The 57,671-nt window shown below is 66.0% G+C and carries 51 protein-coding genes and 4 pseudogenes (2 of these 55 only partly in view); 24 read left to right on the top strand and 31 right to left on the bottom strand.

Annotated elements, in window-relative coordinates; genetic code table 11:
- Positions 1–67, bottom strand: a pseudogene (locus tag K9U37_RS20215) (N-acetyltransferase); its annotated part reaches 80 nt to the left of the window's first position; the annotation flags it as partial.
- Positions 68–228: 161 nt separating this feature from the next.
- Here K9U37_RS20215 and K9U37_RS13775 point away from each other — a divergent pair.
- From K9U37_RS13775 to K9U37_RS13755, 5 genes are read left to right on the top strand one after another with little or no spacing between them, the layout of a single operon-like run.
- On the top strand, positions 229–1,302 hold the full coding sequence (locus tag K9U37_RS13775) for a Gfo/Idh/MocA family protein (RefSeq protein WP_243072159.1): 1,074 nt from the start codon (positions 229–231) through the stop codon (positions 1,300–1,302).
- Positions 1,299–2,291, top strand: coding sequence for an NAD-dependent epimerase/dehydratase family protein (locus K9U37_RS13770; RefSeq protein ID WP_243072158.1), 993 nt, complete (start codon positions 1,299–1,301; stop codon positions 2,289–2,291). Before K9U37_RS13775 ends, K9U37_RS13770 begins: the two co-directional genes overlap by 4 nt.
- Positions 2,291–3,421, top strand: a complete 1,131-nt coding sequence (locus tag K9U37_RS13765) for a DegT/DnrJ/EryC1/StrS family aminotransferase (RefSeq protein WP_243072157.1) — start codon at positions 2,291–2,293, stop codon at positions 3,419–3,421. Before K9U37_RS13770 ends, K9U37_RS13765 begins: the two co-directional genes overlap by 1 nt.
- A gap of 27 nt (positions 3,422–3,448) precedes the next feature.
- Positions 3,449–4,561, top strand: a complete 1,113-nt coding sequence (locus K9U37_RS13760) for a DegT/DnrJ/EryC1/StrS family aminotransferase (RefSeq protein WP_243072156.1) — start codon at positions 3,449–3,451, stop codon at positions 4,559–4,561.
- Between the two features lie 2 nt (positions 4,562–4,563).
- Positions 4,564–5,364: a polysaccharide deacetylase family protein gene (locus K9U37_RS13755; RefSeq protein ID WP_243072155.1), complete on the top strand. Its 801-nt coding sequence runs from the start codon at positions 4,564–4,566 to the stop codon at positions 5,362–5,364.
- Between the two features lie 31 nt (positions 5,365–5,395).
- On the opposite strand, the gene K9U37_RS13750 is transcribed toward K9U37_RS13755, so the two are convergent.
- The gene (locus tag K9U37_RS13750; RefSeq protein ID WP_243072154.1) at positions 5,396–6,187 is read right to left on the bottom strand and encodes a hypothetical protein; all 792 of its coding nucleotides are present in this window, start codon (positions 6,185–6,187) and stop codon (positions 5,396–5,398) included.
- A gap of 1,462 nt (positions 6,188–7,649) precedes the next feature.
- On the opposite strand from K9U37_RS13750, the gene K9U37_RS13745 reads away from it, so the two are divergent.
- Positions 7,650–9,143, top strand: coding sequence for a sugar transferase (locus K9U37_RS13745; RefSeq protein WP_243073372.1), 1,494 nt, complete (start codon positions 7,650–7,652; stop codon positions 9,141–9,143).
- 22 nt (positions 9,144–9,165) lie between these two features.
- Here the strand turns inward: K9U37_RS13745 and K9U37_RS13740 are convergent, their stop codons facing one another.
- A complete protein-coding gene (locus K9U37_RS13740; RefSeq protein WP_243072153.1) occupies positions 9,166–9,966 on the bottom strand; it encodes a transposase family protein in 801 nt (266 codons plus the stop codon).
- A 259-nt stretch (positions 9,967–10,225) separates the two neighbouring features.
- On the opposite strand from K9U37_RS13740, the gene K9U37_RS13735 reads away from it, so the two are divergent.
- Entirely contained in the window at positions 10,226–10,471 is a 246-nt protein-coding gene (locus tag K9U37_RS13735) for an acyl carrier protein (RefSeq protein ID WP_243072152.1), read from the top strand.
- A gap of 12 nt (positions 10,472–10,483) precedes the next feature.
- Here K9U37_RS13735 and K9U37_RS13730 read toward each other — a convergent pair whose 3' ends face one another.
- The 4 genes and pseudogenes from K9U37_RS13730 to K9U37_RS20070 form a co-directional block, all read right to left on the bottom strand.
- A complete protein-coding gene (locus K9U37_RS13730; protein ID WP_243072151.1) occupies positions 10,484–10,645 on the bottom strand; it encodes a hypothetical protein in 162 nt (53 codons plus the stop codon).
- The gene (gene nadE / locus K9U37_RS13725) at positions 10,609–11,007 is read right to left on the bottom strand and encodes an NAD(+) synthase (RefSeq protein WP_243072150.1); all 399 of its coding nucleotides are present in this window, start codon (positions 11,005–11,007) and stop codon (positions 10,609–10,611) included. The genes K9U37_RS13730 and nadE overlap by 37 nt, the downstream gene beginning before the upstream one ends.
- A 76-nt stretch (positions 11,008–11,083) precedes the next feature.
- Positions 11,084–11,386, bottom strand: a pseudogene (locus K9U37_RS13720) (IS256 family transposase); the annotation flags it as partial.
- Between the two features lie 157 nt (positions 11,387–11,543).
- Positions 11,544–11,786 carry a transposase gene (locus K9U37_RS20070; RefSeq protein WP_272888041.1) on the bottom strand — a complete coding sequence of 81 codons (243 nt, stop codon included), beginning with the start codon at positions 11,784–11,786 and terminating at the stop codon, positions 11,544–11,546.
- Positions 11,787–11,829: 43 nt separating this feature from the next.
- Here K9U37_RS20070 and K9U37_RS20065 point away from each other — a divergent pair, with 43 nt between their 5' ends.
- A complete protein-coding gene (locus tag K9U37_RS20065) occupies positions 11,830–11,979 on the top strand; it encodes a hypothetical protein (protein WP_272888040.1) in 150 nt (49 codons plus the stop codon).
- Here K9U37_RS20065 and K9U37_RS20060 read toward each other — a convergent pair.
- A complete protein-coding gene (locus K9U37_RS20060; protein ID WP_272888039.1) occupies positions 11,976–12,872 on the bottom strand; it encodes a transposase in 897 nt (298 codons plus the stop codon). The genes K9U37_RS20065 and K9U37_RS20060 overlap by 4 nt on opposite strands.
- Positions 12,873–13,053: 181 nt before the next feature.
- Positions 13,054–14,076, bottom strand: a pseudogene (locus tag K9U37_RS13710) (IS256 family transposase); the annotation flags it as partial.
- A 713-nt stretch (positions 14,077–14,789) separates the two neighbouring features.
- On the opposite strand from K9U37_RS13710, the gene ltrA reads away from it, so the two are divergent.
- Positions 14,790–16,061 carry a group II intron reverse transcriptase/maturase gene (gene ltrA, locus K9U37_RS13705; RefSeq protein ID WP_243072149.1) on the top strand — a complete coding sequence of 424 codons (1,272 nt, stop codon included), beginning with the start codon at positions 14,790–14,792 and terminating at the stop codon, positions 16,059–16,061.
- Between the two features lie 127 nt (positions 16,062–16,188).
- Here ltrA and K9U37_RS13700 read toward each other — a convergent pair whose 3' ends face one another.
- The 3 genes and pseudogenes from K9U37_RS13700 to K9U37_RS13690 form a co-directional block, all read right to left on the bottom strand.
- Positions 16,189–16,620, bottom strand: coding sequence for a VOC family protein (locus K9U37_RS13700; RefSeq protein ID WP_372489519.1), 432 nt, complete (start codon positions 16,618–16,620; stop codon positions 16,189–16,191).
- Positions 16,621–16,899: 279 nt separating this feature from the next.
- Positions 16,900–17,457, bottom strand: a pseudogene (locus K9U37_RS13695) (IS1380 family transposase); the annotation flags it as partial.
- Positions 17,458–17,488: 31 nt separating this feature from the next.
- Positions 17,489–18,355, bottom strand: a complete 867-nt coding sequence (locus tag K9U37_RS13690) for an SDR family NAD(P)-dependent oxidoreductase (RefSeq protein ID WP_243072148.1) — start codon at positions 18,353–18,355, stop codon at positions 17,489–17,491.
- Positions 18,356–18,455: 100 nt separating this feature from the next.
- On the opposite strand from K9U37_RS13690, the gene K9U37_RS13685 reads away from it, so the two are divergent.
- The 3 genes from K9U37_RS13685 (at position 18,456) to K9U37_RS13675 (ending at position 22,987) form a co-directional block, all read left to right on the top strand.
- Positions 18,456–19,097 carry a TetR family transcriptional regulator gene (locus K9U37_RS13685; protein ID WP_308197378.1) on the top strand — a complete coding sequence of 214 codons (642 nt, stop codon included), beginning with the start codon at positions 18,456–18,458 and terminating at the stop codon, positions 19,095–19,097.
- A gap of 570 nt (positions 19,098–19,667) precedes the next feature.
- Entirely contained in the window at positions 19,668–21,887 is a 2,220-nt protein-coding gene (locus K9U37_RS13680; protein WP_243072146.1) for a hypothetical protein, read from the top strand.
- On the top strand, positions 21,887–22,987 hold the full coding sequence (locus K9U37_RS13675) for a LamG-like jellyroll fold domain-containing protein (protein ID WP_243072145.1): 1,101 nt from the start codon (positions 21,887–21,889) through the stop codon (positions 22,985–22,987). The genes K9U37_RS13680 and K9U37_RS13675 overlap by 1 nt, the downstream gene beginning before the upstream one ends.
- Here the strand turns inward: K9U37_RS13675 and K9U37_RS13670 are convergent.
- From K9U37_RS13670 to K9U37_RS13615, 12 genes are all read right to left on the bottom strand, one after another.
- A complete protein-coding gene (locus K9U37_RS13670) occupies positions 22,972–25,137 on the bottom strand; it encodes an Ig-like domain-containing protein (RefSeq protein WP_243072144.1) in 2,166 nt (721 codons plus the stop codon). The two genes, K9U37_RS13675 and K9U37_RS13670, sit on opposite strands and share 16 nt — an antisense overlap.
- 118 nt (positions 25,138–25,255) lie before the next feature.
- On the bottom strand, positions 25,256–25,927 hold the full coding sequence (locus K9U37_RS13665) for a nuclear transport factor 2 family protein (RefSeq protein ID WP_243072143.1): 672 nt from the start codon (positions 25,925–25,927) through the stop codon (positions 25,256–25,258).
- 445 nt (positions 25,928–26,372) lie between these two features.
- Positions 26,373–27,812 (bottom strand): aldehyde dehydrogenase, encoded by a 1,440-nt coding sequence (locus K9U37_RS13660; RefSeq protein ID WP_243072142.1) that lies wholly within the window; start codon positions 27,810–27,812, stop codon positions 26,373–26,375.
- Positions 27,809–28,021: a 2-hydroxymuconate tautomerase gene (gene thmT, locus K9U37_RS13655; RefSeq protein ID WP_135423436.1), complete on the bottom strand. Its 213-nt coding sequence runs from the start codon at positions 28,019–28,021 to the stop codon at positions 27,809–27,811. The genes K9U37_RS13660 and thmT overlap by 4 nt, the downstream gene beginning before the upstream one ends.
- Positions 28,021–28,830, bottom strand: a complete 810-nt coding sequence (locus tag K9U37_RS13650) for a 2-keto-4-pentenoate hydratase (RefSeq protein WP_243072141.1) — start codon at positions 28,828–28,830, stop codon at positions 28,021–28,023. The genes thmT and K9U37_RS13650 overlap by 1 nt, the downstream gene beginning before the upstream one ends.
- A gap of 135 nt (positions 28,831–28,965) precedes the next feature.
- Positions 28,966–29,766, bottom strand: a complete 801-nt coding sequence (locus K9U37_RS13645) for a 2-keto-4-pentenoate hydratase (RefSeq protein ID WP_243072140.1) — start codon at positions 29,764–29,766, stop codon at positions 28,966–28,968.
- Between the two features lie 82 nt (positions 29,767–29,848).
- Positions 29,849–30,916, bottom strand: coding sequence for a 2Fe-2S iron-sulfur cluster-binding protein (locus tag K9U37_RS13640; protein WP_243072139.1), 1,068 nt, complete (start codon positions 30,914–30,916; stop codon positions 29,849–29,851).
- A 47-nt stretch (positions 30,917–30,963) separates the two neighbouring features.
- Positions 30,964–31,812 (bottom strand): alpha/beta fold hydrolase, encoded by an 849-nt coding sequence (locus K9U37_RS13635; RefSeq protein WP_243072138.1) that lies wholly within the window; start codon positions 31,810–31,812, stop codon positions 30,964–30,966.
- Position 31,813: 1 nt separating this feature from the next.
- The gene (gene dmpG / locus K9U37_RS13630) at positions 31,814–32,854 is read right to left on the bottom strand and encodes a 4-hydroxy-2-oxovalerate aldolase (RefSeq protein WP_243072137.1); all 1,041 of its coding nucleotides are present in this window, start codon (positions 32,852–32,854) and stop codon (positions 31,814–31,816) included.
- Positions 32,851–33,819, bottom strand: coding sequence for an acetaldehyde dehydrogenase (acetylating) (locus tag K9U37_RS13625; RefSeq protein ID WP_243072136.1), 969 nt, complete (start codon positions 33,817–33,819; stop codon positions 32,851–32,853). The genes dmpG and K9U37_RS13625 overlap by 4 nt, the downstream gene beginning before the upstream one ends.
- Before the next feature lie 61 nt (positions 33,820–33,880).
- Positions 33,881–34,930, bottom strand: a complete 1,050-nt coding sequence (locus K9U37_RS13620) for an amidohydrolase family protein (RefSeq protein ID WP_243072135.1) — start codon at positions 34,928–34,930, stop codon at positions 33,881–33,883.
- A 56-nt stretch (positions 34,931–34,986) separates the two neighbouring features.
- Positions 34,987–35,994 (bottom strand): class III extradiol ring-cleavage dioxygenase family protein, encoded by a 1,008-nt coding sequence (locus K9U37_RS13615; RefSeq protein ID WP_308197377.1) that lies wholly within the window; start codon positions 35,992–35,994, stop codon positions 34,987–34,989.
- A 202-nt stretch (positions 35,995–36,196) separates the two neighbouring features.
- On the opposite strand from K9U37_RS13615, the gene K9U37_RS19875 reads away from it, so the two are divergent.
- The 9 genes from K9U37_RS19875 (at position 36,197) to K9U37_RS13570 (ending at position 46,898) form a co-directional block, all read left to right on the top strand.
- Complete coding sequence (locus K9U37_RS19875) at positions 36,197–36,814, top strand: MarR family winged helix-turn-helix transcriptional regulator (protein WP_243072133.1); 618 nt, start codon at positions 36,197–36,199, stop codon at positions 36,812–36,814.
- A 74-nt stretch (positions 36,815–36,888) separates the two neighbouring features.
- Positions 36,889–38,490: an FAD-dependent oxidoreductase gene (locus tag K9U37_RS13605; RefSeq protein ID WP_243072132.1), complete on the top strand. Its 1,602-nt coding sequence runs from the start codon at positions 36,889–36,891 to the stop codon at positions 38,488–38,490.
- A gap of 401 nt (positions 38,491–38,891) precedes the next feature.
- Positions 38,892–40,358: an aldehyde dehydrogenase gene (locus K9U37_RS13600; RefSeq protein WP_243072131.1), complete on the top strand. Its 1,467-nt coding sequence runs from the start codon at positions 38,892–38,894 to the stop codon at positions 40,356–40,358.
- A 22-nt stretch (positions 40,359–40,380) separates the two neighbouring features.
- Positions 40,381–41,478 (top strand): NAD(P)-dependent alcohol dehydrogenase, encoded by a 1,098-nt coding sequence (locus K9U37_RS13595; RefSeq protein WP_243072130.1) that lies wholly within the window; start codon positions 40,381–40,383, stop codon positions 41,476–41,478.
- Between the two features lie 44 nt (positions 41,479–41,522).
- Positions 41,523–42,704 carry a fatty acid desaturase gene (locus K9U37_RS13590; RefSeq protein WP_243072129.1) on the top strand — a complete coding sequence of 394 codons (1,182 nt, stop codon included), beginning with the start codon at positions 41,523–41,525 and terminating at the stop codon, positions 42,702–42,704.
- 49 nt (positions 42,705–42,753) lie between these two features.
- A complete protein-coding gene (locus tag K9U37_RS13585) occupies positions 42,754–44,019 on the top strand; it encodes an aromatic ring-hydroxylating oxygenase subunit alpha (RefSeq protein WP_243072128.1) in 1,266 nt (421 codons plus the stop codon).
- Entirely contained in the window at positions 44,016–44,549 is a 534-nt protein-coding gene (locus tag K9U37_RS13580) for an aromatic-ring-hydroxylating dioxygenase subunit beta (RefSeq protein WP_243072127.1), read from the top strand. Before K9U37_RS13585 ends, K9U37_RS13580 begins: the two co-directional genes overlap by 4 nt.
- Entirely contained in the window at positions 44,546–45,328 is a 783-nt protein-coding gene (locus K9U37_RS13575; RefSeq protein WP_243072126.1) for an SDR family NAD(P)-dependent oxidoreductase, read from the top strand. The genes K9U37_RS13580 and K9U37_RS13575 overlap by 4 nt, the downstream gene beginning before the upstream one ends.
- 238 nt (positions 45,329–45,566) lie before the next feature.
- Entirely contained in the window at positions 45,567–46,898 is a 1,332-nt protein-coding gene (locus tag K9U37_RS13570; protein WP_372489570.1) for a lipase family protein, read from the top strand.
- Here the strand turns inward: K9U37_RS13570 and K9U37_RS13565 are convergent.
- The 3 genes from K9U37_RS13565 to K9U37_RS13555 form a co-directional block, all read right to left on the bottom strand.
- A complete protein-coding gene (locus K9U37_RS13565) occupies positions 46,849–47,400 on the bottom strand; it encodes a hypothetical protein (RefSeq protein WP_243072124.1) in 552 nt (183 codons plus the stop codon). The two genes, K9U37_RS13570 and K9U37_RS13565, sit on opposite strands and share 50 nt — an antisense overlap.
- Positions 47,401–47,760: 360 nt before the next feature.
- Positions 47,761–49,065: an IS701 family transposase gene (locus tag K9U37_RS13560; protein ID WP_243070555.1), complete on the bottom strand. Its 1,305-nt coding sequence runs from the start codon at positions 49,063–49,065 to the stop codon at positions 47,761–47,763.
- A 164-nt stretch (positions 49,066–49,229) separates the two neighbouring features.
- Positions 49,230–50,534 carry an IS701 family transposase gene (locus tag K9U37_RS13555; RefSeq protein ID WP_243070555.1) on the bottom strand — a complete coding sequence of 435 codons (1,305 nt, stop codon included), beginning with the start codon at positions 50,532–50,534 and terminating at the stop codon, positions 49,230–49,232.
- A gap of 1,080 nt (positions 50,535–51,614) precedes the next feature.
- On the opposite strand from K9U37_RS13555, the gene K9U37_RS13550 reads away from it, so the two are divergent.
- The 3 genes from K9U37_RS13550 (at position 51,615) to K9U37_RS13540 (ending at position 54,943) form a co-directional block, all read left to right on the top strand.
- Positions 51,615–52,913 carry an IS256 family transposase gene (locus K9U37_RS13550; RefSeq protein ID WP_243070586.1) on the top strand — a complete coding sequence of 433 codons (1,299 nt, stop codon included), beginning with the start codon at positions 51,615–51,617 and terminating at the stop codon, positions 52,911–52,913.
- A gap of 255 nt (positions 52,914–53,168) precedes the next feature.
- The gene (locus K9U37_RS13545; protein WP_243072123.1) at positions 53,169–53,426 is read left to right on the top strand and encodes a hypothetical protein; all 258 of its coding nucleotides are present in this window, start codon (positions 53,169–53,171) and stop codon (positions 53,424–53,426) included.
- A gap of 119 nt (positions 53,427–53,545) precedes the next feature.
- On the top strand, positions 53,546–54,943 hold the full coding sequence (locus K9U37_RS13540) for an IS1380 family transposase (RefSeq protein ID WP_243069986.1): 1,398 nt from the start codon (positions 53,546–53,548) through the stop codon (positions 54,941–54,943).
- Positions 54,944–55,110: 167 nt separating this feature from the next.
- Here the strand turns inward: K9U37_RS13540 and K9U37_RS13535 are convergent, their stop codons facing one another.
- The 4 genes from K9U37_RS13535 to K9U37_RS13520 all read right to left on the bottom strand — a co-directional run.
- Positions 55,111–56,169: a hypothetical protein gene (locus K9U37_RS13535; protein WP_372489518.1), complete on the bottom strand. Its 1,059-nt coding sequence runs from the start codon at positions 56,167–56,169 to the stop codon at positions 55,111–55,113.
- Positions 56,170–56,325: 156 nt separating this feature from the next.
- Positions 56,326–56,787, bottom strand: a complete 462-nt coding sequence (locus K9U37_RS13530) for a hypothetical protein (protein ID WP_243072121.1) — start codon at positions 56,785–56,787, stop codon at positions 56,326–56,328.
- A gap of 141 nt (positions 56,788–56,928) precedes the next feature.
- Positions 56,929–57,114 carry a hypothetical protein gene (locus K9U37_RS20550; protein WP_372489517.1) on the bottom strand — a complete coding sequence of 62 codons (186 nt, stop codon included), beginning with the start codon at positions 57,112–57,114 and terminating at the stop codon, positions 56,929–56,931.
- A gap of 283 nt (positions 57,115–57,397) precedes the next feature.
- Positions 57,398–57,671 carry the 3' portion of an IS1380 family transposase gene (locus K9U37_RS13520; RefSeq protein WP_243073371.1) on the bottom strand. The gene runs 1,163 nt beyond the window's last position, so the window shows 274 of its 1,437 coding nt (coding positions 1,164–1,437); its start codon lies off the right edge, out of view — the gene reads right to left on this strand; its stop codon occupies positions 57,398–57,400.

Here is a 57,671-nt window from a genome sequence, read left to right as displayed (position 1 = left end):
CAATCTCTGAACTTTCGCAAAGTCCGTGTGGATGCACGAAGACCTCGCCACGCCCTATTTCAGTCATATAGTCACCACCGTCAGTTCATCGGATTACCGAGGTCGCAGCCAGATTATCACTCTCAGGGTTGGCGTGAACGGCCGAGGGGCTTTACAGTGTCCGTGTGAGTTGGTGCAGATTTAGCGAAGATTCATATGTCCTGCCGACTCGATTGGGGGAATGACAGGATGAAGCAGCGATATCGAATTGCCGTCATCGGCGCGGGCTACTGGGGACCGAAGCTGGTGCGCAACTTCGGTAGCTCTCCAGACTGGGACCTCGTCGCGGTGTGTGACCTCGACGAGCGTCGGGCCAGGGCGATAGTCGGGCCGCGTTCGACGGTGGAGATCGAGACGTCCGTCGAGCGACTGCTCGCTCGCGATGACATCGACGCGGTGGCGATCGCCACTCCGGCGGACAGCCATGCCGCGCTCACCTTGGCAGCCTTCGACGCAGGAAAGCACGTCGTCGTCGAAAAGCCGTTGGCCCCGTCCTCCGCCGAAGCGGCAAGGATGATCGAGGCCGGTGCTGCGGCCGGACTGACGCTGATGGTCGACCACACCTACTGCTACACCCCGGCTGTCGAGTACATCCACGACATCATCGCCAAGGGCATTCTCGGTCACGTCCTCTACGTCGACTCGACCCGGATCAACCTCGGCCTCGTCCAGCCAGACGTGGACGTCTTCTGGGATCTGGCTCCACACGATCTCGGCATTCTGGATTACGCCCTTTCTGGTGCTCTGACTCCCGATCACGTATCCGCCACCGGCGCCGATCCATTGGGCGCAGGGAAGGCCTGTATCGGGTACGCGACGATTCCGCTCGGCAACCGGGCCGTGGCGCACGTAAACGTAAACTGGATGTCGCCGACCAAGATTCGGCGAATGGTCATCGGCGGCAGTCACCGCACCTTGGTGTGGGATGACCTCAATCCGCATCAGCGGGTGGCGATCCACGATCGTGGAATCGACCTCGCCGCCAGTCGCGACGTAGGTGACGTGGACAAGCGGCGTACCGCCGCAGTGTCCTACCGACTGGGTGACATCACCGTTCCTGCCCTACCGGAGACAGAGGCGCTGTCCTCGATGGTGACCGAGTTCGCCGCGGCGATCCGGGAGCAACGGCCACCGCGAACCGACGGCATGGCGGGATTGAGGGTGCTTTCGGTACTCGAAGCGATCTCGGAGAGTTTGACTGGTCACGGCCAGCCGGTGCGCCCCGTACAAGCGGACTTGCTGCTGAACGGTGTGCTCTCGTGAGCAATCTAGCTGGCGCGTCCGTTCTGGTGACCGGCGCAGCAGGCACCATCGGCTCGACCGTCGTCGATCAACTGCTCGACGCGGGGGTCGGGCACGTCCGGATCCTGGACAACCTGGTACGCGGTCGACGCGAGAATCTCGCTGCTGCCCTCGAGGATTCGCGTACGGAGTTGGTCATCGGAGACATCCGCGACGTCGACGTGGTGCACGACGTCACCAAGGGCTGCGACCTCGTCTTCCACCAAGCGGCGATCAGGATCACGCAGTGCGCCGAAGAACCACGGCTGGCGCTGGAGGTTCTCGTCGACGGCACGTTCTCGGTACTCGAGGCGGCAGCGCAGCACGGGGTCGACAAGGTGGTCGCGGCGTCGTCGGCCTCGGTTTACGGAATGGCTGAGCAGTTTCCCACCGGCGAGCGGCACCATCATCACAACAACGACACCCTCTACGGGGCCGCGAAGAGCTTCAACGAGGGCATGTTACGTAGCTTTCACGCGATGAATGGCCTTCGCTACGTGGCCCTGCGGTACTTCAACGTCTACGGCCCGCGCATGGACGTGCACGGCCTCTACACCGAGGTTCTGGTCCGCTGGATGGAGCGCATCGCAGACGGTCAGCCACCGCTGATCTTCGGCGACGGGCGTCAGACGATGGACTTCGCTTACACGGAGGACATCGCGCGCGCCAATGTGCTTGCGTCCGCGAGCGACATCACCGAGGGTGTCTACAACATCGCGAGTCAAGTCGAGACCAGCCTCAACGATCTCGCCAAAGCGCTGTTGCGAGTCATGGATTCAGACCTGTCGATCGAGTACTTGCCACCGCGGGCGGTCAACGGGGTCGTGCGCCGCCTCGCCGATACGTCCGCCGCGCGGCGCGATCTCGGCTTCTCGACGCAGGTGTCGCTGGAAGAGGGTCTGCGCAGGCTCGTCGAATGGTGGGCACCGCAACGTGATTCGATCGCATTCTCGAGGTCGGCGCCCGTCTGATGGATCGCATCAACGTCATGAAGCCGTGGCTCGGCGCCGAGGAGGTCGCGGCCGTCACGACGGCGATCGAGTCGGGCTGGATCGCCCAAGGTCCGCGCGTCGCCGAATTCGAGACCGAGTTCGCTCGGAAGATGTCGGCCAAGCAGGCTGTCGCGCTGTCCAGTTGCACCACGGCACTGCATCTCGCGCTGGTCCTCGCCGACATCGGTCCCGGTGACGACGTCGTCGTTCCCTCCCTGTCCTTCATCGCCACCGCGAATGCCGTCGTGTACGCGGGTGCTCGTCCGGTCTTCGCCGACGTCGACCCCGTCACGGGAAACGTCACGGCGAGCTCGATCGAAGCGGCGTGGACGTCCGCTACGCGGGCGGTCATCGCCGTCGACCAGGGCGGTGTCCCAGTCGATCTCGGGCCGATTCGCGAGATCTGCGATCCACGGGGGATCGTCGTCATCGAGGACGCGGCCTGTGGTGCCGGGTCGCGCTACCTCGGTCAACCGGTCGGCGCGGCCGCCGACGTCGCGGTGTGGTCATTTCATCCGCGCAAGATCCTGACCACCGGTGAGGGTGGAATGCTCACCACCAACAACGTCGAGTGGGCCGACCGGGCACGCCGGCTACGGGAACACGGCATGAGCGTGGGCGCCGCCGAGCGTCACCGCAGCACGTTGCCGCCCGCCGAACAGTATCTGGAGATCGGTTACAACTACCGGATGACCGATCTGCAGGCGGCCATCGGCCTCGTCCAGTTGGGCAAGCTCGACACGGTGATCGCGCGGCGACGCGAACTGGCAGCTACCTACCAATCGCAGTTGGCGGGCGTACCCGGTCTCCGTTGTGTGGCCGACCCGCCAGGAAGCCAGGGGAACTACCAGTCCTTCTGGATCGAAGTCGGGCCGGACTATCCCACCGAGCGCGGGCAGTTGCTGGAAAAGCTTGCTGCCTCCAACATCTCGGCCCGCCGCGGAATCATGGCGGCGCACCGCCATCCCGCGTACGCAGGCCGGGCCTACGGCGACGCCCAACTGTCGGTGACCGAACACCTCACCGACCACACGCTGATCCTGCCGATGTACCACGAGATGACCGACGACGAGCAGCAGCGGGTCATCCACGAGCTGCGCCAGTTCTGACGAAAGCGACCCGGGGGTAGAGGACGAATGAAGGTACCGCTTGTCGACCTCGTCGCACAGCAGCGCGAGATCGCAGACGACGTCACGCCACGAATCCTCGAGATCCTCGAGGACGCAGCCTTCATAGGCGGCGCGGCCGTCGCCGAGTTCGAGCGTAGATACGCGGAGTACATCGGCGTCGAGCACGTTGTCGGTGTCGCCAACGGAACCGACGCAGTCGAGTTGGCGCTGCGGGGGGCAGGCGTCGGGGTGGCCGACGAGGTGATCCTGCCTGCCAACACCTTCATCGCCACGGCCGAGGCGGTGAGCCGCATCGGAGCGAAGCCGGTTCTCGTGGACGTCGATTCCAAACGCCTGCTCATCGATCCACTGCTTGCCGAGCAGGCGATCACGGCTCGCACGAAGGCAATCGTGCCCGTGCATCTGTTCGGTCAGACCGCCCCGATGGAACCACTGGCGAAGTTGTCCGAAGAGTACGGCGTCGCCATCGTCGAGGACGCTGCTCAGGCGCAGGGCGCACGCCGGTCTGGTCATCCGGCAGGAGGATTCGGTGTCGCCGCCGGGACGAGCTTCTATCCCGGCAAGAACCTCGGGGCCGCTGGCGACGCCGGTGCGGTGCTCACGAACGACGCCGACGTCGCGGCTCGCGTCCGCATGACCGCGGCTCACGGCAGCGATCGCAAGTACGTTCACGACGTCGTCGGGTTCAATTCACGCTTGGACGCCGTGCAGGCCGTGGTGCTGTTGGCGAAGCTGGATCGGCTCACGGCGTGGAATGACCTGCGCCGCGAGGCTGCCGCACGCTACTTCGAGCTGCTGGCCGACGAACCCGGCGTGTGCGCGCCGTCGCCGGATCCGGTGAACGAGGACGTCTGGCATCTGTTCGTGGTGCAGGTCGACGAGCGGGACCGCGTCCTGGCGGAACTGAATGAGGCCGGAATCGGAGCGGGTGTGCACTATCCGACCCCCGTGCACTTGGCGGGCGCCTACGCGGATCTCGGACGTCCGCGTTCCAGTTTTCCCGTGGCCGAATTGGCGGCGGACCGCATCCTCTCGCTGCCGTTGTACCCGCACATCTCGCAGGAGCAGCAGGAGTACGTCGTCGACGTGCTTCGCCGCGCGTGCTCGACTCGGGCCTAGACATGGCGGCCCTGAGGCGCATCGTCGGCAAGGCCCGCGTGCGGCGACACCACCTGGCCGCCGCGCGGATGTGCTGTGAACGGAATGTGCTCGCGATCTCTCGCCGTACGCCAGGTGACGATCGCCCGCGAATCCTCGCCTACCACGCCGTGGGCACTCCCTATGTCGGCAACAACGACGTCGCTCCCGATCGCTTTCGGCGCCAACTCGAGTCAGCGCTGCGCGCCGGCTACACGTTCGTCCCCGCGAGTGACATCGCCGACGGGCAGGCGCCTCGTCGCTCGCTGGCCGTCACCTTCGACGACGGCATCCGCAGCGCGGCGACGACCGCGGCACCCGTCCTGGCGGAACTCGGGATCCCGTGGACGCTCTTCGTCGTGAGCGGTTGGGCCGACGGCGACGCACACGACTGGGCGGGCGACATGTTGATGGACTGGAAGGACGTCGACCGCCTGGCCTCCCAAGGTGTCCGGATCGGCAGCCACTCGGTCACGCATCCCAACTTCTCCCGCCTAGGCACTGATGAAACCGAGTTCGAGCTCGAGGAGTCCCGCCGCGTCATCGAGTCACGGCTCGGGGTGAAGGTCGAGGACTTCGCGATACCGATGGGCCAGTCATGCGATTGGACGCAGCATGCCGCCACCGCGTCGAAGAACGCCGGCTACGTCCGCGTCTACTCGCAAGCCGAGGACACGCGCTTCCCGGGAACGATCGCGCGCACGTTCGTCACCCGGTGGGACAACGGTCCCGTCTTCCGTGCCGCGCTCACCGGTGCGTACGCCGGATGGGAAGAGTGGTACTGACGAGCTGAGGTCGCGGCACCCGTTGCGGACGTCAACTCGCCGAGGACGCTCCGGGCAGGGGCACGTGCGGAACCCCCGGGTTGCCGAGCCGGCCCGCCAGCCAGGCCAACGTGGCGGCCAAACCGTTGGCCGCAGACCACCTTGGATCGCCGTCGTCACTCGCGAGTCGACTCGACAATCTGGGCGAAGTTGAACTGCCACCGCTCGATGATCCGAAAACCGAATCCGTAGGGGATGCGATACACCGGCACCGATCCGAGCCGGGACCCGGTGCCAGTGCGATGCCGCGGTCGCGGTCGGGCAGGGTGTCGTCGCGCTGGGACACCGTCCACAGCACCGTGCATCGACGCACCTGATCCAGCACGGTCCAGATCGGGACGTATCCGTCCCACAGCTGATCGCTCGACGTGGCGGGGGCGCCGCGGCCGGGATCGATCAGGGTGCGATAGGCCGACGGGCGGGCGGCGAGCAGTGGGCGGATGGGTCCCGGTTTCCATGACGTCGTGTTGTCGAGCAGCAGGCAGTCGCCCGGTTTGGCGTGATGGCTGACGACGTCGGCAACCTGGCTGTAGTCCATCCCCTCTCGCTTGTACGGACCCCGTTGCGACAAAGCGTAATTCGGCAAGGCTGCGACGGCGAATGCGACCAGCACACCCGTGATGAGCCACGGTTTGCGGGCCGCCTGCACGACGCAGACGCCGAGCAGCACCGCCATCGCAGGCGCCGTGAAGCAGAGGTAACGCGGGTAGTAGATCGGGGTGCGGACGGCGGAGCAGATCAGGAGCGCGCCGGTGGGTATCAGGATCCACGCGAGCGCGACCACCAAGAGGCGTCGAGTGCCGTCGGATGCGCCCGTCCCGCGGCGAGATCCAGGAGATCTGGCCAACCTGCGTCTCGGCGAAGGCGAGGAACGGGGACGTCGCCGCCACTGCGATGGCTGATGGTCGCGATCCACCGGAGCATCACGGTCTTGCTTCGCGACAACGCGAAGACCGAGACGCCGTGTACTACCACCATCAGTGCCACGTAGACGTTGAGCACGATCGAAACCGTCAGCGCCACAGCGTAGATCGGCCACAGCCACGACCTGCCACGCCTCGCCGCGGCGACCAGGAGAACCGTGAGCCACACCGCGGCCACCGCGGACAAACCCGCCCAACCGAAACTGTCGGTTACGCCGGTGGCGCTCCGGGCGCGACGGGCTCCACACTGCACCTCCTGGGATCGTTCGGGGTCATTATGGTGTTGGTCGCGGTCGGAGGCGTGCTGTCGGGGTCATTGTTGCGCAGGGCCGGCCTGACCAACCATTGCCATTGGACCGGAACAGCGAGCCGCTCGTCATCTCCCACGGCGAACCGTCGGCCACGGGGTGGTTCTCTGCGGCGATGAGCCCGTCCGGTCCAGCGAACGAATCAGCGAGGCTGCACAGCTGCCTCACTCACTTCGTTCTCACTCACGGTGGGGGCCTGTTTGGGCTGGGTACGGCGCCGTAGCCGGTGGCGACGCCGTCGCCGAGCGGGCCGCTTCTCGCCCAGCCCGAAGTTGGAAGCTCGCTATAGGGCAGCAGCGGGGCGCCGCAGTACGGTTCTCCGCGATTTTGGCAACCTTAGAGATTGTTCAATCCGACACCAGTCAAGTCTCTAGATAATTATTGCCATGGCGTGTTTGGCACAGTCAGCTACCGATGCTGAAATTGAATCTGCTCGCACGTTCGTCGACCTGTGGCCCATGCTGATTGGTTCAGCGTCGCGATTGGCCAGCCCGCTGCACCTAGCTCATCCACCAATTACCTCGGCCCTAAAAAACCTGGTTGACTTGGGTTTGTGATGCCGTCACTCCCATGGCTCACCACAACGCAACAGTGATCTAAATGTGATCTATATCATATTTGGCTGAGCTGAAGTGGTCCGCTGGTGATCCTGTGCAATTATTAGCTGGTACCATCACTAGCGAACGTAACAGCCATCGCTAGAATGATCATAGCGTGTAGGAAGGCTGACAAAGTTTGCGACGATCGACCCTGCTGGTGAACTTCGTCGGTCTCGGGAGGGAAGTGGTGTCAAATCTCCTCGTGACACGCTATGAGCGGCTCACATACCTGTCCACGAACCGGCGACCACTCAGGTGCGTCGCCGTCCAGAACTGTCCTGAGCCGGAGTAACGCCATGGATCAGCGTGAGGCGACGCCCATCCCTGCAATCCCTCAACTCGGTAGCGCGGGACGAGAACGACTGCGGCGGGCCGGCGCCCAAGAGACAGTGGGGCCGACTCGCAAATCGGCCGACATGAACGAACTTGTTTTGGAGCCAACCCCGACTCGGTGCGCGGTGGACACACCGAGCGGTGTGTTCGAACGGTCGACGTGGCAGAGGCGATACGTCGCTAAGCTACGGATCAGCGACTTCATTGTGGTATGCGGCGCGGTGCTCCTCGCGCAACGTGCGCGATTCGGCGAAACATTGGCTCCGCCGGGATACGAGCGTTACTACGTGCCGACCTTTTCGGCTTTGTTCGTCATAGCATGGCTGTCGGCCCTGGCCGGATTCCGTACCGCATCCCCGAGGATCGCCGGAACCGGTGTCGAGGAGTATCGGCGGGTGGTCTCCGCGTCTTTCTATACTTTCGGCGCGATTGCCATCGTCACACTTCTGCTCAAGCTTGACATCGCTCGCGGCTATTTGGCAGTAGCGCTTCCCGTCGGGACCGTCGGACTCGTGCTGAGCAGGTGGACATGGCATGCAGCTCTTGCGCGCAAACGGGCGGAGGGCGGATGCCAAACGTCCGTCTTGGCGTTCGGGGAAAGTGCTGCCGTGGCCGATCTCATCAACGAACTGACCCGGAACCGCGCGGACGGCTATCGGGTCGTCGGGGTCGGCATACCGGGTTACGGGCCTCCGAAAGGCGAACACCTGACTGTCAACGGCAGTGAAATCCCCATCGTCGGTGACGAAGCCAACATGCTGAACGCTATCCGCACCTGCGGTGCCGACACAGTGGCGATTGCCGGCACGGAGTGCTTCGGTGTCCGCGGAATCCGCAGGCTCATCTGGGACCTCGAGCCGATGGGCGTTGATCTCGTGGTGACGACCGGAGTCATGGATGTCGCGCTCTCGCGGCTGCTGATGCGTCCGATCGCCGGGCTTCCGCTGCTGCATATCGAAAAACCGCAGTATCGCGGTTCAAAGCGGTTCCAGAAGCGCGCTTTTGACTTCTGCTTTGCGCTGGCCATCCTCGTGGTGACCTCGCCTATGCTGCTCATCACTGCGATCGCCATCAAGATCGGCAGCAAGGGCCCGATCTTATATTCGTCTGAGCGGATCGGAATCGACGGCAATCCCTTCGCGATGCTGAAGTTCCGCACCATGGTCCAGGATGCCGACAAGCAGTTGGCGAGGCTGCTGGCCGCCAACGAAAGCGACGGGCTGCTCTTCAAAATCCGAAACGACCCTCGGATAACCCCCGTAGGTCGCTTCTTGCGGCGATTCAGTATTGATGAGCTGCCGCAGTTCTTCAACGTGCTCCGAGGCGAAATGAGCGTCGTGGGTCCACGTCCGCCGCTGAGGCGTGAGGTTGAAGCCTACGATGTTGAAGTTCTCCGAAGGCTGCTCGTCAAGCCCGGAATCACCGGTCTGTGGCAGGTCAACGGTCGGTCGGATCTGCCGTGGGATGAAGCAGTGCGTTTGGACCTGTCGTATGTCGAAAACTGGTCGATGGTCGGAGACCTCCTGATCATCACGAAGACGCTGAAGGCAGTCCTGCAGCGCAAGGGCGCCTACTGACGCGCCGTGCATTGAGGTTTTCTCAGTAGTTTCCCCTCTGGAGAGTCGGTAGGACGATTGCGGCAGCAACAATCTGTCCGATTCTGGTTGGGCACAGTCTGATTCGCCGAAGACACCGCCAGCGTTGCTTGAGTTCGGCATTGGCGCGTTCCCCGATTGCCCGAATCGCGGTGAGCAGCGTGTTGTAGCTGCGATTGGCGACATCGAGGTGACGGCCTTTGATCGGGCTGTGCACCCCGATCCCGGCCCTTCGGTAGCCCTTGTCGGTCAGGGTCGGCAGACCGTCGGCGGCGGCCTTGTACAGCGCGCCCAGACAGTGGGCGCGGGCAGCGGTGATGTCGTGCATGCTGCCTGGTTCGACCTCGCTCGACCACACCGGGAACCCGCCCGGGTCGGCGAGGATCTGCACGTTGCCGCCCTGGGTCTTGTGCTTGCCCGAGTACCACAGGTGATGGCCCTCGTCGGTGCGCTCGTTGACCCGGTCGATCTCGATCAGCGTCCCGTCCAGCGTCAGATGCGACCAGCCCTGCCCCTTTGCCCGGTCGAGCACGTCGTGCAGGTCGGGTGCCTGTTCGGCGATCACGTCGATCGCCTCGTGCAGGTACCGGTAGCAGGTGGAGATCGCCAGCGCGGGCTCGAAGGCCAGCAGCCGGATCGGGGCGTCGTCGCCGAACCACCGGAGCACCAGTTTGGCCTGCGTGCGCACCGTGCCCGCGCGTCGCCCGGCGCGGGTGCCGATCTCGCGCCGGTGCGCGTGCAGCAGCGCGGTCACCTGAAGCAGGGTTTCCTCGGGGACGTCGCAACTGGCAGGGTAGGTGAACACGTGGGGTCCTCTTGCAGCGGAACGGCTTTCTTGGTCGAAACCGATCCTTGAGCAGGGACCCCACGTCTTGCTCTCACGACACGCCGGAAACTCCAGTCACACCAACCTCACACGCCCCAAGTGAGAAAACCTCATTACGCTCAAGCATCGCAGACAAGCGGGCTCGCGAGGTCCCTGCTGAAGCTTTACTTCAGCAGGGTAGTGGCTGACGGGCCGCCGAAAACACTGGAGAAGAATAGACGCGCTGGTCCGGACAGAATTGACCGATTTCGTCGCTGCCAACTACCTCTTCGGGGATGTCGCGAGAACCCCGAAGGGCGATGATGCGCTGGTCGAAGGGGGAGTCATCGACTCCACCGGGATTCTGGAAGTGATCGAATTCCTCGAGTCGCATTTCGGCATCGAGGTGTCCGAGACCGAGACGGTGCCTCAGAATCTGGGCACCATCTCCAATCTCACTCGATTCGTCACGAGCAAGAAGGCCGTTCGTGAGCCGAGTCTCTAGGCGATAATCCGTTCAGGTCATCAGGGCCCGCGCGATCTCGGGGACATCCGCCGCGAGTTCCGGCGGCAGGTGCAGGTATTCCGTCGTCTTGCGCTTCTGATCAATGTCGCGGAAGACGCGCTGCACCTCCTCGTCCGTCAGCCCGGTGGCGGTCGCGATGCCAGCGATCGGCACGCCGTTGTTCTTCCCGTGGCCTGCGACTGGGGCATTGAGATTGAGTAGGTGTCGGTCGTCGAAGGCCGCGATCGGATCTCCGCCGGTACCCCGAGATGCTCGGCGAGCGCATACACCTGTGACTTGTACAGGTGAGCGATCGGTTTGACGCCGGCCGCGCCGTCGCCCAGTTTGACGAAGAAGCCCTGGTCGTATTCGAGTCTGTTCGGTGTGCCCGACACGACGTAGTTAAGCCGATCGGTGTGGTAGTACTCGAGCATCTTGCGCACGCGCTGTTTGAAGTTGGTGGCGGCGACGATCCCGAGGTACGACTCAGGGTTCAACCGGTGTTTCGTCTGAGTTCCGTCGGGAGCCAGCACCACCACCACCACCACCGATTACAGGCGGAAACGAGGTTGTCCCGAGTTCCGTGGAACTTCGGTGGTGGTCCGGTGAGCATCAGGCTGCGCTCACCGGATCATTGTGCACGACGGGTCCGACAGGTTCGGCGCACTCACGTTCGAGGGCTGCTCGCAGTGTCGGTAGGTGCAGATGACCGTTGACGCGGCGGAACTGCTTGCCGGCCTCGACCATTCCGGCGGCGCACCAGCGCAGCGCCATCTGCCCGTCGCGCCAGCGCTTGACATTGCTCGCGTGTTCGCGGCAGACCGAGATCATCGACTCGATGCAGTTGGTCGAGCGCAACGTCCGCGCCAGCGTCGGCGGTACACCCAGGCGCAGGACCGTGAGGGTCTCATCTAGGTGCGTGGGTCTGTAACGAATCCCCGGGGCGTGGTGGGGTGTCGGTCCAGGTCGAGGACTGTGGGGTGTCGGAATGGCCAGCCGTTTCGCGTGGCGGCGAAACACTTTTGCGGTTCGGGTGGGTCGCGGGGGCCCGCCATACGGGCCCCAGATCACCTCAAGCGGTGGCCAGCGTCGTTGTTCCGGTGTAGGAGAACAGCTTTCGCAGGTTGTGGCAGGCGGCGAGGAGCCGCCATTCGGACCGGGCGGGATCGTGGCCACGCAGCAGGAGCCGGCCCGCTCCCTGGGTTGTCTTCATCTGCCCGAACACTGGCTCGACGATGACCTTTCGCCGGGAGTAGGCAGCCCTTACCCTTCTTCGTGCGCAGCTTGCGCGCCATCCGAGCCTTGGGGGTGGCATTCGTTGGGATCCGGCCCCGCGGCGCATCCGGCACCGTTTCGCCGTGTTTGAGTCGACCCGTGGCGATCAAAGGATCGGTGCCCGCCGCGTGTGCGGCGGCGATGTTGTCCTCGCTGAAATAACCGGCATCGGCGAGCATCTGAGCGGGCGTGGCCCCGGTGTTGGTGATCGTCTGATCGAGCAGGTCGCCTAACGCGGGATTGTCGGCGCCGGAGGCCGCGAGTCGGTCGCGACGATGACCTGATTGGCCTCGTCGACCACCGCCTGAGCGTTGTAGCAGTAGTGGAAGCTGCCGTCGGCGGTCTTCATGATCCGGCTGTCCGGGTCGGTGAAGTTGCGCTGCGCCTTGGGCTGCGGGGTGGCGGACTCCGCGGCCCGCCGAGCCGATTCCTCGGCCACCTCACCGGCCTGACCGGCCTTGGCCGCTTTGGCGCGGGCCTTACCGGCGGCCTGATCTTTCGCGTGTTGTTCCAGGTCGGCCTTGGCTTTGCGGATCTTCGCCAGCCGTGTCTCGCGCCGGGCCAGCTCCCCCTGCAGGTCACCGCCACGATTGTCGACACCGTGGACGGCATCCTCCTGCGCGTCGACACGCTGGGCCTCACCCATCATCTCGGCGACCTCCGCCGCCAGCCGCGCGTGCGCCTCGACCATCCGGTCGTAGCTCATCGCCTTGTGCCGCGAGGCGTTCGCCCGGACCTTGGTGCCATCGAGGGCCACCCGACCCATCGTCACCATGCCCGCCTCCCGGCACAGCGTGAGCACCTCGACGAACAGTGCCTCCAGCGCGTCAAGATGACGGGTCCGGAATCGGGCGATCGACCGGAAATCCGGTGCCGTGTTCGCCGACAAGAACCGGAACGCCACATCGTCATGGCAGCGGGTCTCGATCTTGCGGGACGAACGCACCCCGGTCGTGTACCCGTAGAGCAGCAATTTGAGCATCAACCGGGGGTGATAGGGCGGAAAGCCGCGGGCCTCGGTGTAGGCGGCCAGAAACGGTGACAGATCGAGAACCTCGTCGACCAGTTCGGACACGAACAACGCCAGATGATCGCCGGGAAGCCAGTCCCGCAGCGACGGCGGCATCAGAAACGACTGATCCTGGTCATACAGCCGGAACGTCTTATCGACCGGACCCTGCCCCCGCGCCCGCGGAGACCCCGCCACCCCACAATCGATCTCCAACATCTGATCCCCGGCTGCTGTCACGCTCACAACCCAAGCCTTGTCGATCGCACGCCCAGACAGCAGAACGACACACCCACGACCGCAAGTTACTGACCCACGCACCTAGGCCCTCACGCAGGCTCGCTGCGGCCCCGGGGTGGGTGCGGTCGAGTTCTCCTGCCAGGGCCAGCAGCGCAGCCTCGGCCTCCAACGCCGAGTCGGCGTGGTAGGCGTCGGTCATCTTGCGGCTGGCACTGGACCGAAGGCGTTGCGGCAGATGGTCTTTCACGTTCCGAATCTTATGCAGTTGGCAGCGTTGGATGACCGGGTGATCGAGCACGTCGACCACGGCCTTGCGCAGGGCCTTGGAGCCGTCCAGGCCGACCAGCATCGGGCGGGTCACGTCCAGGCCCCGCTCCCGCAGGTCCACCAGCAGCTCGGTGACCAAGGTCGCGTTCTCCGTGGAGCCCTCCACCAGCGCCAGCGGATGCTTGGTGCCCTCGATGTCAATGCCCAACGCGACGACACAGCAGGACTCGGCGAAGTGCACCCCGTCGATCATCAGTGCGACCAGATCCATCCCGGACAGATCCCGCGACAGCAGCTCGGCCAGCGCGGTTTCAGTCATCGCCACGAACTTGCGAGAAACCGCCGATTTGCTTGTGGCCGAAGATGTTTCGGTGACCTGCTGCCCGACCGGCTCCAGCCCGACCGGGTACCGCCGCGTCGAGAGCCCGGCCAGCATCTTCTCCATCGCCATCTTGCCCAGGATCTCCGTCGAGCTAAACAGCTCATAGGACGCGACCGGCAACTCCCCGGACCCGTCCGCGGCGCGCACCCGTGGGCGGGTCACCGGCACCCGGCGCCCGCCCAGGGTCACCGACCCGCGCTCGCGACCGTGCCGCACCGCGGTCCGCGTCATGTCGTGCTTGCCCTTCGGCCCGGCCAGCTCGGCCACGTCGGCCTCCATCAACGCGGCCATCACCTGCAGGCCGGCGCCCACGGCCAACGCCAGCAGACCCTCCTGCATGTTCCCGGCGATCTCGCCCATCGCCACGCTGACCTGCTCCGGCATCGCCGACACGATCGCGTCCGCGGACTGAATCTGGCTACTCTTCTTCATGGTGGTCCCCTTGCTGTTGGTGTTCTTGGCGGAACGCCCGACACCTACCACACGGCAGGTTTCGAGCGGGGGGACCGCCACCTCGTGCGTCCTGAAAGGGGAGTGTCGGTGATGGAGTAGGTCGCCAGCATGAACCGTGCTGTGCCAGTGATGGAGGTCGGCCCTCCGGGTTCGCCGTGCAGGCGGAGATCCCAAACCACCGCAGTGTCATGCCGGTCAAGAGCCGGGGTGGGAAGCGACTGCGGGAACGGCCCGCAACCAGCGGGTCAGGTGTGCGACGAGAAGACGAACGTGTGTAAACCACTGCTGACGCATCGAAACAACCCAACGATGGCATCAGAACTGGGGATGGAGGTGGTCCCCGGGATGAAGGCGCGGCCAGCAAGGCGTGCCCTGAGCCAGGCGGCGGCCTGCGTGCTGGCCTGGCGGTGCTCGGTGTATAGGTGGCGTGAGCTCGTCGCAGGCGCTGGCATGGAACAGGAGAACCTGTCGTCCCGATACCGACTCGGCCGTTCATGTGGGCTTGTTCAGCCACCCGGCCGGCGAGAGGGAGGACCCCAAGCGGCGAAAACCGTGAGGGGCAGAGTACCGACGCGGGGCACAGGGGCGGGCCGGCTCGTAGTAGCGATGAAGGCCCTGTAATGGGGCCGGAGCCAAGGGGCCGGGCAGACCACGGTCAGCCGGAGGTCAACCCTGAGGGGGAGGAGCCGCCGGTGGGACCGAAGCCGAAGGTGAAGTCGTTTGAGATCCCCAAGCGCCTCGTCTTTGAGGCGTGGGAGAAGGTCCGGGCCAACAACGGGGCGCCGGGCGTGGACGCCGTCAGCATCGCCGAGTTCGGCAACGACGTGAGGAACAACCTCTACAAGTTGTGGAATCGGATGTCCTCGGGAAGCTACATGCCGGGGTCGGTCCGGGCGGTGGAGATACCGAAGGACCATGGGGCGGGGGTCAGGATCCTCGGCGTGCCGAACACGGCCGACCGGGTGTCGCAGACCGCAGCGGCGATGCTGCTGGAGGAGAAGCTGGAGCCGATCTTCCACCGTGACAGTTACGGCTACCGTCCCGGCCGTTCGGCCCATGACGCGCTGGCCGTGACCCGAAGGCGTTGCTGGCGCCAGGACTGGATTTTGGACCTTGATGTCCGGGCCTTTTTCGACAGCGTTCCCCATGATCTGTTACTCAAAGCGGTCGCTCACCACACCGACGAGCGATGGGTTCTGCTCTACATCCAGCGGTGGCTGAAGGCCCCCATGCAGATGCCGGACGGGACCCTCGTTGCACGAGACAAGGGAACCCCACAGGGCTCCCCGATTTCGCCGTTGTTAGCCAACCTGTTCATGCACTACGCGTTCGACCGTTGGATGGACCGGGAGTTCCCGGACTGCCCGTTCGAGCGTTACGCGGATGACATCGTCGCCCATTGCGACACCGAGGAACGGGCCCACACGTTGCGGGCCGCCATCGCCTCTCGGCTCGGGATCGTCGGTCTCGAGTTGCACCCTGAGAAGACGAAGATCGTGTACTGCAAAGACACGAAGCGCCGAGGAAGTTACGAGCGCACCAGCTTCGATTTCCTCGGCTACACCTTCCGGAGTCACCTGGTCCGTGGCCGAAGGGGGTTCTTCGTGAACTTCCTGCCAGCCATGAGCGCCAAGGCAAGAAAGGCGAAAGGCCAGCAAATAAGGGCCTGGCATCTCAAACGTCGCAGTGGCACGGACCTGTCCGGCCTCGCCGAGGACATCAACCCCCAGGTGCGAGGCTGGATCAACTACTACGGAGCCTTCTACCGCTCCGAGTTGGGCTTCCTCGCATTGCGCATTGACGAGCACCTCGTCCGATGGGCCATGCACAAGTTCAAACGACTGCGCGGCAGGCCCGACAAGGCGTGGGCCTGGCTGCGGGATGCCCGGAAGCGGGAGCCAACGCTCTTCGCCCACTGGCACCTCATCGCGCTCACTTCCAGCCGGACTGTGGGGGCCGGATGACAGGAGACTGTCACGTCCGGTCCTGCGAGAGCGGGAGGGGGAGGTTCCCTCCCGCTACTCACCAAGTTCTACGAGACCCGGGACAATCTCGCTTGTCGAGCGCGGGTGGGCGGACTGTCACTGGGGGTCAGTGAAAATCATTGCGGCCATCCGTATTACTTATGGTCGGGGCCACCAACGGATGTGGATGTTGCGCCTCGGTGCCCCCGCTGCCGTACGGGCGGGTGATGATCTCGAGACGATGTCCGTTGGGATCGTCGAAGTACACCCCGCGGCCGTCGTCCCAGTTGTTGATGTGACCAGCATCCTGGTGCATCGGGTCGGACCAGTATTCGATGCCACGCTCGCGAATCCGCCCGAAGATCTCATCGAACTCCGCCTCGGTCACGAGGAAGGCGTAGTGCAGGCGGTCGAAGTCATCGGCGTCGGTGTCGCGGAAGTCTAGGGTGGTGTCACCACTGACCTTGAGCACTGCAAACTCACCGAGTTTGAGCGCCTCGTCCAATCCCAGAACCTCACTGAAGTACCTGGCAGTCGCTTCCTTGTCACGGGTCGCCACGATGTGATGGTTGAGAACGGGCAACGCGCACCTCCTCGAAGTCGATTACTGATCGAGTACCCGATGTGCCGGCCGCCAACCCGTCACGGAGTCGGGTTCTAGCCTGAATCCGTGGATCAGTGATTTCGTGGCGTCGCGGGGTTGATTTCGGCACGATTGGGGCGGTTCGGGATGGTGTGGGCATGAGTGATCCGCTGGCCTGCACCAGCTTTTCCTTGTTGCGAGGTTCTTCGGGCTGGGCCTGGGAGGGCGGGGTGGACAGGGGATTGGCCGGTGGGGTCAGGCGGCACGGGGTTGCGCAGTCGGGTAGCCGATGATGTTGTCCCACAGGGTTTTCCACCCGATCTGCCATGGCCATTGCGCTGGCAGGTGCAACATCGGCTTGCGTGCGGGCGCGGCGAAGCGGGCGGGCACGTTGACCAGGTCGCGGCGCAGGGTCGCGCCGCGCGCCACGGCGTGCTCACCGCCGGCGAGCGTCCCGGCGGCGCGCAGCAAGTTATGCGCGATCACCGCGCAGGCCAGCCAGGCGCAGTTCGCGCCAAACAGCCCGGAGGGGATATGACCGAGTGGCCCGTCGATCAGGTCGGCGAAGGTGGTCCCCACGATCGCGTGCTTGCGGTGGGTGATGTCGGCCTCGGCGGTGGGCAGGTCGGAGTTGGTGAAAAACGGGTGATACCGCCACACCGGGAACAACGCGTCCGGGTAGCGGGCATCTTTGACCCGACGCACCACCAGCCGGGCGGTGACGCGGCCATGGCCGCGCACGGTCAGGGTGTAGGGCGTTTCGGCGACCTGGGCATTAGAGATCAGCGCGCCGGTGTCGGGGTCTTCCACCGCGACCCTCGTCTTGAGGCCTTGCAGTAGGAAGTCAGTCGCGTAAGGCTTGTTTTGTGTTCTCAGGTGAGGCCTGTAGGCCCGTGTGCTGGCCGCGCTTCTGCGATACGTGTTCGCGCGACTTTGCGGGACGCATGGTGCGCGCGGCCATGCGTGCGACGAACTGTCGCGGTGCCAGCCGTGGGGCGTTGGTCAGCAGCCAGTTGCCCGCGCCGCCGGTCACCGTGGTGCTGGCTCGGCGGTCCACGGCGCGAAGGGCGGCGTGCACAACGCGCTGCGGGGGAATGCGTTGGCCGACTTGGGCGTTTTCACCGGCGATGTCGAAGAAGCTGGTTTCGGTGGACCCTGGGCAGATGGCGGTGACGCGCACGCCGGTGCCGCGGGTTTCGGCCCAGAGCGCCTCGGTGAACGAGAGCACGAAAGCCTTGGTCGCGCCGTAGACCGCCATGTAGGGGACAGGCTGAAACGCCGCTGTTGATGCCACGTTGATGACGGCTCCGCGGTCGCGGTCGAGCATGCCCGGCAGATACAGGCGCGTCAGATCGACGAGCGCGGCGACGTTGACACGGATCATATCGGCCAGCACAGCGGCATCAGCCTGATCCAGCTGCGCGAACAGGCCGAAACCGGCGTTATTGACCAAGATGTCGATCTGCAGGTCGCGACTGCGCAAGTCGGCAGCCAAGCCATCTGCCGCCGACGGCGCGGCAAGATCGGCGACCGCGACGTCGGCGGCAACGCCAAACGACGCGCTCAGTTCGTCGGCCAAAGCGGCCAGTTTGTCGGCAGAGCGGGCTACCAGGACGAGATCGGCGCCGCGGCGGGCCAGCTCGCGTGCGAAAACCGCGCCGATTCCCGAGGAGGCGCCCGTCACCAGCGCACGTTGGCCTTTGTAGTTCATTTCCCGGCACCTTTCTAAACCTTGTTGTGGTCCCAGAATAAAACCGCCCGTTCGGTATGTCCAGAGCTACCGCACGGTCGGTTTGTGCTATGTTCGCCGGGTGTCATCCACGCCGGTCACGCCGAAGGGCGCGGCCACGCGAGCGTTCTTGCTCCAGGCTGCAGCCGAGGTATTCGCCGAGCGCGGGTACACCGAGACCACGATGGCCGAACTCATCACGCGCAGCGGCTTAACCAAGGGAGCGTTCTACTTTCACTTCTCGTCTAAAGAACAACTCGCACTGGCGGTGATCGAGGAGAAACAGCACCAGTGGATTGACTCTGTCCAGGCGGCGATCAGCGCCGAACCCCGTGCGATCGACCAGCTGCGCCTCGTGGCTCGGGCACTCGTGCGCATTCATCGGGATGACCCCAGCGCCTTCAGCGTTTCCCGGCTCACCCGCGATCTGTCCCGTATTCCCCATGTCACCGATCTGGTCCGCGACCACATGCGCGCCTGGGTCGGCCTGCTCGCCAGCCTCGTCAGCCAGGCCCAAGCCGACGAAGACCTACCCGACACCATCGAAGCCAACGACCTGGCCGCATTACTAGTTGCCGCTACCGACGGGCTCAAGGACCTCGGCAGTCTGATAGACGCACCAACTCGGGCGCGTCGCGCGTTCGAGAGGCGGATGAACGCTCTCATCGCCCTCGTCGACGCCCTCGGGGTCCGGCCCGCCAACGCCGGCAGCTCCGACACCTGATCCAACCACGATGTGTACCCGGAGGGGAGCTGCGGACCGCGCCATCCATGACGATCCAGTGCGGCCGTGGGGGTCCGCAGCCGCCCGCACGAATCTGATTGGACGCCTGGATAAGTCGCCGATCTGCGGAGTCTGCGGTAGCAGCGTTACCCCCACTGAACCACCAGAGGCATTTGTCGAAGGCACGGAGCGGCGAGCGTGGCTCGAGCGTGCCAGTCCAGGCCGGGTTGACGGTAGTGACGTTTCTCGCGGACCGGAAGAGCTCGCGCGTAATGCGCGCATACGCCTCGTGATGGGTTCGCGATCAATTGACCACCGGCGACCCCGCGGGCGGACCTCGGCAGGAGGATCGCGGCGAACTGGCGCGAGCTTGGGCGTCAGGTTCAGCCCCTCGCTGCCCTATTGGCGCGCAGGATAATTCGTGCACGCCGTGTAGGTGGCGAGCGGGTTACTTTCGTCGGCTTGATCTCGCCAATAACCCCCCTGATTGGAACGCGGGCGCATAGCGTCATGTTATCGACTCCGAAATTCGGGAGGCTCGCGGTGTCGCGTACGGATCTCACATCAGGCATGAACACCAACAACAACTCCGTTTACACGACGAACAGCATTGCGCCTGCCGCCGAAAGTTTGATTCTCGCGTTCGTACTGAGCGCCAACACCGGCGTCGGGGCCGCGGGCATCCCCTCCGCTTCGGGTAACGGACTGACCTGGGACAGAGTCGATACAGGCAATACGGGCCAATTTCGGCTTACGTGTTTCAGGGCAATGCAGATTGGTGCCGCACCAGCAACCGGGACGGTCCGCTTCGAGTTCCGGGACGGCGCAGGGGCGCTTCAAACCCAGGATCTGTGTGCGTGGTCGATTTTCGAGTACGGCGACGTTGATTCAAGCGGAACGAACGGGTCCGGTGCACTCACCGTTCATCCGCAAGCGACCGCGGCGGCCGCCACCAACTTGACCGCACCGTTGCCGCTGGCGAGTCAGGCCAACATCGCCGTCGGCGGATTGATACTCGCATTGCAATTGGCCCAACCGGCGCATCCAGTGACGCCCGGCGCAGGTTTCGCCGAGATCGATGAGTTATCACCGAACCAAGGACTCCTCGGAAAATCAGCAACGCTGCAGACTCAAGACCGGACAGGTGGGCAGCCGTCGATCAGCTGGTCGTGGACCGGCGCCGAAAGCGCCCTGGCGATTGTGCTCGAGGTCATTACCCAGGCACCGATTACCCCGCACTCACCTGAATCGGTCGTGTACGAGCCGGACAACGAACTCATCCGGGCATTCGAGCCGATCCTGTACTTTGCACCCGGCGAGCGCTTCTTCCCGGCCGACGCGAAGCGGTATCTCGAACGCTGTGCACTGTGGAACACCGTCGATCCCTTCACCTCGCGCGATTCCTGGCATCCACCTGGTGGCCCGATCGGACCGATCATCGATCACGGAATGATTTCCGCCAAAGATGGCGAGGCCGGAACGTTTCTCGGCCAGCAGGGACCGGGTGGCGCACTCCCGTTTCTGGTCCCGGATCCGAAGGACGAACGCTTTCTCGACATCTCGGGTTGGGGGCAGCCACCCGCACCAGCGAATGATTTCCGGTTCGCGGATCTCGACCGGATAGAACAGCTGTACAACTCAGCGGGGGCAGATCCGCTGTTGAAAGGCAGTCGATTCTGGTACCACGCCGAAGTGTTCGACGCCGCACGGCTGCGCGAGCTGATGGCGGCGGACAACAGTCCGGCCAATTTCCAAGACGTCTTCAAAGCTCACTTCGCGGGCGGGTCAAACTTCAAACTGATTTGCTACTACTTGTTCTTCCCGGGACACGACGAACCGCTCGAGAATTGCGCGCCAGACGACCATGCCGAGAAGTTCTGCAGCTATGCGGGCGAATGGGCGTGCATAGCAATACTCGTGGAGAGCAGCACGACTGCGACTGCGGGCGGACCGCCGTCGGTCACCTACACACCGACCACGATCGGGCTCACCGGCCGCAATGTCGGCGACACCGGCTTTCGCGGAGGCGAGGAGCGGGTGAACATGAGCACGTTCGACTTCAACACACTCGACGTTGTACGCCGCGCGATGCAAGAAGGCGAAACGGTTCAACGAGCTCATCCCAGACTCTTCGTCGCGAAGGGAACGCACAGCATCTATGGGGCCGGGTCCCCGCTCCCGGTACCGGTCCCGTTCTTCGCCCCTGCGGACCCCGCCTTCGCGTTCTGCGGCGCGACGGAGACACTGGGCAAGAGCTACGAGGACCTCAAGGACGCACAGGACGAAGCGGCCGACCACGTATGGGTCGACGATCCGGAAGTGTTCTGGACGAAATTCGTCATCAACATCATCTGGGCGGTGACCGAGTACATCGCCGGCGGAGGTGGTGGCTTCAACGGAGTCGGAACGAGGACACCGGACCAATTCGATCTCCCGCCGAAGGACGAGCCAGGCGTAGCCTCGTTCGGGGCAATCGTGCATCCTGCCGGCATCGATCCGCCGAATGGTGAATCGACCGTCGACAAGTTCTCCTGGCAGACGGCGTTGTCCAACGAAGCCGCACTCGAGCATAAGGTCGGGGATCGCCTCTACTCGTTGCGAGTCAACCGAACAGACCCGAATGTAAAAGTCCGCCAGGTGTTTTGGCCCGGCACTCAAGGCCACATCGGCTACACCGGCCGTTGGGGACAGCGGGTGACCAACGACCCGCAGACCCGCCGCGCCGGACTGAAGTTCCCGGAGTTCTGGGCGGAGTTCATCAACGCGTTTGCCAAGGGGAAGAGTCAGTAATGTCTGTGGACGCCCTGTGGGAGCTGATCTGCCATCACACCTACAAATGGAACGGCACCGCCACGGATCTGTCGATTTACGACAGCCACGGCACGACCGCCGCACTCAATCCATCGAACTTCCGGCAAGACGGCGCCACGCCCGGTTCAGGTGCATGGAGGTTTTGGGCAACGGAACGCAAAGGGATCGTGATCCAACCAAACAGCGGCTGGGGGCCGCTCGTGGGCGTACGCGTCGAATTCGTAGCCCGCGTCAACACGGTCGCCTTCGCCCGGGTCGGTGCGACCCTGATCGACGCGGACAACTCCTTCCATATCGGGGAATACCAGCGACATATCGGCGCAAAATTCCGTGGCGACCCCGTCGCATACGGTCCTTCATGGGACTGGGTCGTGTCCAACTTCCGAATGCAGAATGACCAATGGGTTCGCTTTATGTGGGAGCACGACGGTCTGTCGGAGATGCGGCTGATCATCGAAGGAGCGGAAGTCGTCCGGCACCCGGTTCTGTCGGGGGTTCCGGGAGTGGGGCCCAAGGGAATCAGCATCGGCAACACGCTCGACGGTCAACATCCCTGGACCGGGGACATCGACGAGGTGAAGGTCTGGCGCCTCGACCCCAACCGGGTGCGCAACCAATTTCTCGGCCGTCCGATCGACAACGAAACCGCAGATTGCTGGGCGCGCTACGTCGACAGCATGCGCGCGGCGTTCGCGAAGTATCCCGATTGCGCCAAGCAGCTGACCACGGCGATGCGCGATGCCGTGAATCAGTCTGTGCGAGAGATCGCAGCCCAGGGTCCGGAGACACGACAACGAACAAGTGAACTCGCCGCTCGCTACGCCGAGTTGTGGGCCACCAATGACATCGATACCCCGGAGATGCGCCAAGCCATTTCCGACTTGGTCACCTGGCTGCGACTCATCGGTGTGCAACCCGACGAAGACGACCGCACAAAAAAGCTCAAATCATCGCGATGCTGGAAGCTGATCACGAGCGAACTTGCCGGACTCGACTGTGATCCGAAGGTCGAGGCCATGATCAGAATGTTCGGCAAGGCCGATGACTGTGGACCCGAACGCGATCATCGGACCGCGTAGCGACCGGATTCTGAAACCGCCACTTGACCCGCGCTGGCGATCATCTTCTTCCCCGACGACGGAGGTGTCAGCGGCGGCCGAAAATTGACCCCCTTGGTGTTCATTCTTTGGTTGAGTGATGGCGCTCGCCGAAATTCCCCACTGACCCGACTTCCGGAGATCGTGGGCACACGAGTCCAATGATTTGTGGTGTGACCTGCGTAAACGTGGGAAGCGCCAGGTTGGGTCGTGTTACTACACGACCCGGTTCTGGTGGGTGTGGTTGTCAGTCGGCGGATTCGCCGTTGGTTTGGTGGGCGCGAAGTCGAGGTAGCGGGGCGGTTCAGGCAGGTCGAGAGCGTTGAGGATGGTCTTTTGCCCGCTGGTGGTGGCCGAGCGTTGCGCGACGCGGCCGTCGCCGGTGGCCAGGGTGCGCCTGTCGCGAGATCGGTGACCCACGCCCGCAGCGCGGTCGCATCCGCGAGCGAGTCCACACCGAGACGCGTTGCCTGGACCCAGGACGCGGCAGTCAGCCGCCGCCGGTCCCGCTTCGACATCCGATCCTTCGGCTCGACGGACACGATGAACTGACCGAGCCCGCCGTCGAGCCAGGGGGCCAGGTCGACCTCCACGTCGGCCCATCTCTGCCCGGCGCCGGGCACGTTGAGTACGAGCTCTGCGACCCGTTCGCCGGGGATCTTGATGGCATCGTCTGACCAGCGCCGCCGCTCGGTTTCCTGCCACGCCGTCCAGTCGTCCGGGCCCACCGTATGCACCCGCACCCGGACCCGGTTGATGCCGATGGTGCGCACCGCGAGCACCGGGAGGCCCTTCGGGTCGAGGATCACGTGATTGCCGCCGAGGATCGACAGCCGCGGCGCCGGCTGCCCGACATCCACCCGCACCGGGTCCGACGGCCCGAGCGTCTGGCCGAACACGTCACGCAGCGCCGGGTCCAGCGTGACGTGATAGCACTGTCCCGCCAGCGAGGCCGCGGCCACATGGACGTAGGACCCCGAGACCGACGCCACGAGCCGCTCCACCGGCGGCTCGACGCTGACCATCGCCTCCTCGAACGACGCGGGGTCCACTGGGTTGCTGAGCTCGATGACCCAGGTGGCGCCCGGTACAGGGTTCCGGCCACGCCAGTCCTTCTGCAGGCCGTGCACACGGAAGGGCCCGGGCGTTGCGAAATCCCAGGTGACCGCCGACGTTGTGGCCCTCGGTCCTTCGAGTGACCGAACCCCCGGTTGGAGCGTCACGGAGCAGGTCGTGTCGAACGGGAACGGCGCCAAAGGGCGCGCGGCAATAGCGCGCCCCTCCGGCACACCTGCCACCTGCGCCGCGACGGCATCCGCGGCGATCTCCTCGGCAGTGGCGATACGAAAGTCCAAGACCTGCTCGCCGGCCGTGATCGACGTTGACGCGAGGACCGTCCCGGCATCCACCGTCTGGTCGAACACGAGCAGCATCACGCTGTCGGGCCGGACGCGGTTTCCCTCGGGATGGCGCGCGACGAGCCGGGGCGCGGGCGTTGCGAAGCCGAACGCGACGTCCCGCGCGATCGCTGCGCCCGCGGCGGACCTGGTCCCGGCCGGAACCTCGACGCGGTAGGCCGTCGCCATCGGCATTCGCGCGCCCTGCGGCACGAAGACGAGGGTCCGTGGGTCCATCCAGCGCCACTCGCCGGGTGGTTGCGGGTCCAGCCGCACGGGCGGCTCCATGACCACCGCAGCATCAACGCTGTCGAGGGCGACCATCGGCGCGGAGAACGTAATCGAGACCCCCCGAGCGAGGTCGACTTCGCCGTCGGGCTGGTAACGCACGACCTCGAGTGCGGGCGGGATGCCTGCCGCTGCGCCGGGGCGCTGCGGGTCACCATCCACGCCAGCGGGCGGCGGAAACGGCACTTCAACGACACGGCCGGGTCTCGGGCGCGGCAGTGCCTCCTTGCGCGGGGTGAACCCGGATTCCGATGTGGCGGGCGGCTCCAGCGGAGCCGGCAGTCGCGCGAGCAGGCGGGCGGTGGCGGCGTCATCGAGCGGACGTGCCTCGGGGCGCGCGATGACCTCGGGCTCGGGCGGGCCGGATGATGGGCTGCCCTCGGCCAGCTCAAGAATGAGCGGCGTAGCAGCCGCGAGGCGGCGGCGCTGCTTGCGAGATGGACCCATACGGCGGGATCGAATATGGAGGGTTACCGGTAGTATTCGCTATCACACTGTGCCACAATGGGCTTCATCGTTAAATGCAGAGAGTATGCGGTCCTCAGCGGAAAACTTGTATGCATCATCAGTCAGACGTCGAGCCCGGTTGTTGCTCAGACCCATGGGGACTCCGCCTTCGGGCCAGCGTTGCCCCGGGGTCCATTCCCAGTGCGCGTAGACGATCAAGCGCGTCGATGACGACCTTGGTGTCCTCGAACAGGCGGTCCTCCTGCACGCGTCCTCGCCGTAGCTCAAGGAGCTGCGCACCCTCGTTGCGATAGTGCGTCCCGTCGGGAAACGTCCCGAAAACGGCGAACCACGTGGCGGCGCGCGTGTGCAAGGGACCTCCCTCGACGACGATGCGCCGCGGCTCCAGCCGGAAATCCGGGAACAGCCGCCGCACCTCTGCGAACCAGGCACGGACGGCGTCCGGCCCTCGAAACTCGCCGCCGAGCGCGTGGTCGCCGGGAAACGAGAAGAGCGCGTCCGGCGCGAACTGGGCAACGAGCTCATCGAATTGGCCGGTGCTGATCAGCCCATAGCCACGACGGATCTGCCGGCGCACGAACCTGTGGTACATTCCGCGAGAGTAGCCAGGTACCCGGCTGTGCGCCAGCGTTTCGGCGACGGGGTCGCGGCCTGAATTGCGTGCGGCGGCGCGGATCTTCGCGAGTTTGGCTTCGTACTCCTCGGGATCGGAGATCATGATCGACAGGGGAAGCCAGCCATCGCCGTAGCGTCCTGTCAGCTTCAGCATTCTCTGTCCGTTCCGGGTTTATTTGTCATGCCCGAAGTGACTGTATGCCAACATTATTGGATCGATTCGAACGAAACTGTCCGAATCAAGATGACACTTCCGTAGATCTCCGATCTGTATGACGTTTCGTGGCTGAAAACCGTTGTCACGGTGGCTCGCAAACTTGGGCTCGCAAACTTGGTTGACAGCCTCGAAAAGTCGAGGCCTCCCATAAGGGAAACATCAGCTGGCAAAGCATCTGAAGTGGGCGTCGTCCACCCCAGGCGAGGGCCAGCGCCAGGCGGGTCAGTTCTTACTCGCCGCTCTTGCTAAACGGTTCGGATGCGTGGTCATCCGGGTTTGGTGCTTTGTGCGTTTCTGGCCGCGGGGTGGGTGCCAGTAGGCGTGACTTCTCGTTTTGGGGCAGGCTGGGCGATGGGTCGGAGCATCGGGCGGCCGGCCGGGCTCAGCCGGGCTGGATTTGCATGACTACGGCCTTGGGTTCGGTGAAGAATTCGCGGCTGAAGGTGCCGCCTTCGCGGCCGATGCCCGAGTCGCCGACCCCGCCGAAGGGTGCGCGCAGGTCGCGGATGAAAAAGCAGTTGACCCATACGGTGCCGGCCCGCAGCGCCGCAGAGACCCGGTGGGCGCGGTGCACGTTGTCGGTGAACAGCATCGCGTTCAGGCCGTAGCGGGTGTCGTTGGCCAGCCGGATCGCCTCGGCTTCGGTGTCAAATGGGATCACCACCGCCACCGGGCCGAAAATCTCCTCGCGGCTGCAGCGGGCCTGCTGGCCCAGTCCGGTCACGATGGTGGGCAGCACGCCCCCGCCCTCGCCGAGCCCACCGGTGACGATGGAGCCGCCTTCGGACTCAATGGTGTCGATGTAGCCGCGCACCTTGCGGTAGTGCTCCTGGGAGGCCAGCGGCCCGATCTGGGTGGCCTCGTCCTTCGGGTCGCCGACCACCATCGCCTGCGCGGCTCGGGTGAACCGACCCAAGAACTCGTCGTAGATGTCGCGCTGCACATACAGCCGCGACCCTGCCAGACACACCTGGCCGGTGTTGGTGAAAATCGCCTTGATGGACCACTCGACGGCGACGTCGAGGTCGGCGTCGGCGAACATTACGTTGGCGCCTTTGCCGCCGAGTTCCAAGCTGACCGGTGTCAGGTTGCCCGCCGCCGCCCGGGCGATCGCCCGGCCGGTGCCCGATTCGCCGGTGAAGGTGATCCGGTCGACTTCGGGGTCCTCGGTGAGCGCCTGCCCGGCAGAGTCGGGCCCGTAGCCGTGCACCACATTGAACACCCCCGCCGGCATACCGGCTTCGAGCGCAAGCCGCCCTAGAATCGTGGCCGAAACTGGGGTGTCCTCGGCGGGTTTGAGCACCACGGTGTTGCCCCACGCCAGTGCCGGGGCAACCTTCCAGGTCTCCAGCATCAGCGGGAAATTCCACGGCGCGATGGCCGCCACCACCCCGGCCGGCTCGAAGCGGGTGTAGGTGTGGTGGCCGCTGTCCATGGGCAGGACCTCCGCGGTGGCCAGCCGCGCGTGATCGGCGAAGAACCGGAAGTTCGCCGCCGCGCGGGGCACGTCGTTGCCCCGCGACTGGCTGATCGGCTTGCCCATGTCGCGGGTGTCGGCCATGCCGAGCTCATCGGCGTGCGCCTCGATCAGGTCGGCCAACCGGTGCAGGATGCGGCCGCGCTCGCCGTATCCCAGCCGCGGCCACGGTCCTTCGTCGAAGGCACGCCGCGCCGCGGCCACCGCGCGGGCGGCATCCGTGGCGTCACCCAAAGCGATCTCGGCCCACTGCTGGCGGGTGTAGGGGTCGATGGAGGCGAACGTCGCATCCGAGGCCGACTTGACCTCCGCCCCGTCGATGATGTGCCCGAAAAACTCCGTCACGGTTTCGTCTCCTTCGCTGTCGCCGCGCGTTCGGCCAGGGTCACCCCACCGGCCGACCAGTGGGTGGCCGGGACTTCGCGCACCACCACCCGGATATTGGCCTCCGGCGCGCCGATCGCCCGGTGCACCGCAGAGTGCACCTCAGCAAGCAGCGCCCGGATCTGCTCAGGACGACGCCCCTCGGCGAGCGTGATCTCCACCAACGGCATCACTGACACCTCAACGTGACCGAGCCCAGGTTGGAAAAGTCGGCGCTGACGTGACTGCCCGGTTCGACGAACACGGCGTCGGTCATGCCGCCTGTTAACACCACCCAGCCCGGCTCCAACGCCAGCTGCCGCTTGGCCAGCGCGTTGGCCGCCAACGCCAATGCCTCCCCCGGATGGCCCTGCACCGCGGCGCCGGTGGCGGAGTCGACGACTTCACCGTCCACCGCCAACAGGCACGCTTCCAGCGCGAGGTCCATTTCGTCGGGTTTGCGAGCCACACCCCCGATCACGAACAACGCCGAGGAGGCATTGTCGGCCACCACATCGGGCAGGGTGAACTTGAAATCGGTATAGCGGCTGTCGATGATCTCCAGCCCGCCATAAACGTGCGATACCGCCTCCATCGCCCGCGCGGCTGTGATGCCGGGCCCGGCCAGCCGCTCGCCCAGCACGAACACGATCTCCGGCTCCACCCGCGGATGAATCAGCTGCTCAATGACCAGCGGCGCGCCGACGGGGAGCACCATCCGATCGGTCAGCCACGCCGTCGACGGCGAGTCCACCCCCATACGCTGCTGCTTGGCGCGCGACGTCAGCCCGAGCTTCACTCCGACGATGTGCTGCCCGGACTCCACCTTGCGACACAAGATCTCGTCTTGCACCCGGTAAGCAGTGTCCAGATCCAACCCAGCCCACTCGGCCGTGATCGGGCCGCGATCAACACGCGCAGCCTCCGCGTCCAACAGCACCGCTGCTGCACGCGCCACATCCCATACGTCGCTTCTCTGGCGTTCCTGTTGGGCGTTCATCACGACCTACCTCATTTCTTCCGGGAGCGTGCGTGCACGCCCGTTGTCGCCGTAGTGTGGCCGGTGCGCCTGGGTCGGGATTGCCCGGCCTGACGGGCGGCGAGGATGGTGTGCGAGAGCCATGACTTGCGGTCGTCATCGAGTTCCGCCGTTTTTTGTGAATTTGGCCGTAACCGAGCCCAGCCCGCCGAACGCCGCCGTGACCACATCGCCCGCGGTTACCGGCACCGCCGCTGTGACCGAGCCGGGCAGCACGACATGACCGGCTTCGAGTACGACTCCGCGCGGTCCGAGGGTGTTGGCCAACCAGACCAGCGCGTTGAGCGGCGAGCCCAGCACCGCGCCGCCGGCGCCGCTGCCCACCAGCTCCCCGTTGCGGTGCAGCACCCCGCCGACCAACCGCACGTCCACCTGCGCCAGCGGGACTGCGGTGCTGCCCAGCACCACCGCGCCCGAGGATGCGTTGTCGGCGATGGTGTCGACCAGTTTGATTTTCCAGTCCCGGATGCGCGAGTCGATGATCTCCAGCGCCGGGGTTACGAACGCCACCGCTGCCATCGCCTCGGCGACGGTGACCCCCGGCCCGGCCAGCGACTTGCCGAGCACGAACGCGATCTCGGGCTCCACCTTCGGCGCCAGAAACGCCGACCAGTCGATCGGCTGTGACTCCAGAAAGAACATGGCGTCGGTGAGATGACCGAAGTCGGGCTGATCCACCCCGATCTGGCGCTGCATGACCGCAGAGCTCAATCCCACCTTGTGACCCTTAATCACCGCTCCCTCGGCCAGCCACCGCTGCACCTGGCCGACCTGGATCGCATACGCGTCATCGACGTTCAGGGCGGGAAAGCGCTCGGTCAACGGCTCGATCGGCTCGCCGCTGCGATACGCGCCTAGCAGTAGGTCGATCGCGCACGATCGGGCCTCGGTCGTCATCGTGTGCCTCGCTTGTGGTGGTTGGGTGGTAGTGGCGGCGGGGCTTGCCGCCTTGTTGGTGTTGTGCGCTGGTAGGCGCGGGTCACAGCGTTTGCGCGGCCCCGGGGTAGCGTGTGATGAACCGGTCGGCGTAGAAATGCTCGATGCCGGTGCGGATTTGGCCGATAGCGGTTTCGAGTGCGTCGATCATCGCCGGCGGTCCGCACGTGTAGATGTGGCTGTCGTGCAGGAGCTGGGTCGGTAGCTCGTGTACGGCGTCGGTGACGAATCCACGAGCACCGGTCCAGGCCGATTCCGGTGGCTCCTCCGACAGGACGGCGCGGAAGTCGAACTGACCGTTCCAGGATCGGCGCAGGTCGTCTATTTCGGCCAGGCAGTATAGGTCGCGCTGTGTCCGTGCCCCGAACAGCAGGACCGTTTGACGCGCACAGCCCCGGCGGGCGGCGTCTTCGAGAAGCGCCTTGATCGGTGCCAGCCCGCTGCCGCCAGCGACGCAGAGCAGGGGCTGCTCAGCGGGGCGTAGCCAGAGGTCGCCGAACGGGCCGGCCAATTGCAGCTGGGCGCCGTCTCTGTTGGTGTCGAACAACCAGTCGCTGAATTGCCCTCCGGGTACGTGGCGGACGTAAAAGGTGGCGCGGCGCCGGTCGGCGTCGTCGGGGGCGGTGGCGAAGGAATATGACCGGGGGCCTGTCACGCCGTCCATCCTGAGTTCGGCGTACTGGCCGGCGGTGTATTCCAGGTCGTGGTCGAGTGCCACGACGATCTCGGCGATGTCGTGGGTGAGGGCGCGGTGCGCGCTGATCACCGCGCCGGTGTGGACAAGGGGGTGCTCGGGCATGTCCGCGAGCCCGGCGACGTCGAGTTCGATGGAGGTGCGGGCGATGCTCTGGCAGGGCAGGATGTAGCCGTCGCGCAGTTCTTGCGCGGTTAAGGCGATGGCGGAATCGACGATTTCGCGGACTCTGCCGTGGACGAGTTTGGATTTGCAGGTTCCGCATGTGCCGACCGTGCAGCTGTGCGGGAACGGGATGCCGGCGGCCAAGGCCTCGTTGAGGATGGAGTCTTTGCCGGGGACCTCGAATGCTTTGTTGGTGCCGGTGATCGTGGCGGTGCGCGGTCCCTGGTTTTTGCTGCGGGAGAAGAGTTTCACGGTGAGTTGTCCTCTGGGCGGTGGCCGTCTCGGGTCTGGCGGTTTGGTTATTGCTCGTCGGCCAGGAACGCCGCGACCAGACGGTTGAAGGACGCTGCGTGTTCGATTTGGGTCCAGTGCCCGCATTTTCCGAACATGTGCAGTTCGGCGTTGGGGATCAGCTCGAACAGCCGCCGCGAGGTGTCAGGCGGTATGACCTGGTCTTCGCGGCCGTGCACGATCAGAGTTGGACATCGGATGTGCCGGATGGCGTCGTCGTTGGTGATCATCGCGTCAAGCCAGCGCTGGCGGGGGGCGGGGAACATCGCCGCGTAGGACTCGTGGAAACCTGGTTGCACGCTGGCTTGATAGCGCGCGGTCGCCAGGTCGTCGGTCATCAGGTCGCGGTTGTAGGCGAAGTAGTCCAGCACGCGGCGCATCGCCGGCACCGAGGGTTGATAGCCCCACACCGCGTCGAGCCCGTCGGTGACCGGGAAGGGCACCCCGGCGCTGCCCATCAGCACTAACCGCTGGACGTGGTCGGGGTGTCGGGTGGCGATTCGCAGTGCCAGCGCACCCCCGAAGCTGTTGCCCACCAGTGAATACGACGTGAGTCTGACCGTGTCGAGAAATGCTTCGATGTGGGCGATCCAGGTGTCCATGGTGTAGGCGTGCCCGTCGGGGCGTTGGGTGTAGCCGAAGCCAACGAGGTCGGGCGCCAGGACATGATGGCTGGCGGCCAGGGCGGGGATGGTGAGTCGCCAGTTGGCGTAGGCCGACACGCCCGGGCCGGAGCCGTGCAACAGCACCACCGGTGCGGCGGCGGGGTCGCCGGCGTGCAGATAGTTGGTTCTGATTCCGCCGGCGTCGACAGTTGCGCCGACGGCAGGGTTGGCGGTGTCGGTGTTGGCGGTCATCTCAGAGGGTTCCGTTCTGGTGTGCGAGGTCGAGGGCGACGTCGACGATCATGTCTTCTTGTCCGCCGACGAGTCCGCGGCGTCCGACTTCGAGCAGGATGTCGCGGGTGTCGAGGTCGTATGTCGATGCGGCGTGTTCGGCGTGGCGCAGAAAGCTGGAGTACACCCCGGCGTAGCCGAGGGTGAGGGTTTCGCGGTCCACTTGAACGGGCCGGTCTTGTAAGGGCCGTACGAGGTCGTCGGCGGCGTCCTGCAGGGCGAACAGGTCGCAGTGGTGTTGCCAGCCCAAGATGTTGGCCACGGCGATCAACGGTTCGATGGGGCAGTTGCCGGCGCCGGCGCCCATGCCCGCCAGGGAGGCGTCGACGCGGGTGACACCGTTTTCGACGGCGGTTACCGAATTGGCCACGGCCAGAGACAGGTTTTGATGGGCGTGGATGCCCAGTTCGGTGTCGGGTTGCAGGATGTCGCGGTAGGCGCGTACCCGGTCGCGGACTCCGTGCATGGTCAGCCGCCCGCCCGAGTCGGTGACGTAGACGCAGTGGGCGCCGTAGGATTCCATCAGCTTGGCCTGCGCAGCCAGCGCATCCGGTGCCGCCATGTGGCTCATCATCAAAAACCCTGACACGTCCATACCCAGGTCGCGGGCCTTGGCGATGTGTTGGGCCGCGACGTCTCCCTCGGTGGCGTGGGTGGCGACCCGGACCGAGGTGACGCCGAGGTCGTGGGCGCGCTCGAGCTGGCCGATGGTGCCGATGCCGGGGACGAGCAGGGTGGTCACGCGGGCTCGCTGGACCGCACTGCTCACCGCGCCGATCCACTCGGCGTCGGTGTGTGCCCCGGGCCCGTAGGTCAGGCTGGTGCCGGCCAGCCCGTCGCCGTGCCCGATCTCGATGGCGTCCACACCGGCCGCGTCGAGGGCCGCGGCGATCGTACTGACCTGCTCGAGGGTGTAGTGGTGCCGCACGGCGTGCATTCCATCGCGCAACGTGACGTCCTGGATGTACACCCGGGGCCCGCTGGTCTGGTCGTTCGCTGTCATCGGAGGCCTTCCGTTGGCTGGGTGCGGTGTGTGGGTTCCCCGGCGGCGAGGCGTTCGGCCACCCGCAGCGCGGCCGAGGTCATGATGTCGAGGTTGCCGGCGTAGGCGGGCAGGTAATGGGCCGCGCCTTCTACCTCCAGAAAGACACTGACCTGGGTCCGGTCGGCCGGCTGCAGGTCCGGGTTGAGTGTGCGCACATCATCGGATGCCGGGCGGTCGCTGAACTGCACCTGCTGTTTGAGGCGGTAGCCGGGAACGTAGCCGGCGACCTCGGCCACCATCTCGTCGATGGATGCGCAGATCTTGTCCCGCATCCCCGAATCGAGGCGGTCGGTCAGGCACAAGACGGTGTCACGCATGATCAGCGGCGGCTCGGCGGGATTGAGAATGATGATCGCTTTGCCGCGCTGCGCGCCGCCGACGTGTTCGATCGCCGCGGAGGTGGTCTCGGTGAATTCATCGATATTGGCGCGGGTGCCCGGCCCGGCTGACTTCGAGGCGATGGAGGCGACGATCTCGGCGTAGTACACCGGGGCGACGCGGGCGACGGCGGCCACGATCGGGATGGTGGCCTGCCCTCCGCAGGTGACCATGTTGACGTTCGGGGCGTCGAGGTGCTGCTCGAGATTGACCGGCGGCACCGTATACGGACCGATCGCCGCCGGAGTGAGGTCGATGAGCCGGCGGCCATAGGGGGCCAGCGCCTCGGCGTTGGCGATATGCGCTTTGGCCGACGTCGCATCGAAGACGATGTCGATGTCGCCGAAGTGCGGCATCGCGATCAGTCCGGCGACCCCGTCGGAGGTGGTGGCAATGCCCAGGCGGCGGGCCCGCGCCAGACCGTCGGAGTCCGGATCGACGCCGACTAGGGCGGCGACGTCCAGCACGGCTGACGTCCGTTTGATCTTGAACATCAGATCGGTGCCGATGTTGCCCGATCCGATGATCGCGACTTTGGTGGTCATCTTGAAGATCCTTTCCCAGGCCCGCAGTGGGGGTGTCGGTTCGGTGAGGTGGCGAGCGTTGTCACGTCCCAACCGTCACAGTTCGGGTGGTCCGACCCGCGCACAGGGCGCAGGCGTTGGTGGTGCCGATGCGTTGCCGCAGATGTGGCTCGAGGTGCGCCAGGACAGCGCCGGCGGGTTGTTCGCGCGCCGCGAAGGGGTAGTCGGTGCCCAGCACAACGTGGTCTTCGCCCAAGCGGCGCACCGCCAGTCGCAGGCTCGCGTCGTCATAGGTCAACGAATCGCACCACAGCCGGCGCGCTGCCTGAGAGATCGGCCCGCCGGTTTCGGCGGCGGCTGTCAGATGTTGCCCGCGGTCCAGACGTGGCAGCAGGGCGGGAAGCGCACCTGCGCCGTGCGCAAGGACGATGCGCGCTGCGGACGCGGCCTGCACGACGCCGGCGGACAGCAGCGCAGCGGCGGCGGCCGCGGTTTCGGTGGGCATGCCCAAGCCGAACGCCAACCCCAGCCTGGTCGCACGCGGATCAAGGTCGCGGTCGACCGGGTGGATGAAGATCACCGCAGACAGTGACGACGCGGCGTCGAAGAACGGGGTGAACTGGGCATCGGTGAGTTCGAGTTCGCCAATGCGGGTGCCGATCTCGACGCCGACGAATCCGAGCTCGGTCACGCACCGGGTCAGTTCCGCGACAGCGAGCGCTGGGTCTTGCATCGGAACCGCGCCGAGGGCCACGAATCGGTGTGGCGCCGAGGCGACCATGGCGGCCAGAAAGTCGTTCTGGGCGCGCGCCAACTCCGCGGCTCCTGGCGCGGGTTGTTCATGGCACAACGTCACCGGGATCGGGGAAAGAACCTGCACAGCGATGCCCTCACGATCCATATCGCAGATCCGCGCCGCCGTCGACCAGCAGGTGTCGTCGATGCGGCGATACGGGCGGTCGTCGAGGACAATCTGGGCGCTGCGTTCACCGGTGCGCTCGACCCGGGGAAAGCACCCCGCGTGCGCGGCCCCCACGTCGGGCAGATCGGGGTCGATCGCGTGGGTGTGAAAATCGATCATTCCCTGGGTGAGACCCGCGAGCCGCTCCGACCGCACCGTCGGCTGTGCCATCACACTCGATTCCTCGTCACTGTTATGCGACCCCATGTTGGGGTGGTGGGCCCGGGTCAGGGATGGTAAAGGGCGAAGACCTTGTTGGAGTTGAAGACGTCGGTCTCGATGAACTCTGTCCAGGACGGTCTCGGAGTTCCGAGTGCTTCCATGGCTCCCAGCAGCGGGAACCAGTTGAGCAGTTCCTGCTGGCCCGATTCCTCCAGATCGGTCAGCGACACCGTGCGCCACGCGTCGACATCACCGGCGGCGAGCCGCTCGTACAGGTGCCGGTCGGTGGCCGTGTCGGGCCGCAACCGCCAGGTCTTGTCGCACAAGAAGGCATGCGACCAACTCGACGAGGCCACCAGAGCGACCCGCCACGGCGAGTCGGCCATGATTTGGCCGACTGCCGCGCCGACCGCCATCATGCGGGCCGGATGCGGCGAGGGCGGATCGAGCTCCCGGATGTCATCGACCCGGCTGGCAAACCCCTGATAGCTGATGACCCGGCGCCCGTAGCAATTGATGGGAAACGGGAGGACGGGATAGTCGAAACCCGTGCGGTGGTAATCGAGATAGAGGATGGCGTTGAGGAACGCGTGGGGCAGGCCCGGATGGTGCAGCGGCTGATAAGCGTAGGCGGCGTCGATGCCGCGTTCGAGCAACGAGCTCACCAGGTGCTTGGCCACGTCTCGGCGGCCCCGGACCTTGAATGCCGTCGTGTCGGCGGCCTCGCCCCACACGTTGGGGCGGTCGACCATGTCCGAGGAGTGATCAGCCTGTGCCCACGGCCGGATTTCCATGTCGTCGTAGGCCTGCACCGAGAAGGGAGGAATGATGTCCTCGCGGAAATTCTCGTACTGGTCATCGCCCCAGATCAGCACGACGTCTGGAGCGAACTCGTCGAGGGCGTTGCGGGCACGCTCGAAACCGGCGACCAGGGAGGCGCGATGCGCCGCGGCTGCCGACCGCCCTTCGTCAGAGCCCCATTCCCGCCGCATTAACTCCGGCCAATTCGCTGGGTCCTTCTCCGCGGCGGGAATGCCCGGATCGTGGAGGGCCTTACGCAGCAGGCCGGCCATGTCGTCGTCGCGGCCACTCAGCGGCGGGTAATGCGATAACCCGATTCCCAGCACCTCGCCCATGACGGTCCTCCTGTGGCGTGTGTCGCGCGCGAATCCCCGAACACCCAGATAGTACAGGTATATAAATATCTAGGTCAACAAGCTTTCAATGGTAGAGTCTGGCCGCGTAACGCAAAATCCTCGGCACGAGGGAGCACAGGTGAGCACGCAGCCCGCCGATCGACCCGCCGCCATCGGGCGGGCCGGGTTGTCGGTGCCCGAGCAAGTCATTCGCAGCGCGCGTGAGGCCGGCGATGATCTCGACCGGGAGTCGCTGACCGCGATGATGATGCTCTACCGCGCGGTCGCGGCGGTGGACCGCACGCATGCGGCGGAACTGGCGCCCTACAAGCTCAGTTTGGGCCAGTTTCAGGCGCTCAGCGTGTTGCACCGAGTGCAGGAGCCGGTCACGATGGGCGAGCTGGCCGAATTGCTGTCGGTTCGGCGCGCCAACCTCACTGGCCTGATCGACACCCTGGCGCGGCGGTCGCTGGTGCAGCGGGTGCTCAACCCTCGCGACCGGCGTTCGTTTCTGGTCGAGATCACCCCGGCCGCCGAAAGGTTGCTCGAGGAATTCCTGCCGCACCACTGGCGCTACCTCAGCACCCTGACCAGCGGGTTGGCAAGCGGGGAGCTACGCCAGCTGGCGCAGTTGCTGGACCGGCTGCGGAACTCTGTCGAATCTGCCCCCCCGTGCCCGTCATCGACCGCTACCAACGGCCAGCGAGACGCGCGCGATGGCATCCGGACACCAACGGGACCATCCGCCCTGCGCTGACCGGCGCCCCGCGGCAGACCCGCTGGGGCACACAAGCCGACGCTAGAATGACGAGCTGTTGAGGGGCCCGCCCGATGACGTATGTGATCACCCAGAGCTGCTGCAAGGACGCCAGCTGCGTGTCGGTGTGCCCGGTCGACTGCATCGGGCCCGTCGGCGCGCCGGGAGAATCCACTGACTCCGAGATGCTCTACATCGACCCGGCGGCGTGCATCGACTGCGGCGCCTGCGTGCAAGAGTGTCCCGTCGGCGCCATCTACCACCACGACGAATTGCCGCCCGGCCAGCAGCGGTTCGGCGACATCAACGCCCGCTACTTCCAGCTCCACCCCTCCCCAGCCGACCAGCCGGTGCCGCGCCGCGATCATGCCCCGGTGCGGCCCGGGTCGCTTCGCGTGGCGATCGTGGGCGCCGGACCCGCAGGCTGTTACGCCGCCGGCGAGCTGACTCGCATCGACGGGGTGCAGGTGGCGATGTTTGAGCGGCTACCCACGCCATACGGGCTGCTGCGCGCTGGAGTGGCACCCGACCACCAACACACCAAAGCCATCGCCGACCTGTTCGACACCGCGCTGTGTCATCCCCGGCTGCAGTGTCACTTCAACGTCGAGGTTGGCCGCGACCTCACCCACCAAGAACTGCTCGCGCACCACCACGCGGTGATCTACGCGACCGGAGCCAGCGCCAGCCGGGACCTGGGGCTGCCCGGCGAATACCTGCCCGGCAGCCACACGGCTGCGGAGTTCGTCGGCTGGTACAACGGCCATCCCGATCACGCCGACGCCGAATTCGCCTTGTCCGGCCAGCGGGCGGTGATCATCGGCAACGGCAACGTCGCGTTAGACGTCGCCCGCATCATGCTCAGCGAGCCCGATGAGCTGGCACGTACTGACATCGCCCAGCACGCGGTGGATGCGTTATCCACCAGCGCGATACGGGAGGTCGTCATCGTGGCGCGGCGCGGACTGCGCGACGCCGCCTTCTCGGTCGGGGAGTTCCTGGCCCTGGGTAATCTGGACCGTGTCGACGTCGTCATCGAGGGCGCCGACCTGCACGACGCTCCCGGCGACGACGCGGAAACCGCGCTCAAGGTCGAAATCGCCCGTGAATTCGCCCAGCGGAGCCCAACGTCAACCCACAAAAGAATGGTCTTCCGGTTCCTGACGACACCGGTCGAGGTCGTCGGTGACGGCAGGGTAGAGGGGCTAGGTGTCCGCGGCCCAGGTGGCCAAACCGTCGTCATCGAGACATCGCTGCTACTGCGGTCCATCGGCTACCGCAGCCACCCCATCCCCGGGGTGCCGTTCGACCCGGGCAGCGGCCGGGTGCCCCACGACAACGGGCGCGTGCGCGATCACGACGGTCAACCAGCACCCGGTGTCTATGTCACGGGCTGGGTCAAACGGGGACCACGCGGAGTGATCGGCACCAACCGCGGCTGCGCCGAACAAACGGTGACACAGCTGTGGACAGACTTCGACAACGGCCTGCTCACCCGAGATATCGACGAGCATACCGCCCTGATCGGCCTGCTGGCCGAACGCGGTGTCCAGCCACTGGCCTGGCAGGACTGGTGTGCGATCGACACCGCCGAACGCCAACGCGGACTCGACAGGTCCCGTCCCCGTGACAAGTTCGTACGGATCGCCGACGCACTCGCCGCGGCAAAGAAGTAATCGAACGCAACTCCGGCATCCCACGGCCATGGGAACCCGCCGGCCAGCGATGTGCGCCGACAGTGATCGGGCCCGAGTCAATATTCACCGCCGCTGGCCAACCGACCCGCCCTGCGACGATCCCGTCGATCGCTGAGCTGACGGACAGGCCCCCGAGCACGCCGCAGCCCGCGGAGTCGGCAGTGGGCCGCCGTGACGGGTTCCATGCGCGGCCCGACAGCCGTCCGGCCGGTCCTGGCAGCTTGCGGGCGACCGTGGCAAGCGTGTCGGGCCGAGCGCACCATCTAGTTATAGCCCTTGACTATCGCCGTCTGAAACCTCTACGCTCTGCATGACCTAGCTCACACCGACTCGCGGTAGATGAGCTAGCTCACTTGAGATTTCTGGTCAAAGGAGACGGAATGTCGGTGGCGTACGACTCGCTGTTCATCGGTGGGGAATGGGTCGCCTCGGGCGGGACGACGCAGATCACGGTGGTGTCGGCGAGCACCGAGGAGGTGCTGGGGCAGATACCGGAGGCCACGGCGGCAGATGTCGATAAAGCGGTCGCGGCGGCGCGCGGTGCGTGCGGCGACCCGGCGGGCTGGTCGCGGTGGGAGCCTGCGCGGCGCGCGGAGGCGTTGGAGAGGCTGGCCGACGCGCTCGACAAGCGGGGCGAGGACATCGCGCATCGCGTCAGCAGTCAAAACGGTATGCCGATCGCGGTATCGCGCCAGCTGGAGGCGGTGTTCCCGGCGACGTTGTTGCGTTACTACGCGGGCATGGTGCGCGACCGCGAGTCGGAGGAGAGCCGTCCGGGGTTGTTCGGTGGGACCACCCTGGTGCGGCGCACACCCGTTGGGGTGGTCGGCGCGATTGTGCCGTGGAACTTCCCGCAGACGCTGGCCGCGTTCAAATACGCTCCGGCGCTGGCCGCCGGCTGCACCGTGGTCATCAAGCCCTCACCGGAGACCGTGCTCGACAGCTACCTGCTGGCCGAGGCCGTACAAGAGGCAGCGCTGCCGCCGGGCGTGGTCAACATCGTCACGGGCGGGCGCGACGTCGGCGCGCATCTGGTCTCTCACCCCGGGGTCGACAAGGTCGCCTTCACGGGGTCGACCGGTGCGGGCCGCCAGATCGCCGAGACGTGCGGGCGGATGCTGCGCCCGGTCACCTTGGAGCTGGGGGGTAAGTCCGCGGCGATCATCCTCGACGACGCCGATCTGGACTCGGTCAACACTGCCCAGAACCTGTTCGGTGCGACCCTGCTCAACAACGGTCAGACATGTTATCTGTCCACCCGGATTCTGGTGCCGCGCACCCGCTACGCGCAGGTCGTGGACGTGTTCACCGGCTTCGTGGAGGGTCTGACGGTCGGCGATGCGCTCGATCCCGACACCCAGATCGGTCCGATGGCCAGCGCCCGGCATCGGCAGCGCGTGGAGAGCTTCATCGCCGAGGGCCGCGCTGAGGGCGCGAGGGTCACCGCGGGCGGAGGCCGGCCCTCGCAGCTGGACAGGGGGTGGTTCGTCGAGCCGACGGTGTTTGCCGACGTGGACAACAGTTTCACGGTGGCACGAGAGGAGATCTTCGGCCCGGTGCTGTCGCTGATCCCGTACACGGATGTCGACGAGGCGGTACAGATCGCCAACGACTCCGATTACGGCCTGGGTGGCACCGTCTGGAGCAGCGACCCCGAGCGCGCCGTCGAGGTGGCCCGTCGTGTCCAGACCGGCACGATCGGCATCAACCAGTATCTACCGGATCCCACTGCCCCGTTCGGCGGGGTGAAGGCCAGCGGCCTGGGCCGCGAACTGGGCCCGGAGGGGCTGGCCGCCTACGAAAACCAGAAGTCCATCTATCTGAGCGCACCGGCATCCGGTAACTGATCGAGACCTTCAGGAGACGACGATGACAACCAGCACCGCGGCTGTGGTCCGGGACAAGGGCGGGCCCTTCCACATCGAAGACGTCCAGATCGGGGAGCCGCGCGCCGACGAGGTGCGCGTGCGCATCGTGGCCAGCGGTATCTGCCACACCGACATCATCGTGCGTGACCAGGTGCTGCCGCCCGGGCCGCCGGCGATTCTGGGGCACGAGGGCGCCGGCGTGGTGGAGGCGGTGGGATCCGAGGTGCGCTCGCTTGCCCCCGGCGATCACGTGGTGCTCGCGCCGGTGTCGTGCCGTAGCTGCCGCAACTGTATGAGCGGGCATCCGATGAATTGCGATTCCTTCACACCGCTGAACTTCGGGGGCCGCCGCGCCGACGGTTCCACGGCCTACCGCGACAGTCACGGCGCCGAACTCAACGCCCACTTCTTCGGCCAGTCCTCGTTCAGCCACCACGCAATCGTCCCGGAGCGCGGCGCGGTCAAAGTCTCCGACCAGGCGCCGCTGGAATTGCTGGGACCGCTGGGCTGCGGTCTGCAAACCGGTGCCGGCGCGGTGCTGACCGCGCTGGCACCGCCCGCGGGCGCCAGCATCGCCGTATTCGGCGCCGGGGGTGTCGGCCTGGCCGCGATCATGGGTGCGGTGATCGCCGGCTGCGCCCCGATCATCGCGGTCGACCTCAATGCGTCGCGACTCGACATGGCCATAGAACTCGGCGCCACCCACGCCGTGAAAGCCCCCGACGACGCCGTGGAGCAGATCCAGGCCATCACCGGCGGGGGAGCGGACTTCACGCTGGACGCCGTCGGGTTACCGGCGACCCTGCGGCAGGCCGTCACCGCACTCAACGTCGGCGGCACCGCCGGGCTGGTCGGCGCCAACGCGCTCGGACAAGAGGTGTCCCTGGACCTCATGCATCTGCTGTTCGGGCGCACCGTGAAGGGAATCATCGAGGGCGACACGGTGCCGGGACTGTTCATCCCCCGCCTGGTCGAATTGTTCCTGCGCGGACGATTCCCGTTCGACAAGATCATCCAACGCTACCCGTTTCCCGAGATCAACACCGCCATCGCGGACACCGAAGCCGGCCGCGCCATCAAACCCGTGGTGCTCTACTAACCCACACAGCCTGACCTGGGTCGGTCATGAGAAAGGTACGAAACATGGACGCTTTACGTTACTACTTGGTCAGTCTGGTCGTCGGGGTAACCGCGGCCGGGCTGTGGCTCGGCGGTGGCTGGGTCTGGGCCGGCATCGCGACCTTCCCGATACTGATGCTGCTGGACATCGTACTGCCCGCCGACCACAAGGTCCGCACCATCGGTGCGGCCTGGCTGGCCGAAATACCGCTGTATCTGCATCTGCCGCTGCTGGTCGCGGTGTGGACCCTGTTCGCGTTGCGGCTGGGCGCCTGGACGGGCCACACCGCGGTGGCGTTGCCGGGCGGGACGGTCAGCGCGGCCGGAGTCGTCGGTATGGTGCTGTCGGTCGGGTGGATCGGCGCGGTGCCCAACCTGCCAGTCGCCCACGAGTTGATGCACCGGCGTTCACTGTTCCCGCGCGCCATGGCCAAGGTATACAGCACCGTTTACCTGGATCCCAACCGCGACGTCGGGCACAAACTGACCCACCATCTCGACTTGTGCACCGAGGCCGACAGCGACACACCGCGGCGCGGCCAGACGATTTACGCGTTTATGTGGCAGGCGTCGTACGGGGCGTGGAGGGACGGCGTAGTCACCTCACTGAACTCGCTGCGCAAGCGCAACATGTCGGTGTTTCACCCGAAAAACGCCGTCTATGTCGAGATCGGCCTGTTGGCCGCGCTGTTCGCAGCGATGTACGCCGCCGCCGGGCTGGTCGGGCTGGCCGTGGCCGCCGCTGCAATGGTGTTTTCGAAGCTACTGGCCGAGGGATTCAACTATCTGCAGCATTACGGCATGGTGCGCGTGCCCGGCTCGCCGGTCCAGCTCCATCACGCCTGGAACCACCTCGGCAGCATCATCCGCCCGCTGGGCGTGGAGATCACCACTCACATCGAACACCACTTCGACAGCCGCTACAAATACCACGAGCTCAAGCCACGCCCGGAGGGCGCACAGATGCCCAGCGCGTTCCTGTGCTTCGTGTACGCCCTGGTGCCGCCGCTGTGGGAAGCAAAGATTGCCAAACCACGGCTGCGGCACTGGGATGAGCACTTCGCCTCCCCAGCCGAGAAAGAACTGGCGATGGCGGCCAACCGCGAGGCCGGCTGGCCCCAGTGGGTAGACACGCCGACCACGCGGCCCGCCGTGAGCGCCACCCGCGCCTCGCGTGACTCCGGCCCAAGGGTGAGCGGCTCGTGAACAGATTTCAGCACCACCAGGGCGGCACTCAGGAAAGGACACTAAGGTGATGGGACCGGCTGCAACGCAGCTCATTGTCGACGACCCCGACAGCGGCGTGTTTCGTATCCATCGTTCGGCGCTGACCTCGCCGCAGATCTTCGAAGCCGAGCGCGACCTCGTGTTCGACCGGTGCTGGCTGTACCTGGGGCACGAATCCGAGATCCCCACCCCGGGCGATTTCGTGCGCCGCTCGGTGGCGGGGCGGCCGTTGATCTTCGTGCGCAGCGCGAAGACCGGTCAGATCCGGGCGTTGCACAACACCTGCCCGCATCGCGGCGCCACGGTGTGCCGCGCGGACTCGGGCAACGGCAAAGTGTTTCAGTGCTTTTACCATGCGTGGTCGTTCAACACCGACGGCGAACTGGTCGGTGTGCCCGACCGTCAGGGCTACGGGCCGGCGTTTCGCATGGAGGAGATGGGCTTGCGGCCGGTGGCCGCAGTTGAGTCTTATCGCGGTTTCGTGTTCGTCACCTTCGACCCCGACGCCGAGAGCCTGGTCGACTATCTGTCCGGCGCCCGCGACTACCTCGACTTGCTCGTCGACGAGTCAGAGTCGGGCTGGGAGATCCTCAACGGCTCCAACCAGTATTCCATCAACGCCAACTGGAAGCTGCTTGTCGAGAACAGCATCGACGGCTACCACGCGGCCCCCACCCACGACACCTACATGAAGTACCTGAGCTCCATGGGTATCAGCGTGGCCGATGGGCTCGCCGGGCGGGGCCGGGGTTTAGGCCACGGGCACGCCGTGATGGAGTATAAAGCCCCGTGGGGCCGGCCGATCGCGAAGTGGGAAAAACAGTTCGGCGAAGAGACGCGGCCCGAGATGGAGAACATGCGTTCCCGGCTCGTCGAGTTATACGGTGCCGAACGCGCCGAGGTGATGGCCGAGAACAACCGCAACCTGTTCATCTACCCCAACCTGATCATCAACGATATCCAAGCGGTCACGGTGCGCACGTTCATGCCCACCGCGGCCGACCACATGAACGTCAGCGCCTGGCACCTGGCCCCCAAAGCCGAATTGCCGCAGGCGCGGGCGCTGCGGCTGGAAAGCTTCCTGAGCTTCCTGGGACCCGGCGGATTTGCCACTCCCGACGACGTCGAGGCCCTCGAGTCATGTCAGGATGGGTTCCGCAGCGGCGGGGTCGAGTGGAACGACATCTCCCGCGGCATGACCCGTGAGCCCAAAGCCACCGACGAGGAGCAGATGCGGGCGTTCTGGCGGCGGTGGCGCCAGCAGGTCAGCCCGCAGCGCGAGGTGGTGGCATGACCATCGAACAGCTCACCACTGCCCCTACGGGGGCGGGTGCGACCGCGGGCGGTGCGGTGCAGCGCTGCGACGTTGAGGATCTGCTGTACCTGGAGGCGCAGCTGCTCGATGAGTGGCGCCTGGATGAATGGGTGCAGCTCTACACCGACGACGCCCAGTACATTATTCCGGCCAACGATCTGCCCGATGCGGCGCCGGATCGCGACCTCGTTCTGGTCAACGACAACAAGTCGCGGCTCCTGGCCCGGGTGGACCGGCTCAAGAGCCGCAAAGCGCACCGCGAATACCCCCATGCCATCACCCGCCACCAAGTCAGCAACGTGCGCATCCTCGACCAGTCCGGCCAGGAGATCGGTGTCAGCGCCTATTTCACTGTGTGGCGCTTCCGCAACGGCCGCGACGACCACTATGTCGGGCGCTACGACTACCGGCTGCGTCGCACCGACGGCAACCTGCGGATCTGCTACAAACGCGCGGTGATGGACATGACGGTGCTGCGGCCCGCCGGTGCCGTGAGCATCATCCTGTGAGCGGCGGTCGGCTCGCCGGCCGCCGTGCCGTGATCACCGGGGGAGCGACCGGGATCGGATTCGGGGTGGCCCGTCGATTCCTCGCCGAAGGGGCCGCGGTGCTGCTCGCCGGACCTGACGAGGCGGTGATGAACGACGCGACGGGGCGACTGTCGGCTGACGGCGCGCAGGTCGTGGCCGCACACGTCGAGGACCTGAGCCATTCCGGGGCCGGCGAACGGCTCGTCGCCGCGGCTGTGGAAGAACTGGGTGGAATCGACATCCTCGTCAACAACGCCGGCGGCGGTGTGATCACCGCAACCGCTAACCACACCGAGCAAACCATTCGACGCACCATCGACAACAACCTGTGGACCACGCTCAACTCCACGCTGGCCGTACTTGCCCCGATGCTCGCCGCCGGGTATGGACGCGTGGTCAACATCGGCGCCGAATCCGTGCGCAACGGGCTGAACGGACACGCGATATACAACGCCGCCAAAGGCGGTGTGCACGCGTTCGCTGTCGGTCTAGCCCGCGAATACGCCGCCAGCGGCGTCACCTTCAACACGGTGGCCCCGTCCTATGTTCTGACACCCGAGATCCAAGCCGGCCTGGCCGAGGGGACCCTGCCCGAGGAATTCCGGTCGATCACCGACATCGCCGTCAGCCTCATCCCGATGCGACGCCCAGCCACCGTCGACGAAGTCGCGGCCGCGGTGCTGTTCCTGGCCTCTGAGGAGGCCGGCTTCATCACCGGACAAGTGCTCAGCGTCAACGGCGGAAGCAGCATGGGCTGACCGCGCCCACCCACCTGCGCCCAGGTCCAGGATGACGCGACGGCCGGGTGCCAAGTAACCCAAATGCCGTCAAGTCGCGCGGATTGACGCAGCTCACGAAGGGGATCACCGGACAATGTGCATGACCAAGGCTCGCCGCGATCCTGCAGATCACCCGGCGGCAACGGCCGGCGAATCCAATCCCGGATTGCGGTCACATGTCGCGGCTGACCGGCGGGGTTGGCTGCGCCGTGTCGCGATGGCGCTGGCGGCGATGCTGGTGATGGTTGCCTCGATGAACCTCGCGCCGCGGGCGACCGCCGATCCGGCGCAGTTCGAGCAGCAGTGCCCCCAGCCCGACCCCAACTGCTGGGGATCCGACGAGTCCCGGTATGCGGCGTTCTACACCCCGCCGGACCCGCTGCCCGCCGGAAAGCCCGGCGACCTGATCCGATTCGAGGCTTCGCCACTGGTGTTGGAACCGTCGGGCCAGTTGGGTGCCTACGTGGCCGACGGCACCCGGATCATGTACCGCAGCACCGACAACAGCGGCAACCCGGTCGCGGTCACGGGCACCTACTTCGAACCGCACAACCCCTGGCCCGGCCAAGGACCGCGGCCACTGATCGCCTACGCGACCGGCCCGTACGGGCTGGGTGATCAATGCGCCCCGTCGCGGATGTTCAACCAGGGCATCCACTTCTCCTCGGGCCTGGACCTGCACTTCGGTTACGAGGAAACCTTCATCGCCACCATGGTGGCGCGTGGATTCGCCGTCGTGGTCACCGACGGCGTCGGACTGGGCACCCCCGGCCCGGTCCCGATCCTGATGCGACAAGCCGCCGGCACAGCCCTTCTCGACGCCGCGCGCGCGGCGATGAAACTGCCCGGCACGTCGCTGGATCCGCATGGGCCGGTCGCACTGTGGGGATGGTCCCCGGGCGGACAGGCCTCCGGTTCGGCGGCCGAACTGGCGCCCAGCTACGCGCCGGACCTACACCTGGTCGGCGCCTGGGTCGGGGCGCCACCGGCCGATCTGACCCTGCTGCCGCCGTTCCTCGACGGCAGCCTCTTCTTCGTCGCGCTCGGGTACGCGCTCAACGGGATCGCAGCCGCATACCCGCAGGCCGCTCCGCTGCTCCTGCCCGCCCTCTCCGATCAGGGCAAGGATCTGCTGACCCGCTCATCGACCATGTGCGTGGTCGAAGGGGTTCTGACGTTCAGCTTCCATCACCTCAACGAATACTTCAACGCCGATCCCGCCGAGGTGTTCAGCTCAGAGGCCGTCAGAACCGTTCTGAACGCTCAGCGCCTCGGGACAACGAAGCCCGCGATACCGGTGTTCATCAGCACCAACCGATTCGACCCGTTCTTCCCGTGGGGAGGGTCGCATCAACTCGCGCTGGACTGGTGCGCCCAGGGCGCCGACGTCGAGTTATGGACCAACCGCCAACCGCCGTTCCTGAACAAACTCGCGATCAACCACCTGCTGCCCTACTTCGTCGATGGCGAACGCGCAATGGGCTGGATCACCGACCGTTTCAACGGGTTGCCCACCACACCCCATTGCGCGGACATACCATCCGACTAGCGCCCACGGAGGCCAACCGCTCACGGGGACGAGCCGTTCCCGGCGACGGCGTGGTGAGTGCCCCTGCAAGTGAGACAACCTCGACGCGGGCTGCTGCCGCCTCCTGTTGTGCCTGCTCGACGTCGGAGTCTCGCTCGGCGAGACGAGCTTGATGCTCAGCTGTCGCCGCGGCCAACTGCTGCTGTGCGCGGGTGACCGCGGCGTCGGCCTCCGCCCGCACGGCGGCGATCTCGCTCTGGGTTTCCTCACGGACTTGCGCTGTCTCAGCGGCGGTCTCCTCGGCGAGCTGGTCGGCCTCTTCGCGGTCGTGCTCAGCCTGTTGGGCGCGGTCCTCGGCGAGCCGGGCGGCGCGTTCGGCCGTGGCTGCCCGGCGCTCAGCGTCGGTGATCTTGCTCAACGCATCGCGGCGCGCGTCCTCAACCTCGGCGCCGGCCGCCTCCATATCGCCGGCAGTGCGAATGGCGGCGAGGACGTCGTCGAAATACTGGCGTAGCTCAGCCACCTTGCCTGGGAATTCGGCCAGGCGTTGGTCAAGCGTCGCGCGGGCCATCGACACCGGCGCCGACGTCCCGGAATCCTCTTGGAGCGCACCCCCACCCTGGCCGGCTCGGCGAGCCTTAAAGGCCGTCGCCCGATTGTGCACGGGCCCTGTTGACCGTCTCTCTGAATGGCGACCACGGGATGGCCATTCTTCATGTCGGCCTGTTCGCAATATCGCGACGGCCGACCCGTCGCGGAATCAGGCCGACGCGGCCGCGTGCACCCGGGATACCTGCAATGGTCGCCACCCCCGGCGTCGATATCGCTCATAACACCCGTTCTAGGTGTTTCGTTGCTATTCCTAATATCTTGAGTTTCGCAGTTACGCGGCGGCTGCCGCGCAGGCCAGTTCGTAGTCGCGGTATTTGTGTGGATCGGGCTGAGCTGCGGCAACGCCCGTAATTCGGGATGCGACCAGGGTTTTGCGGAGTTTGGCGAGCATGTCTTCGAAGGCGGGCTCGTCTTTGTGGGGGTACCAGGGCTGGACCTCGCGGCGTGCGGCGAGGTCGTCTCGGTGGTATCCGTGCAGCGCGTACCAGACGATGACCAGGCTGTAGACGCAGAAGCCAAGCGGCACGGTGCGTTCCACCGCGCGCCGCAGTCGGTTGCGGGCTTGGCCGATGCCGAGTAGTTGTTTGCCGGCGGCGATGGCGGTCTCTATCGGCCAGCGGTGGGTGTAGCGTTCCACGATGGTCTGCGCGTCGCTGTCGGTGTCGGTGGTGAAGATCGCCAGGACCCTGTCGGCGGCGGGGTCGCGGACCAGGACGGTGCGGCCTGCGGTGTTGCCGAACGCGCCGTACCAGATCGTGTCGCACAGGGCGATCTCGACGGTGTTGGTGTGGCCGTAGCGGGTCAGGGTGACCGGTCGCCAGTCGGCGTGTGCGGCGAGGTCGGCGGGGTGGCCGAGCCGGTTTCCCTTGAGCCGGGGTCGGCCGCGTCGGCCGGTGTGCGGCGGGGCGGGCGCGTAGAGCGCGGCGTTGACCGGCAGCCGGGTGGTGATCGTGGTGTGCTCGACCAGCAGGGCCTTGCCGTGGTAGGCGGCGTCCCCGACGGCGTGCAAGCGGCGGTTCGGAAATGCTTGGGCCAGAAGTGAAATCATCTGCCCTGCCAGCGCCACCGGGGAGGCGGTGCCCTTGCCCCGCCACAACCGCAACAACACCGGCAGGCACACCGGGCGGGTACAGAACCGCAGCGTGACGACGATGCCGACGATCACCCACCGGTTGCCGCGGCCCAGCGCGTTGGGGTCCTGGGCGGAGCCGTCGTGGGTCCAGTACGCGGCGTGCACCTTGGGCCCCCAGCGGCGGAATAGGGTGTCGTCGACGACCACCGTGATCGGTGCCCCATCGGGCAGCAGCCGATCCACGATCAGCCGGGCCAGCACCAGCCCGATCGGGTCGACGTCCCAGGCGTGGTGGGAGAAGAACCGGCACGCCGAGTGGAACGACACCGCCGCAGCCATGCCCGCTCCGGCGAGCATCCCCACCACCGTGCGCCGGGTGGTCCGCGCCGCCAGCCCGGTAGCCAGCAGCGTGAACAACGCGAACGTCGATCCGCGGCGAAACGCGGGCCGAAACAGGTCCAACAGCGAACGCCACGATGCGGGTAGGGTCAGGCCCGGAAGCATCGGCGGAACTCCATCTCGGGGTTGACTTTTCACAACCGCCGATGCTTCGTCATGCTTGCCACCGGATCACGGCGACACGCCGGACAACGCCACAACAGCCCCAGAAATCACAGGTGTCACAGGCGTCAAACTGCGAAACTCAAGTAATATCTTGAGTTTCGCAGTTACGCGGCGGCTGCCGCGCAGGCCAGTTCGTAGTCGCGGTATTTGTGTGGATCGGGCTGAGCTGCGGCAACGCCCGTAATTCGGGATGCGACCAGGGTTTTGCGGAGTTTGGCGAGCATGTCTTCGAAGGCGGGCTCGTCTTTGTGGGGGTACCAGGGCTGGACCTCGCGGCGTGCGGCGAGGTCGTCTCGGTGGTATCCGTGCAGCGCGTACCAGACGATGACCAGGCTGTAGACGCAGAAGCCAAGCGGCACGGTGCGTTCCACCGCGCGCCGCAGTCGGTTGCGGGCTTGGCCGATGCCGAGTAGTTGTTTGCCGGCGGCGATGGCGGTCTCTATCGGCCAGCGGTGGGTGTAGCGTTCCACGATGGTCTGCGCGTCGCTGTCGGTGTCGGTGGTGAAGATCGCCAGGACCCTGTCGGCGGCGGGGTCGCGGACCAGGACGGTGCGGCCTGCGGTGTTGCCGAACGCGCCGTACCAGATCGTGTCGCACAGGGCGATCTCGACGGTGTTGGTGTGGCCGTAGCGGGTCAGGGTGACCGGTCGCCAGTCGGCGTGTGCGGCGAGGTCGGCGGGGTGGCCGAGCCGGTTTCCCTTGAGCCGGGGTCGGCCGCGTCGGCCGGTGTGCGGCGGGGCGGGCGCGTAGAGCGCGGCGTTGACCGGCAGCCGGGTGGTGATCGTGGTGTGCTCGACCAGCAGGGCCTTGCCGTGGTAGGCGGCGTCCCCGACGGCGTGCAAGCGGCGGTTCGGAAATGCTTGGGCCAGAAGTGAAATCATCTGCCCTGCCAGCGCCACCGGGGAGGCGGTGCCCTTGCCCCGCCACAACCGCAACAACACCGGCAGGCACACCGGGCGGGTACAGAACCGCAGCGTGACGACGATGCCGACGATCACCCACCGGTTGCCGCGGCCCAGCGCGTTGGGGTCCTGGGCGGAGCCGTCGTGGGTCCAGTACGCGGCGTGCACCTTGGGCCCCCAGCGGCGGAATAGGGTGTCGTCGACGACCACCGTGATCGGTGCCCCATCGGGCAGCAGCCGATCCACGATCAGCCGGGCCAGCACCAGCCCGATCGGGTCGACGTCCCAGGCGTGGTGGGAGAAGAACCGGCACGCCGAGTGGAACGACACCGCCGCAGCCATGCCCGCTCCGGCGAGCATCCCCACCACCGTGCGCCGGGTGGTCCGCGCCGCCAGCCCGGTAGCCAGCAGCGTGAACAACGCGAACGTCGATCCGCGGCGAAACGCGGGCCGAAACAGGTCCAACAGCGAACGCCACGATGCGGGTAGGGTCAGGCCCGGAAGCATCGGCGGAACTCCATCTCGGGGTTGACTTTTCACAACCGCCGATGCTTCGTCATGCTTGCCACCGGATCACGGCGACACGCCGGACAACGCCACAACAGCCCCAGAAATCACAGGTGTCACAGGCGTCAAACTGCGAAACTCAAGTAATATACGAAACGTAACAAAACAAAAGTAGGCGAAACGTAACCCCGCTGCGGGTTGGGGGAGTGGAGTCCCCGTTGTTGGGTCCCAGCGAAGTTGGCGGAATCCCGGTAAATGTGGCGGTAGGGTGCGCCCGGTGCACGTGTTGTAGATGTTGCGGTGACGATGCCAGGTTGTGTCGGATGGCAGAGAGCGGCGGTTGATGCCGCCGACGACGTCGAGGCGGTGCTTGCACCGACGCTGTTGTCGAGCAACGGGTTTCGGTTCTCAGCTGATCTTGGCAGAGTTCTCACAACATGTTGGCGGGAGGGCATCTCATCCGATTTGGCGGAAGTGTGTCGGCGGAACCGCGACTCCATGTGTCGCCGCGCGCCTACGCGGCTGTCGTTTCCAAGAAACCGCCACATTGAGTGAGACGGAATTGATGACGACAGGATCGAGACAAATGGCGAGCCGCAGCTTGGCTAACCCCGCAGCCGGATTACGTTGTCCGCCTTCGGCTTTAGCTGCCCCATCGCGCCCAGGGCCGTCATTGCGGCAGCGTGGCCGTCGGTGATCAGGTGCAATGGTGACATCGGATATTGGAACTGTCTGAAAGCCTCCCCGATTTGCGTGATCAAAGATCCAGCTATCTGGTGGGAGGCCAGGTTGGCTCTGGGGCGCCCCGCCGCCATGCCGTCAGTTGATGCGGCGAGCCCACGCCGCGACCAACGACGCAGAGGTCATGAATGTGGTTGGGGATGACCTAACGGCCTGCGCCGTCGTATTTTCTTCCTCGGTGATGAGGCCGGCGGCGATTACCGCCGGTGCGCCGGCTTCGGCCGTGAGTGAGGTTGTCCCGGGTCTCGTAGAACTTGAGGTGGCGGTCCCCCGCTCGAAACCTGCCGTGTGGTAGGTGTCGGGCGTTCCGCCAAGAACACCAACAGCAAGGGGACCACCATGAAGAAGAGTAGCCAGATTCAGTCCGCGGACGCGATCGTGTCGGCGATGCCGGAGCAGGTCAGCGTGGCGATGGGCGAGATCGCCGGGAACATGCAGGAGGGTCTGCTGGCGTTGGCCGTGGGCGCCGGCCTGCAGGTGATGGCCGCGTTGATGGAGGCCGACGTGGCCGAGCTGGCCGGGCCGAAGGGCAAGCACGACATGACGCGGACCGCGGTGCGGCACGGTCGCGAGCGCGGGTCGGTGACCCTGGGCGGGCGCCGGGTGCCGGTGACCCGCCCACGGGTGCGCGCCGCGGACGGGTCCGGGGAGTTGCCGGTCGCGTCCTATGAGCTGTTTAGCTCGACGGAGATCCTGGGCAAGATGGCGATGGAGAAGATGCTGGCCGGGCTCTCGACGCGGCGGTACCCGGTCGGGCTGGAGCCGGTGGGCGAGCGGGTCACCGAAACGTCTTCGGCCACAAGCAAATCGGCGGTTTCTCGCAAGTTCGTGGCGATGACTGAAACCGCGCTGGCCGAGCTGCTGTCGCGGGATCTGTCCGGGCTGGATCTGGTGGCGTTGATGATCGACGGGGTGCACTTCGCCGAGTCCTGCTGTGTCGTGGCGTTGGGCATTGACATCGAGGGCACCAAGCATCCGCTGGCGCTGGTGGAGGGCTCCACGGAGAACGCGACCTTGGTCACCGAGCTGCTGGTGGACCTGCGGGAGCGGGGCCTGGACGTGACCCGCCCGATGCTGGTCGGCCTGGACGGGTCCAAGGCCCTGCGCAAGGCCGTGGTCGACGTGCTCGATCACCCGGTCATCCAACGCTGCCAACTGCATAAGATTCGGAACGTGAAAGACCATCTGCCGCAACGACTTCGGTCCAGTGTCGGCCGGAAGATGACCGACGCCTACCACGCCGGATCGGCGTTGGAGGCCGAGGCCGCGCTGCTGGCCCTGGCCAAGGAACTCGACCGCACCCACCCCGGGGCGGCAGCGAGTCTGCGTGAGGGCCTAGATGAGACCCTCACGGTCCTGCGCCTGGGTGTACCGCCGACGCTGGCGCGGACGTTGCGCTCGACGAACTGCATCGAGTCGATGATCTCGGTCTGCCGTGAACACGCGAGCAATGTCAAGCGCTGGCGCGACGGGCAGATGGCGCTGCGCTGGTGCGCCGCCGGGATGGTCGAGGCCGGCAAGCAGTTCCGCCGCGTCAACGGTCATCAGCACCTACCGACACTGCGAGCAGCCCTCGAGCGTGAGTGCGCCGAATCTGTCGGACCCGTCGTGCACAATGACCAAGTGAGCGCAGCCTGATGCTCACCGGACCGCCACCGAAGTTCCACGGAACTCGGGACAACCTCCTGTCCCTCAACGCCGATCTCGCAGACGCAAACGCGTGGACTGCCGACCAGATGCGCGAACGACGCCAACGGCTTGCGGGGCAGGCATTCGACCTTTTCCGCCTCGATGCCCGGCCTTCGCGATGACAGCAAGGATACTCGCCGTATACAGCGGCGTCGTTGCTCGCCGTCCCGATCGAAGCACTTCCTAACGCGTTAGGTGCGACAGATGAGTGCGGACGTCGCCAAGCTTCTCCGACGCTCCTACCGGCTGCTGGCGGAACGGGTTGAACCAGTGAGCACGGTAGGCGACGACATCGACGCCCTGCGGATCGACTACATGACGCGGGTCGGCGAGATGACCGCTACCGAGTTGCGCGATGAGCTTCAGCGCGTAACGCAGCGGGCCAGCGGCGGTGAACAGACGGCCATCGTCGAGGCCGAGCAGCAGCGACGCCGCGGCGTGCTTCCCCGCCCACCGCTCTAACCTCGATTTTTCGCGCAATGCCCCGGGTGGAGTGTGTTGATACGCGAAAGTGCCTGTCCTGCAAGGAATAATAGGACTTCTTAACGGTTCCATTAGCCTGGCTGGAAGGCACTTCGCAGGTGAAGAGTAGCGCAGCGGTTTCCCGAGTGAAAGTGTCCGCGGATGGTCATGGCGTCGTGTCTCACGCCGGGGTGGGGATGCTGCGGGAACTGGCGGATCTGTCCGGGCTGTCGGCGGGGGTCACCGCGGCGTTGGCCGACACCTATCGGGGCCCGTGGATCTACCCGCCGGGGGCGGTGTTCGCCGATCTCGCCGCGGCGGTCGCTGACGGCGCGACCTGCATCGACGGGGTCGGGCAGTTGTGCGGGGACCGTGAGCACGTGTTCGGTCCGGCCGCCTCGACGACCACGATGTGGCGGCTGGTCGACGAGCGGATCGACGCCGCGCACCTGCCGGCGATCCGGGCGGCGCGCTGCGATGCGCGGGCGGCGGCGTGGGCTGCCGGGGCTGCGCCGGCCGCTGGCAGGTGGCTGCACATCGACCTCGACGCCACCATCACCATCGACCATTCCGACAACAAGGAGAACGCGGCCGCGACCTGGAAGAAGACCTACGGTCACCACCCGCTGCTGGCGTTCCTGGACCGCCCCGAGGTCGCCGGCGGCGAAGCGCTGGCCGGGCTGCTGCGAGCGGGCAACGCCGGCAGCAACACCGCCGCCGATCACATCACCGTGTTGGGCTGGGCGCTGGAATCGCTGCCGGCCGCCTACCGACCCGACCCGCACGATCCCACCGCCCACAAGATCCTGGTGCGGTCGGATTCCGCCGGTGCCACGCACAAGTTCGCCGCCGAATGCCGCAGGCAAGGGGTGGGGTTCTCGTTCGGGTTCGCCGTCGACGCCCGCGTGCGCGACGCGGTCGACACCCTCAACCTCGCCGAGGCCTGGTATCCGGCGATCGACTCCAGCGGCGCGATCCGCGACGGCGCCTGGGTCGCCGAGGCCACCGGCCTGGTCGAGATGAGCAGCTGGCCCGAGGGCACCCGGCTGATCCTGCGCAGGGAACGCCCCCACCCCGGCGCGCAGCTGCGGTTCACCGACGCCGACGGGATGCGGGTCACCGCCTTCATCACCGACACACCCAACGGCGTCGTCGACGGGCAACTCGCCGGCCTGGAGCTGCGGCATCGCCAACACGCCCGCGTCGAGGACCGCATCCGCGAGGCCAAAACCACCGGGCTGCGCAACCTGCCCTGCCACGGCTTCGATGCCAACGCTGCCTGGCTCGAAATCATCCTCACCGCAACCGATCTCGTGGCCTGGACCAAACTCATCGGCTTCGCCGACCAGCCCGACATCGCCGGCTGCGAGATCGACACCTTCCGCTACCGCGTCCTGCACGTCGCCGCCCGCATCACCCGCGCCGCCCGACGCACCCACCTGCGCATCGACGCCACATGGCGCTGGGCCCACGCCATCGCCACCGCATGGCAGCGCCTGCGCACCGCCTTCGGTTGACCACCGCGCCACCCGTCCACCACGACCCGAAAGACCCACCGGCCCTGGAAAGCCCGCCACACCGAGCGACACCGGCCAAACCGTCACACCCACCCACCGAAACCGCGCCCGAACAGCCCCAGCCGACCCCGAACCGCACTCCGACCAATTCGCACGCAAAATCGAGGCTAATGCCCGTGATCGCTGTGCGGCGCGGGCTCGGTTCCCTTCCGGGGCGCCGTCGAGGGCGTCGGAATAGCGAGGGTGGTGACGTTGGCCGGTGCCGAGGCGGGCGCAAGCGGCGAGAAGCTGATGCCGCTGGGTTGGGTACCGACGGGGACGGGGGCCATCGCCGACAAGGTGGACAGGTCGACGGCGGTGACGGTGTTGTCATAGGTGTTGGTCACCCATGCCCAGTTGCCTGAGGCGTCGATGACCACGCCATGCGGGCCGGCTCCGGTGATGACTGTCCCGCGGGTGGTCATCGCCTTGGTGTCGATGACCGACAGAGTGTGCCCTTGGGCGTCTTTGCGGCCTTGGTCAGCAGAGACAACCTCATTCTCATCGGGGGTGAGGTACAACTGCACTGGTGCGTTGGGCACAGGTGCGCTGCCGACAACTTTGCGTTGCGCCAAATCGACTTTCACCACGCTCGGCGGATCGCTGATCCCGGTGTAGGCGTATCTGCCGTCGGTGCTCACGGCGACTTGAGCGGGACCAGACCCGACGGCAACGGCGCCCACGTCCGTGTCGGTGGCTGGGTCGATCAGGTCAAGAGCTCCGTCCATGGTGTTAGCAACAACAATCAGTGACCCGCCGGCGGCGGCCCGCAATCCGTGCGGCATTCCATCGAGGGTGATCCACCCGGCCGGGGTGAGACCGGGAGCCTGGTAGACCGATACCGTGCCGTCGCCGGAGTTGGTGACGTACACCTTGCCGTTGGGTGCCTCGATGACGTGAGCGGGCTGTGACCCGGTGGGTGCTGTGGCGGTCACCCGATAGGTGGCGGGGTCGATCGCCACGACGACGCCGGCGCTGCTGACCGCGTAGACGACGGCCCCGCCGCGGCCGACCTGGACGTTGTGCGGACTTTTGATTCCGTTCAAGGTGATCGTCACCGTTTTGGTGGCCGCGTCGATGACGGTGAGACTATCGCGGCCTTCATCAGCGACCCAGACCGAACCCGACCGGGGCGGCAGCGTTGGTTGCGGCTTGCCCGAACAACCAGTCAGGACAGCCAGAAGCACGATAAAGGCTACGAGCGTGCGAACTGCGGCTTTCGCCATCGCGACCCCCGATCTACCAGGGCACACGAAGTGCCCCCGAGCGCTTCCACGCTACGCCCGCCGGCCTGACACTTTCATGGTGGCGGCCTCCGCTCCGAGGTCTGCGGGCGCAGGACGTCAGTGAGCGTGGTCGAATACCACGAGGGTGTGGGCCAGTGCGCCGTCGACGAAATAGGCCCGGCAGTCGAAGTGGTCCTGGATCGTCGAGCCCACTTCGCTGGGTGCGTTGACCACTCCGGAAACGTTCAGCACCGTAATGCGGGAGATATCAACGCCCTTCAGCGGTTCGCTGGCTGTCAACGAGGAAAAGTCGCGGCCCTCGGCGTCGAGGCTACTGGTCTCGGTACGGCTGTCAGAGATCGTGGCCTTGGCGGGGGATACCAACCGCTTCACCACATCTGACTCGCACCGCTGTTGGGCAGACTGCTCGGCAGAGGGTGCAGAATCCCCGGACTTGCCCAGCTCTAGCGCGCCGGTGGCGACGGCGATCGCGACGATGGCCACCCCAGCGGCGATCAAGGCGGCGGCCCACAACAGCGGGCTGCGGTTTCCGCGGCGATCACCGTGGTGGTTGCCCATCGTCTCCCTGCCTGACGTGATGGCTCACGATTTCTGCTGCGGACGATACGCGATGCCACGCCCTGCCCGGATTGGTGGAAGCAGCTGACGCCGGGGCGGGCGCAGGCGGTGCTGAACTCAAAGCGGACGCGTGATCGACAGTCATCGGTGTTGCCCACGAGACAGCACCAGCCCAGCGGCGACAGTTAAGATCACCAGCCACGCTGTCGCAGCGAGCAGCGGTCTGGTCTGGTCGAAGTGCGCAGTCAAGCCGGTGTCGAACAGCACCTTGGTCCAGCCGTAGCCTGGCAGCGCCTGTGCCCCTGCCGCCGGGATGGGGCGAAGCATCGGGCTTTGGGCAATACCGAGGTCAGGAACGGGACGAGAAAGGCGACAGACACGCCGGCGACCCGGCCGAACAGTGGGCCGATGACGACGCCGATTAGGGCGTAGGTCGCTCCTAGCCTCGATTTTGCGTGCGAATTGGTCGGAGTGCGGTTCGGGGTCGGCTGGGGCTGTTCGGGCGCGGTTTCGGTGGGTGGGTGTGACGGTTTGGCCGGTGTCGCTCGGTGTGGCGGGCTTTCCAGGGCCGGTGGGTCTTTCGGGTCGTGGTGGACGTGTGGTGCGGTGGTCAACCGAAGGCGGTGCGCAGACGCTGCCATGCGGTGGCGATGGCGTGGGCCCAGCGCCATGTGGCGTCGATGCGCAGGTGGGTGCGTCGGGCGGCGCGGGTGATGCGGGCGGCGACGTGCAGGACGCGGTAGCGGAAGGTGTCGATCTCGCAGCCGGCGATGTCGGGCTGGTCGGCGAAGCCGATGAGTTTGGTCCAGGCCACGAGATCGGTTGCGGTGAGGATGATTTCGAGCCAGGCAGCGTTGGCATCGAAGCCGTGGCAGGGCAGGTTG

Origin of the sequence: Candidatus Mycolicibacterium alkanivorans (genome assembly GCF_022760805.1) — a bacterium.
GTDB classification, from domain to species: Bacteria; Actinomycetota; Actinomycetes; order Mycobacteriales; family Mycobacteriaceae; genus Mycobacterium; species Mycobacterium alkanivorans.
The sequence above is the reverse complement of the archived record's forward strand: the minus strand, read 5'-3'. Positions and strand labels throughout refer to the sequence as shown.

Bases quoted from the DNA above. Each gene is read 5' to 3' on its own strand.
- K9U37_RS13665 (WP_243072143.1), bottom strand. From the start codon at position 25,927: ATGCTGAAGCTGACAGGACGCTACGGCGATGGCTGGCTTCCCCTGTCG.
- K9U37_RS13650 (WP_243072141.1), bottom strand. From the start codon at position 28,830: ATGAACGCCCAACAGGAACGCCAGAGAAGCGACGTATGGGATGTGGCG.
- K9U37_RS13570 (WP_372489570.1), top strand. From the start codon at position 45,567: ATGGCGCTGGCGGCGATGCTGGTGATGGTTGCCTCGATGAACCTCGCG.
- K9U37_RS13670 (WP_243072144.1), bottom strand. From the start codon at position 25,137: ATGGGTCCATCTCGCAAGCAGCGCCGCCGCCTCGCGGCTGCTACGCCG.
- K9U37_RS13550 (WP_243070586.1), top strand. From the start codon at position 51,615: ATGAAGAAGAGTAGCCAGATTCAGTCCGCGGACGCGATCGTGTCGGCG.
- K9U37_RS13760 (WP_243072156.1), top strand. From the start codon at position 3,449: ATGAAGGTACCGCTTGTCGACCTCGTCGCACAGCAGCGCGAGATCGCA.
- K9U37_RS20060 (WP_272888039.1), bottom strand. From the start codon at position 12,872: ATGCCGCCGTCGCTGCGGGACTGGCTTCCCGGCGATCATCTGGCGTTG.
- K9U37_RS13620 (WP_243072135.1), bottom strand. From the start codon at position 34,930: ATGGCACAGCCGACGGTGCGGTCGGAGCGGCTCGCGGGTCTCACCCAG.
- dmpG (WP_243072137.1), bottom strand. From the start codon at position 32,854: ATGACAGCGAACGACCAGACCAGCGGGCCCCGGGTGTACATCCAGGAC.
- K9U37_RS13690 (WP_243072148.1), bottom strand. From the start codon at position 18,355: ATGAACTACAAAGGCCAACGTGCGCTGGTGACGGGCGCCTCCTCGGGA.
- K9U37_RS13555 (WP_243070555.1), bottom strand. From the start codon at position 50,534: ATGCTTCCGGGCCTGACCCTACCCGCATCGTGGCGTTCGCTGTTGGAC.
- K9U37_RS13590 (WP_243072129.1), top strand. From the start codon at position 41,523: ATGGACGCTTTACGTTACTACTTGGTCAGTCTGGTCGTCGGGGTAACC.
- K9U37_RS20550 (WP_372489517.1), bottom strand. From the start codon at position 57,114: ATGCTTCGCCCCATCCCGGCGGCAGGGGCACAGGCGCTGCCAGGCTAC.
- K9U37_RS13765 (WP_243072157.1), top strand. From the start codon at position 2,291: ATGGATCGCATCAACGTCATGAAGCCGTGGCTCGGCGCCGAGGAGGTC.
- K9U37_RS13645 (WP_243072140.1), bottom strand. From the start codon at position 29,766: ATGACGACCGAGGCCCGATCGTGCGCGATCGACCTACTGCTAGGCGCG.
- K9U37_RS13675 (WP_243072145.1), top strand. From the start codon at position 21,887: ATGTCTGTGGACGCCCTGTGGGAGCTGATCTGCCATCACACCTACAAA.
- K9U37_RS13595 (WP_243072130.1), top strand. From the start codon at position 40,381: ATGACAACCAGCACCGCGGCTGTGGTCCGGGACAAGGGCGGGCCCTTC.
- K9U37_RS13615 (WP_308197377.1), bottom strand. From the start codon at position 35,994: ATGGCCGGCCTGCTGCGTAAGGCCCTCCACGATCCGGGCATTCCCGCC.
- K9U37_RS13635 (WP_243072138.1), bottom strand. From the start codon at position 31,812: ATGACCGCCAACACCGACACCGCCAACCCTGCCGTCGGCGCAACTGTC.
- K9U37_RS13530 (WP_243072121.1), bottom strand. From the start codon at position 56,787: ATGGGCAACCACCACGGTGATCGCCGCGGAAACCGCAGCCCGCTGTTG.
- K9U37_RS20070 (WP_272888041.1), bottom strand. From the start codon at position 11,786: ATGCCACCCCCAAGGCTCGGATGGCGCGCAAGCTGCGCACGAAGAAGG.
- K9U37_RS13755 (WP_243072155.1), top strand. From the start codon at position 4,564: ATGGCGGCCCTGAGGCGCATCGTCGGCAAGGCCCGCGTGCGGCGACAC.
- K9U37_RS13600 (WP_243072131.1), top strand. From the start codon at position 38,892: ATGTCGGTGGCGTACGACTCGCTGTTCATCGGTGGGGAATGGGTCGCC.
- thmT (WP_135423436.1), bottom strand. From the start codon at position 28,021: ATGCCGTTGGTGGAGATCACGCTCGCCGAGGGGCGTCGTCCTGAGCAG.
- K9U37_RS13680 (WP_243072146.1), top strand. From the start codon at position 19,668: ATGAACACCAACAACAACTCCGTTTACACGACGAACAGCATTGCGCCT.
- K9U37_RS13625 (WP_243072136.1), bottom strand. From the start codon at position 33,819: ATGACCACCAAAGTCGCGATCATCGGATCGGGCAACATCGGCACCGAT.
- K9U37_RS13545 (WP_243072123.1), top strand. From the start codon at position 53,169: ATGAGTGCGGACGTCGCCAAGCTTCTCCGACGCTCCTACCGGCTGCTG.
- K9U37_RS13560 (WP_243070555.1), bottom strand. From the start codon at position 49,065: ATGCTTCCGGGCCTGACCCTACCCGCATCGTGGCGTTCGCTGTTGGAC.
- K9U37_RS13775 (WP_243072159.1), top strand. From the start codon at position 229: ATGAAGCAGCGATATCGAATTGCCGTCATCGGCGCGGGCTACTGGGGA.
- K9U37_RS13605 (WP_243072132.1), top strand. From the start codon at position 36,889: ATGACGTATGTGATCACCCAGAGCTGCTGCAAGGACGCCAGCTGCGTG.
- K9U37_RS13745 (WP_243073372.1), top strand. From the start codon at position 7,650: ATGAACGAACTTGTTTTGGAGCCAACCCCGACTCGGTGCGCGGTGGAC.
- K9U37_RS13580 (WP_243072127.1), top strand. From the start codon at position 44,016: ATGACCATCGAACAGCTCACCACTGCCCCTACGGGGGCGGGTGCGACC.
- K9U37_RS13585 (WP_243072128.1), top strand. From the start codon at position 42,754: ATGGGACCGGCTGCAACGCAGCTCATTGTCGACGACCCCGACAGCGGC.